The 57,671-nt window shown below is 45.7% G+C and carries 49 protein-coding genes and 1 pseudogene; 31 read left to right on the forward strand and 19 right to left on the reverse strand.

What is annotated here, in order from left to right; genetic code table 11:
* Positions 1–88: 88 nt before the first annotated feature.
* Positions 89–1,744: an SWIM zinc finger family protein gene (locus JOE49_RS07030; RefSeq protein ID WP_209940794.1), complete on the reverse strand. Its 1,656-nt coding sequence runs from the start codon at positions 1,742–1,744 to the stop codon at positions 89–91.
* Positions 1,745–1,871: 127 nt separating this feature from the next.
* Between JOE49_RS07030 and JOE49_RS07035 the strand changes: the two are divergent.
* The 6 genes and pseudogenes from JOE49_RS07035 to JOE49_RS07055 all read left to right on the forward strand — a co-directional run.
* A pseudogene (locus JOE49_RS07035) lies at positions 1,872–2,018 on the forward strand (alpha/beta hydrolase); the annotation flags it as partial.
* Positions 2,019–2,238: 220 nt separating this feature from the next.
* Positions 2,239–3,915, forward strand: a complete 1,677-nt coding sequence (locus tag JOE49_RS07040; RefSeq protein WP_209940795.1) for a sigma-70 family RNA polymerase sigma factor — start codon at positions 2,239–2,241, stop codon at positions 3,913–3,915.
* 25 nt (positions 3,916–3,940) lie between these two features.
* A complete protein-coding gene (locus JOE49_RS07045; protein WP_209940796.1) occupies positions 3,941–4,858 on the forward strand; it encodes a ParB/RepB/Spo0J family partition protein in 918 nt (305 codons plus the stop codon).
* Between the two features lie 231 nt (positions 4,859–5,089).
* Positions 5,090–5,347 (forward strand): hypothetical protein, encoded by a 258-nt coding sequence (locus JOE49_RS07050; protein WP_209940797.1) that lies wholly within the window; start codon positions 5,090–5,092, stop codon positions 5,345–5,347.
* A complete protein-coding gene (locus JOE49_RS26645) occupies positions 5,344–5,478 on the forward strand; it encodes a hypothetical protein (protein WP_280922028.1) in 135 nt (44 codons plus the stop codon). Before JOE49_RS07050 ends, JOE49_RS26645 begins: the two co-directional genes overlap by 4 nt.
* Before the next feature lie 9 nt (positions 5,479–5,487).
* Positions 5,488–5,730 (forward strand): pepsin/retropepsin-like aspartic protease family protein, encoded by a 243-nt coding sequence (locus tag JOE49_RS07055; RefSeq protein ID WP_245248348.1) that lies wholly within the window; start codon positions 5,488–5,490, stop codon positions 5,728–5,730.
* Positions 5,731–5,847: 117 nt separating this feature from the next.
* Here the strand turns inward: JOE49_RS07055 and pgmB are convergent, their stop codons facing one another.
* The 3 genes from pgmB to JOE49_RS07070 form a co-directional block, all read right to left on the reverse strand.
* A complete protein-coding gene (gene pgmB, locus JOE49_RS07060) occupies positions 5,848–6,507 on the reverse strand; it encodes a beta-phosphoglucomutase (protein ID WP_068938354.1) in 660 nt (219 codons plus the stop codon).
* A 24-nt stretch (positions 6,508–6,531) separates the two neighbouring features.
* A complete protein-coding gene (locus tag JOE49_RS07065) occupies positions 6,532–8,814 on the reverse strand; it encodes a glycoside hydrolase family 65 protein (RefSeq protein WP_209940798.1) in 2,283 nt (760 codons plus the stop codon).
* A gap of 154 nt (positions 8,815–8,968) precedes the next feature.
* The gene (locus JOE49_RS07070) at positions 8,969–9,976 is read right to left on the reverse strand and encodes a LacI family DNA-binding transcriptional regulator (RefSeq protein ID WP_023986553.1); all 1,008 of its coding nucleotides are present in this window, start codon (positions 9,974–9,976) and stop codon (positions 8,969–8,971) included.
* A 242-nt stretch (positions 9,977–10,218) separates the two neighbouring features.
* Here JOE49_RS07070 and JOE49_RS07075 point away from each other — a divergent pair, with 242 nt between their 5' ends.
* A complete protein-coding gene (locus JOE49_RS07075) occupies positions 10,219–11,883 on the forward strand; it encodes a PTS transporter subunit IIBC (protein ID WP_209940799.1) in 1,665 nt (554 codons plus the stop codon).
* Between the two features lie 5 nt (positions 11,884–11,888).
* The gene (locus JOE49_RS07080; RefSeq protein WP_069080533.1) at positions 11,889–12,710 is read left to right on the forward strand and encodes an endonuclease/exonuclease/phosphatase family protein; all 822 of its coding nucleotides are present in this window, start codon (positions 11,889–11,891) and stop codon (positions 12,708–12,710) included.
* Between the two features lie 20 nt (positions 12,711–12,730).
* Here JOE49_RS07080 and JOE49_RS07085 read toward each other — a convergent pair whose 3' ends face one another.
* Together JOE49_RS07085 and JOE49_RS07090 are read right to left on the reverse strand one after the other, a co-directional pair.
* Positions 12,731–13,930, reverse strand: coding sequence for an MFS transporter (locus JOE49_RS07085; protein WP_209940801.1), 1,200 nt, complete (start codon positions 13,928–13,930; stop codon positions 12,731–12,733).
* A 203-nt stretch (positions 13,931–14,133) separates the two neighbouring features.
* The gene (locus JOE49_RS07090; protein WP_023986557.1) at positions 14,134–14,631 is read right to left on the reverse strand and encodes a DinB family protein; all 498 of its coding nucleotides are present in this window, start codon (positions 14,629–14,631) and stop codon (positions 14,134–14,136) included.
* 321 nt (positions 14,632–14,952) lie between these two features.
* Here JOE49_RS07090 and JOE49_RS07095 point away from each other — a divergent pair, with 321 nt between their 5' ends.
* Positions 14,953–15,456, forward strand: coding sequence for a MarR family transcriptional regulator (locus tag JOE49_RS07095; protein WP_209940802.1), 504 nt, complete (start codon positions 14,953–14,955; stop codon positions 15,454–15,456).
* A 203-nt stretch (positions 15,457–15,659) separates the two neighbouring features.
* On the opposite strand, the gene JOE49_RS07100 is transcribed toward JOE49_RS07095, so the two are convergent.
* Both JOE49_RS07100 and JOE49_RS07105 read right to left on the reverse strand, forming a co-directional pair.
* Entirely contained in the window at positions 15,660–16,589 is a 930-nt protein-coding gene (locus tag JOE49_RS07100) for a response regulator (RefSeq protein ID WP_023986559.1), read from the reverse strand.
* A gap of 5 nt (positions 16,590–16,594) precedes the next feature.
* Positions 16,595–17,899: a sensor histidine kinase gene (locus tag JOE49_RS07105; RefSeq protein ID WP_209940804.1), complete on the reverse strand. Its 1,305-nt coding sequence runs from the start codon at positions 17,897–17,899 to the stop codon at positions 16,595–16,597.
* A gap of 211 nt (positions 17,900–18,110) precedes the next feature.
* Between JOE49_RS07105 and JOE49_RS07110 the strand changes: the two genes are divergently transcribed.
* From JOE49_RS07110 to JOE49_RS07150, 9 genes are all read left to right on the forward strand, one after another.
* Entirely contained in the window at positions 18,111–19,364 is a 1,254-nt protein-coding gene (locus tag JOE49_RS07110) for a cation:dicarboxylate symporter family transporter (protein WP_023986561.1), read from the forward strand.
* Positions 19,365–19,621: 257 nt separating this feature from the next.
* The gene (locus tag JOE49_RS26650; RefSeq protein WP_209940805.1) at positions 19,622–21,133 is read left to right on the forward strand and encodes a methyl-accepting chemotaxis protein; all 1,512 of its coding nucleotides are present in this window, start codon (positions 19,622–19,624) and stop codon (positions 21,131–21,133) included.
* A 130-nt stretch (positions 21,134–21,263) separates the two neighbouring features.
* A complete protein-coding gene (locus JOE49_RS07120) occupies positions 21,264–21,626 on the forward strand; it encodes a DUF1304 domain-containing protein (protein WP_023986563.1) in 363 nt (120 codons plus the stop codon).
* Between the two features lie 156 nt (positions 21,627–21,782).
* Positions 21,783–23,402, forward strand: a complete 1,620-nt coding sequence (locus JOE49_RS07125; RefSeq protein WP_209940806.1) for an ABC transporter substrate-binding protein — start codon at positions 21,783–21,785, stop codon at positions 23,400–23,402.
* A 72-nt stretch (positions 23,403–23,474) separates the two neighbouring features.
* The gene (locus tag JOE49_RS07130; RefSeq protein ID WP_023986565.1) at positions 23,475–24,425 is read left to right on the forward strand and encodes an ABC transporter permease; all 951 of its coding nucleotides are present in this window, start codon (positions 23,475–23,477) and stop codon (positions 24,423–24,425) included.
* 4 nt (positions 24,426–24,429) lie between these two features.
* Entirely contained in the window at positions 24,430–25,275 is an 846-nt protein-coding gene (locus tag JOE49_RS07135) for an ABC transporter permease (RefSeq protein ID WP_013308329.1), read from the forward strand.
* 58 nt (positions 25,276–25,333) lie between these two features.
* Positions 25,334–26,371 carry an ABC transporter ATP-binding protein gene (locus JOE49_RS07140; protein WP_069080538.1) on the forward strand — a complete coding sequence of 346 codons (1,038 nt, stop codon included), beginning with the start codon at positions 25,334–25,336 and terminating at the stop codon, positions 26,369–26,371.
* Positions 26,364–27,326 (forward strand): ABC transporter ATP-binding protein, encoded by a 963-nt coding sequence (locus JOE49_RS07145; protein WP_076295727.1) that lies wholly within the window; start codon positions 26,364–26,366, stop codon positions 27,324–27,326. The genes JOE49_RS07140 and JOE49_RS07145 overlap by 8 nt, the downstream gene beginning before the upstream one ends.
* A 49-nt stretch (positions 27,327–27,375) precedes the next feature.
* Complete coding sequence (locus tag JOE49_RS07150; protein ID WP_160789546.1) at positions 27,376–27,831, forward strand: hypothetical protein; 456 nt, start codon at positions 27,376–27,378, stop codon at positions 27,829–27,831.
* Between the two features lie 70 nt (positions 27,832–27,901).
* Here JOE49_RS07150 and JOE49_RS07155 read toward each other — a convergent pair whose 3' ends face one another.
* Both JOE49_RS07155 and JOE49_RS07160 read right to left on the reverse strand, forming a co-directional pair.
* Positions 27,902–28,516 carry a hypothetical protein gene (locus tag JOE49_RS07155; protein ID WP_076265106.1) on the reverse strand — a complete coding sequence of 205 codons (615 nt, stop codon included), beginning with the start codon at positions 28,514–28,516 and terminating at the stop codon, positions 27,902–27,904.
* Entirely contained in the window at positions 28,509–29,384 is an 876-nt protein-coding gene (locus JOE49_RS07160) for a hypothetical protein (RefSeq protein ID WP_231517208.1), read from the reverse strand. The genes JOE49_RS07155 and JOE49_RS07160 overlap by 8 nt, the downstream gene beginning before the upstream one ends.
* 177 nt (positions 29,385–29,561) lie before the next feature.
* On the opposite strand from JOE49_RS07160, the gene JOE49_RS07165 reads away from it, so the two are divergent.
* From JOE49_RS07165 to JOE49_RS07185, 5 genes are all read left to right on the forward strand, one after another.
* Positions 29,562–30,119, forward strand: coding sequence for a GNAT family N-acetyltransferase (locus JOE49_RS07165; protein ID WP_160789545.1), 558 nt, complete (start codon positions 29,562–29,564; stop codon positions 30,117–30,119).
* A 271-nt stretch (positions 30,120–30,390) separates the two neighbouring features.
* Positions 30,391–33,063, forward strand: a complete 2,673-nt coding sequence (gene ppdK / locus JOE49_RS07170) for a pyruvate, phosphate dikinase (RefSeq protein WP_209940807.1) — start codon at positions 30,391–30,393, stop codon at positions 33,061–33,063.
* 218 nt (positions 33,064–33,281) lie between these two features.
* Positions 33,282–34,580: an ABC transporter substrate-binding protein gene (locus JOE49_RS07175; protein ID WP_209940808.1), complete on the forward strand. Its 1,299-nt coding sequence runs from the start codon at positions 33,282–33,284 to the stop codon at positions 34,578–34,580.
* A 414-nt stretch (positions 34,581–34,994) separates the two neighbouring features.
* Positions 34,995–35,723 (forward strand): LytTR family transcriptional regulator DNA-binding domain-containing protein, encoded by a 729-nt coding sequence (locus tag JOE49_RS26780; protein ID WP_160788838.1) that lies wholly within the window; start codon positions 34,995–34,997, stop codon positions 35,721–35,723.
* A 433-nt stretch (positions 35,724–36,156) separates the two neighbouring features.
* Positions 36,157–37,260: a hypothetical protein gene (locus JOE49_RS07185; RefSeq protein ID WP_023986585.1), complete on the forward strand. Its 1,104-nt coding sequence runs from the start codon at positions 36,157–36,159 to the stop codon at positions 37,258–37,260.
* A gap of 79 nt (positions 37,261–37,339) precedes the next feature.
* Here the strand turns inward: JOE49_RS07185 and JOE49_RS07190 are convergent, their stop codons facing one another.
* Complete coding sequence (locus JOE49_RS07190) at positions 37,340–38,176, reverse strand: AraC family transcriptional regulator (RefSeq protein ID WP_209940809.1); 837 nt, start codon at positions 38,174–38,176, stop codon at positions 37,340–37,342.
* 137 nt (positions 38,177–38,313) lie between these two features.
* On the opposite strand from JOE49_RS07190, the gene JOE49_RS07195 reads away from it, so the two are divergent.
* Positions 38,314–39,600 carry a Gfo/Idh/MocA family protein gene (locus tag JOE49_RS07195; RefSeq protein WP_209940810.1) on the forward strand — a complete coding sequence of 429 codons (1,287 nt, stop codon included), beginning with the start codon at positions 38,314–38,316 and terminating at the stop codon, positions 39,598–39,600.
* A 111-nt stretch (positions 39,601–39,711) separates the two neighbouring features.
* Here the strand turns inward: JOE49_RS07195 and JOE49_RS07200 are convergent, their stop codons facing one another.
* Positions 39,712–40,548 (reverse strand): carbonic anhydrase, encoded by an 837-nt coding sequence (locus JOE49_RS07200; protein ID WP_209940811.1) that lies wholly within the window; start codon positions 40,546–40,548, stop codon positions 39,712–39,714.
* Positions 40,549–40,766: 218 nt separating this feature from the next.
* Here JOE49_RS07200 and adhP point away from each other — a divergent pair, with 218 nt between their 5' ends.
* Complete coding sequence (gene adhP / locus JOE49_RS07205; RefSeq protein WP_209940812.1) at positions 40,767–41,783, forward strand: alcohol dehydrogenase AdhP; 1,017 nt, start codon at positions 40,767–40,769, stop codon at positions 41,781–41,783.
* A gap of 76 nt (positions 41,784–41,859) precedes the next feature.
* On the opposite strand, the gene JOE49_RS07210 is transcribed toward adhP, so the two are convergent.
* Positions 41,860–42,225, reverse strand: coding sequence for a winged helix-turn-helix transcriptional regulator (locus JOE49_RS07210; protein ID WP_013308345.1), 366 nt, complete (start codon positions 42,223–42,225; stop codon positions 41,860–41,862).
* Positions 42,226–42,412: 187 nt separating this feature from the next.
* Between JOE49_RS07210 and JOE49_RS07215 the strand changes: the two genes are divergently transcribed.
* The 5 genes from JOE49_RS07215 (at position 42,413) to JOE49_RS07235 (ending at position 48,822) form a co-directional block, all read left to right on the forward strand.
* Entirely contained in the window at positions 42,413–43,609 is a 1,197-nt protein-coding gene (locus tag JOE49_RS07215) for an MFS transporter (RefSeq protein ID WP_209940813.1), read from the forward strand.
* Positions 43,610–43,640: 31 nt separating this feature from the next.
* Positions 43,641–44,483, forward strand: a complete 843-nt coding sequence (locus JOE49_RS07220; protein WP_209940814.1) for an aldo/keto reductase — start codon at positions 43,641–43,643, stop codon at positions 44,481–44,483.
* A 170-nt stretch (positions 44,484–44,653) separates the two neighbouring features.
* Entirely contained in the window at positions 44,654–45,676 is a 1,023-nt protein-coding gene (locus JOE49_RS07225) for a LacI family DNA-binding transcriptional regulator (protein ID WP_160788846.1), read from the forward strand.
* Positions 45,677–45,860: 184 nt separating this feature from the next.
* Complete coding sequence (locus JOE49_RS07230; RefSeq protein ID WP_209940815.1) at positions 45,861–47,336, forward strand: glycoside hydrolase family 32 protein; 1,476 nt, start codon at positions 45,861–45,863, stop codon at positions 47,334–47,336.
* Between the two features lie 67 nt (positions 47,337–47,403).
* Complete coding sequence (locus JOE49_RS07235) at positions 47,404–48,822, forward strand: sucrose-specific PTS transporter subunit IIBC (protein ID WP_013308350.1); 1,419 nt, start codon at positions 47,404–47,406, stop codon at positions 48,820–48,822.
* A 193-nt stretch (positions 48,823–49,015) separates the two neighbouring features.
* On the opposite strand, the gene JOE49_RS07240 is transcribed toward JOE49_RS07235, so the two are convergent.
* Entirely contained in the window at positions 49,016–49,804 is a 789-nt protein-coding gene (locus JOE49_RS07240; protein ID WP_160788848.1) for a helix-turn-helix domain-containing protein, read from the reverse strand.
* Positions 49,805–49,983: 179 nt separating this feature from the next.
* Here JOE49_RS07240 and pyk point away from each other — a divergent pair, with 179 nt between their 5' ends.
* Positions 49,984–51,399, forward strand: coding sequence for a pyruvate kinase (gene pyk / locus JOE49_RS07245; protein WP_023986598.1), 1,416 nt, complete (start codon positions 49,984–49,986; stop codon positions 51,397–51,399).
* A gap of 130 nt (positions 51,400–51,529) precedes the next feature.
* Here the strand turns inward: pyk and JOE49_RS07250 are convergent, their stop codons facing one another.
* The 5 genes from JOE49_RS07250 to JOE49_RS07270 form a co-directional block, all read right to left on the reverse strand.
* Positions 51,530–51,928, reverse strand: a complete 399-nt coding sequence (locus JOE49_RS07250) for a hypothetical protein (RefSeq protein ID WP_023986599.1) — start codon at positions 51,926–51,928, stop codon at positions 51,530–51,532.
* 255 nt (positions 51,929–52,183) lie between these two features.
* A complete protein-coding gene (locus JOE49_RS07255) occupies positions 52,184–53,332 on the reverse strand; it encodes a GerAB/ArcD/ProY family transporter (RefSeq protein WP_245248350.1) in 1,149 nt (382 codons plus the stop codon).
* On the reverse strand, positions 53,295–54,446 hold the full coding sequence (locus JOE49_RS07260; protein ID WP_160788849.1) for an endospore germination permease: 1,152 nt from the start codon (positions 54,444–54,446) through the stop codon (positions 53,295–53,297). The genes JOE49_RS07255 and JOE49_RS07260 overlap by 38 nt, the downstream gene beginning before the upstream one ends.
* A gap of 341 nt (positions 54,447–54,787) precedes the next feature.
* On the reverse strand, positions 54,788–55,993 hold the full coding sequence (locus JOE49_RS07265; protein WP_028541947.1) for a Ger(x)C family spore germination protein: 1,206 nt from the start codon (positions 55,991–55,993) through the stop codon (positions 54,788–54,790).
* Between the two features lie 36 nt (positions 55,994–56,029).
* Positions 56,030–57,625, reverse strand: coding sequence for a spore germination protein (locus JOE49_RS07270; protein ID WP_028541948.1), 1,596 nt, complete (start codon positions 57,623–57,625; stop codon positions 56,030–56,032).
* Between the last annotated feature and the right edge of the window lie 46 nt (positions 57,626–57,671).

The following is a 57,671-nucleotide window of genomic DNA, read 5'->3' on the forward strand; positions in this document are numbered from 1 at the left end:
CTATAGTTCATGGAGGAATCGCCATAGATCAGCGCGTCTCCATAGGTAGTTAATTGGATATGCACGGTAATCGTTTCGGTATATTGATTCATGATAACAATTTCCCTTTCAGCAATTCCTCCTGTAGCGCCCGCAGGCGGCTATGACGGCTGGTGAAGGTCGTAAAGAACAGCTCCCAGCGTGATTCTTGCTTCATTTTCTTGTACAGCTTGGACAGTCGCTTTAACAGCTTGACTGCTGCTTTATAGCTAGTTCTGTTTTTTTCCAACACATAACGTTCTACCGCTTGATGGTAAAAGGGGAGTAGTAACTCAGGCGCGTTCTTTTCAATGGGCTGTAACACGCTCACTCGAAAACTCAAAGGCTCACTGCGTATGCTTAGCTGATAGTCGATCCATGACCGCCATTTTTCGTGAGCAAGCAGCGCCTCTTCATACATTCCCCCGGCAAATGGAAGCATACCTACTAGCGTGTCCCACATGTCCTGCTCCGCTTCTGGAAGGTGCTGCAAAACCAGATCCCAATCATGTATATAATCTTGTAAATGGTCATCCCGATGACTGTGAAGCAGGGGGCCGATATGTCGCAGTCCGTCCTTGAGACGTGCCCAATCCTCGGCTTTACGCAACGCCTGTAAGAACAAAAGCAATTGACTGGAAGAGATTTTTAGTGGAAAAGCTCGTTCCGCCTCCTGAAGCAGTACCCAGGCTTCGTTATCGTGCGATTGGAAAATATGCATCCAGCTACGAGCCAACATCCACGGAAGCCGTGCTAAAGTTGTGCCGAGCTCCTCCTCAGCCGCCTGTAAATGCTGTAATTCCTCCGTATATATGCTGGAGTCCTGCCTTTCGTGATGCACCCAGTGCAGCCATAACTGATAATACGCGTCTGAAAAATAAGTACCGTTACGCGATTCTGTCAGCATTTTTTGGCGTAAATAGGCTAAGGTTTCTGCCATACGGGCTTCTTGCATCGGTTCATCGGTCAGCTCCAGTGGACTCTCAAAATCACGCTCGATAGCTTCTTTAAGCTCATCGGCAGCGATTTGCGTGTAATACCCCATATAGGTATGAGAGGGATAGCCCGGCATGGGAGACTGAGGCACCAGCTTTTCCAGCACACGCAGATGAGCATGCAGTCCGTATAGCTGTTGCATGCCGGGTGAAAGCGGTGGCTTCACAGCATAGATCGAGGCTAAAGCGCTTTGGACATATTGGGAATTTTGTGTGTTCACACGGTTAAGGGCGATACACTGATCGAACAGATCATGCCACTCTGAAATGGGCATGTCTGGTATCTTGCTTGCTGTTTTACTGAGAGCGTTTCTTGTTGCTTCCCTGTGATCCGGTGAAAGATTCGACCGGGAAGGAGGTACAGTACCCGTGTCAGCTTTTGCCGCCAATCGAGTGAATCCCGCCGAATGAGCGTTCACTAAAGCATGTACAGAACGTTCTTGTTCATTCGCGTAATTCAGTAGTACGGCGATCATATGCTTGCAGTTGGTGTGGACAGGGCACGTACATCTGCTGGCAGCAAAAGCGCTTAAGTGGAGATCCACCTCGTATAGCTCGCTTCCATCCACGACAGCTGCAATATGATCGGCATCAGGCATTGCGAACTCTTTTACCTTTCCTTGCTTAAAATACTGGAAACCTCGTTTGATCGTCACGTCATTAAAATGGTCAGCCACATTTTGAATAAGCTGTTGCCACTGTATATCATCTATAAGATAGGTTGGTTTCATATGCATTAGTCTCCTAAGAGAGAATAGTTGATCGGGTAGTAGCTTAACTCTTCCATTATATCAGTTCACGAATATAAATTGAGTGGAGGGAGCAGTTGGAAAGTTTTCATACGGGTTGACATGTTTCCTTGGCTTCAGTCAGGGAGCGATTTTGTCGATGTTACTTGCGCTTACCCTCGGCAATCAATTGAAGGGGATTGTAGCGTTGAACGGCTATGTGCCTGATTTTGTGAAAACAGAATATACGTTGCAAAGCACAGAGAACGTGTCCGTATAGCCCTAAATTTGGTTTCCAAAACACGTGTTTGGAATGACAAACGAAAAAGGCGCCTGAGTATAACACTGAAAGAGCAAAAGATACTTGTCTTATTATCCAATTATTTGTCTAAAATAACGCCTTATTATCAAACAATTAGAACCTTTGACGAATGACAGATTTCCAAAGAATTTTAGAATATACTTGTGAAAAATAGTTCTTTTTTGGGGGGAGGCATTTGGTTAAGTCCCAGTCAAAAGAAAAAATAACAATTGAGAAATTAGTGGAGAGTTACTCTATAAACATAATCAGAACAGCAAAGAAAATTATTAACGCAAAAATGAATTATGACAAATGGTTGTTAGATGATCTTATTCAACAAGGATATGTCGGGCTGATAGAAGCTCATAGAAGATATGATTTCAATAGAGGAAGTGACTTTTTTTGGAGTTACGCTCGTAAATTTGTAAGAGGCAGAATGATAGATTTTATCGTGCAGCATTTTAACTTTATACGCCCAAGTAAAAAAATAAACAGTATCATGTTGAGGATTAAAAGGTTGAACCTTATTAATCAATCCCCTCAATATATATCATATGTACTAGGGTGCACCTCCAATATGGTCACAGAAGCAATGTATTTTCTAAACATGAGGTATATGGTTTATCTATATGAACCTGCGTCTACAACCCCAAAGAACCATCAGAGCAAACTTCTTATTGATATAGTAACTGCTGAGGAAAGTTCGGATGACTTATTTCAGATTGAAGTCTTGGATGGGTTTTCTATCAATGAAAAAAAGATTGCACAAATGCTAATTAGAGGCTATAGCAGGGAAAATATTATCGAGCATTGCGGCATTCCTGCTTCTCAATTAATAGAGATAATTGATGAGATACTCGCAAAATGTGGGGTTGATAACCAAAAAATTAAAACTAGAAGCGAGGAATTGCTTATGCAAATATCAAATTTGGAGGGGACTGGACCAATCACACAAACTGATGAAAAGAAAAATTTTGATTGGATAGAAATTGAGCTTATATGGGCCAATCCCAAAAATCCGAGAAAAGATCTTTCGGTAAATATAGAACAACTACAAGAAGTGCTAACATCAAAGAGTTGGGAGGAACCTGTAACCTGCTATCAAAAAGGACAATATTATATTTTGCTTGCTGGACATCGTAGATGGAATGCCGCGAAGGCCTTAGGTCATAAAAAAATACCGGTATTTATCGTAGATCCCCCATCAAGTCCCGCCGAAGAAAAGGATCGTTTAGGTTCTTTACAAAGTGTTCAAGTTGATTGGACTCCCTATGAAATCGCAAAAAATATCTATGACCGCTGGGTATACGCAGGCGGTATATCCTATAGTCAATTAGCTAATAAATTAGGGATAACCAAAAAAAATGTAGAAACTAAAATCCGTGTTTATAAATACTATCCTCGTGCTGAAATAGAGGACAAATTATCAAATGGCATGTACTCAATCACAATGCTTGATTATATCCTCACTTGGATTAGAAGATTAGATCAGTATCAACCCCAATTTGTTGAATCTATTGGGGAAGACTTCATCAGACAAATGATGCTTACCAAATACGAAAATAAATGCTTTAACAGCCGTATAACCAACGACCGATGTTTTGTAACTAATGCTACTTCTGATGAGATACTTTCTTTTTTATCGGACCCAACCAAGACATTAGCTCAATCTGAGATTGAAATGACCATGAACCGGTCGAAAGAGAATCAAGCCACTTATAAAGAAGTATATGAAATGCTAAATAAATCTATTGAGTCTTTGGGGAATCTGGAGTGGAAAGATTCAAAAGAGGCACAACAATTAATAACTGAATTGGACAAGTTAATCGAAAATATCGCAGTAAAGAGACAAGAATTACTGGGGGGAGATTAACCTGGAAAATATATCAAGACTAATAATGGCAGATATTAAAGATGTTATCCCTAATCCTTTTAATCCACGAACCAATAATGCGATTAAGACAGAAGAAATACAACGGGTGATTAAAGAAAAGGGGTGGGAAGTCCCTATTACTTGTTATCAAAAAGGAAGTGAATATATTATCTTATCGGGTCACCGTCGGTGGTATGCGGCTAAAAAATTGGCACAAAAAAAATTGCCGGTTTATTTAGTTGAGGCTCCTGCAAGCATAGAGGAAGAACAAGAACGTCTTGGTTCCGTTCAAGGAGGAAAATCAGACTGGACTGTCTATGAATGGGCTAAGCACACCTATGAAATGTGGATTTATTGGGACAAATGCTCGTTTAATGAACTTGCTCGTAAGATGAATAGAAGCTGTGCTTTTGTCTCTCCTCGTGTGAAAATATTCAGTTATTATCCGCACTCTGAGATTGAAGATAAACTCAAAAGTGGTAAATACTCAATCTCAGGGCTTTCTTATCTGATAAAATGGCTGGATAGCCTATCCAGATTAAAACCAGAAATTGTTGAACATTTAACAATAGATATGATCAGAACTACAATGCTATCCAAAATTGAAAAAAGCCTTGTAGGCATCCTTGATCTAAAGAGTGATTTATTCATACACCAGGCGAGTAATGAACAAATAAGTGACTTTTTAATGAACTCTAATAAGAAATTATCGGATGCTTTTCTTGAAGTCAGTAAGGACAGTATAAAGTACAGAGGAAAAAGTAAAATAAAGGCGCAACTGCATGAGATAGATAACGCAAACGATATTATAAAGAGATTAAATTCTCCTGAAAGTGCTAAGGAACTCAAAAAGATGCAGTACATGATTGATGAGTATAATCACAAATTATTGAAATTAAAAGAAGATTTACAAACATACATGAATAACGAAACACGACTATAAAAATACCCGGTTTTTATATAAAGCATAAACATTAGCCACAACTTCCGATCGGAAGTTGTGGTCTTTTTAAGCTAAATCAATTATGAAAAAATGATGCTACTTTACAATAGTTTGATTGCGATATAAAGTACCTGGAAATGGTATAATAATGTCGAAAAACTTTTTATGACGTCGATTTATTAACATTTTGTCTTTCTTCAAATACAGGATATTTTAATGGAGGTGTCTGAAATGCGATGGGAAGAAGTTAAAGAACGTTTTCCCAATGAATGGGTCGTACTTGAGGCAACCAAAGCTTATTCAAAGGATGGTCAGCGTTTCATTGAAGAAATGACCGTAATTGATACATTCGGTGATTCGACGGATGCTTTTAAGCGGTATAATGAGTTGCACAGAGTGGATCCTCAGCGTGAGTATTGTTTTTTTCACACTTCTCGTGCCAAGGTTACGGCAAAAGAACGCTATGTGGGAATCAGGGGGCCTAGATGAACATTACAGAAATATATGAGCCTCCCTTTGTTAAGGTAAAAGTAATATTTAGGGGAGAAGAGTTAACTTTAAGTAAAGTGCTTCTAGATACTGGTTCTGCCAGCACACTTCTGAATGCAGATATAGTATGAGAAATAGGTATGGTTCCAGAAGGGAATGATGATGTTGATATTATACGAGGTGTGGGTGGCGTAGAATATGTCTACACTAAATCTCTAGATTCCATTACACTCGAAGAATCGACACTCGAAAATTTCCAGGTGGAAATTGGAGGCATGGATTATGGTATGCAGATCGATGGGATACTGGGCTTTAATTTTCTTAAACTAGTTGGAGCTGTTATTGATGCTAAGGCAATGGAAGTAAAGACTGATAGCTATTAGAGTTTTGGTTTGCAAAACTTCTAAATTCAATAAGATCTGCATCCAAGAAAAATAAAAAAAGCTGGTGGAACGGGTCCACCAGCTAATCAGACTCACTTTTATAGGAAATTCCTTTTTTCATCCTCTGATAAAATGTGACTCCAACATGCTCAGAGAAAGCTCGGCAGTAGTGGCTACCACGATATCCGCACCTTGCATTTGCGAAGGTGTTCCTACACCGACCGCAAACATCCCGGCACCCTTGATCGCCTGTATGCCAGCCTGTGCGTCCTCTATACCGATACAGTCGGCAGGCTGAACGCCCAGATTTGCGGCTCCGGTGAGGAAAATTTCCGGGTCAGGCTTGCCATGCCGAATGGCGGTAACATCCACCACACTGTCAAAATAGTAGGCTAGCTCCAGTCGCTCCAGGATAAACGTTGCATTTTTGCTTGCAGAGGCCAGCGCGATGCCGATTCGGGCTTCACGAAGTTCTGTCAGTAGCGCTTTAATGCCTGGAAGAATGTCCGAGGGCGTTACAGCTGAAATGAGCCGCTGATACTCCGTATTTTTCCGTGTGGCCAGTTCTTGCTTGCCTTCTTCTGAAAACTTATCGGACAGGTTACCGCGCGCCAGTATTTTGTCGAGCGATTCCGTACGGCTGATTCCTTTTAACTGTTCATTAAATTCCCGATCAAAAGGGATGCTCAGCGCTGCCGCCAAGCTGCCCCATGCCTGAAAATGATATTCGGCGGTATCTGTAATGACTCCGTCCAGATCAAAAATGACTGCTTTCATTTGGTTTCCCCCTGTCTGCCCGATTTATGAAACACTGTTCGTCATTAACGACTGCCCACTGGTAATGTGCGTTGGCTCTCCATACAGCTCCAGCGTCAGCGGTTCTCCGTCCAACAGGGTAATGATCACTTCATTTTCCTGTACGAGAATACTTAACAAGCGACCGCGATAGTTGATTTTAAACGTATATTTGTTCCAGCCCTGTGGCAGGAAGGGGGAGAAGCTTAATGTTTCACGATACGTTCTCATCCCGGCAAATCCCTGTACAATCGCCAGCCAGCTTCCCGTCATGGAAGTGATATGAAGTCCGTCTTCGGTATCGTTATTGTAGTTATCCAGATCCAGACGGGCCGTCCGCTTATACATCTCGACTGCCTTTTCCTCCATTTTGAGTTCGGCAGCCAGCACGGCGTGAATGGACGGGGACAGACTGGATTCATGAACAGTCATTGGCTCGTAAAATGCAAAATTGCGCGCTTTTTCTTCCAGCGTGAACTGGTCTCCAAAGAAATACAGCCCTTGTAGCACATCTGCCTGCTTAATGAAGCAGGAACGAAGGATTTTATCCCATGACCATTTCTGATTTAGTGGAAGGTTGCTGGGATCAAGGGAGGATACAGGCTGCAAATCCTTATCCATAAAGGTATCGTGCTGTACGAAGACTTCCCGCTCCTCATCATAGGGATAATACATGTGAGTGATGATATCCTGCCAATGTGCAAGCTCATCAGCCGTAACTGCTAGATGCTCCGATTTTTCTGCTGAAATTTGAGGTAAGACCGATAATGTATATTTCAGAACCCATGCAGCCAGCGTGTTGGTATACCAGTTGTTATTGACGTTATTTTCGTATTCGTTCGGCCCGGTAACCCCGTGGATCATATACTGCTGCTGGCTTTTGGAAAAGTGAACCCGGTCGGCCCAGAAGCGGCTAATTTCGACCAGTACATCTATTCCATATTCCCGTAAATAGCTCAGGTCGCCCGTATAGTTGGTGTAGTTGTAAATGGCATACGCGATGGCTCCATTACGGTGAATCTCCTCGAAGGTAATCTCCCATTCGTTATGGCACTCCACACCTGTAAAAGTGACCATAGGGTATAGTGCACCCCGTAGCCCTTGCTGGGCTGCGTTATGCTTGGCACCCTCTAGTTGTTGGTGACGGTACAGCAGCAGATTTCGGGTTACATCCGGGTCTGCAAGCGCCAGGTACATAGGTACGGCATATGCTTCTGTGTCCCAATAGGTGGCACCGCCATATTTTTCACCTGTAAAGCCCTTGGGACCAATATTTAGACGGGCATCTTCGCCGTAGTACGTAGAGAACAGCTGAAAAATATTAAAGCGTATTCCCTGCTGGGCCTCTGTATCTCCCTCGATTTCTACATCTGCTTTGTCCCAACGTCGAGCCCAAGCTGCGACATGCTCCTGCTTGAGGGAGGTGTAGCCTTTGTTCACAGCCTCCACAGCGATGCGTTCAGCTTGTGGAATCAGTGCATCCTTTTCCATATCCCGTGAGGTGGTAACCGCCACAATTTTTTGCAGCTGGATACTGTCGCCCGGAGCGACGCTGTATTGATAGTGGCGTGCAGCATACAAAAAGCTCTCTTCCGTCGTCTGCAGATCCTGTCCCTCGGTCACAATACCCATGGTAGCGTTTACGGTAAAGCGCGGAATACCGAAGGGATTATCTATAGTTGTTGTGGACAGGCTGATGAATTGTTCTTGAACCTCTCGGGCCTCCTCCAACCAAAAAACCTCATCATAGTTCGTATCTTCATTCTTCGTATTGCCGTCCAAATAAGGGACAAGCTCTATGGTTAGAGGCTGCTCGCTTATATTCGTAGCTTGGTAATCAATCAGGCATAGCTCACGAGTGGTGAGGCTCAGAAAACGCTCCGTAGTGATACGGACCTGATCGTTCACGGTGCAGGTGCGTCGCAGGATGCCCTGTTTCATGTCCAACTCCTGCACAAAATCGCTGACGTGTGCCGTAAATAAGTCTACTTCCTCTTGGTTTACGATCAGACGGATGCCGATGAAGTTCATGGCATTGATGACCTTGCCAAAATATTCAGGATAGCCGTTTTTCCACCAGCCGACCTTTGTTTTGTCGGGGAACCATACACCGGAGATATAAGTTCCCTGATGATGATCACCTGAATAAGCTTCTTCAAAATTGCCGCGCATGCCCATATAACCGTTGCCTATGGACGTTATGCTTTCCTGTAATCGCATGTGTGTGCTATGTAGAGTGTGTGTTGTCAGCTTCCAGCTATCTACGTCAAATAATCGGTTGTAAACCATGATTGTGTACCCCTCTCGGAAAATGAGATCGTTGTTTTAACGAAACCAGTATATGAGCGAGTTCAGTATATAGTGCAACCGTTTGCCCTGTCAACGCAAAAAAACTGATTTTATGGGTTTCCACAAAATCAGTTCTTGTTCATTCCTCAGAGAATCATAGTACCTGGCTGGACTCGCGTTCCACAATTCGGTGGGGAACAATGATGTGTTTGGTCAACTCTTTGGGGTCTTCGATTTTTTCAATCAGGCTTTTGGCTGCCTGATAACCTAGAGTGAAGATATCAATATCCACGGAAGTGAGAGGGGGATTCATCAGCTCAGCCAGCATTAGATTATTGAAGCTCACCATGGATAACTGCTCTGGCATGGACACGCCGAGCTGAGAGAGCATTTTCTGTACTGCCATGGCTACAAGGTCGTCGCTAACGATCATCGCGGTAGGCGGCGGGGTAGCCTGCAATAATGTGCGCATGTCCTCCAGATTAAATGGCTCCCTGACCACGTATTCCTTGGGTAGAGGCAAGCCCGCCTCTCGCAGCGCATCCTGGTAGCCTCGGAGTCTTTCAATATTCACGATCTGTTCATGATCACCGCCAACATAAGCAATGCGCTGATGATTCAGCCCAGTCAAATAAGTGACCACATCCTTAGCAGCCTGGTAGTTATCGTTGTCTACATGGGTAGTTTCACTGACAAATTGCTGAGGCTTACCGATTACGGTGTAAGGTATTTTTTCTTGATGAAGATACTCCACGATACTATCTTTTTGCTTGGAGTACAGAACAATATAGCCGTCAACACGTCCGGTCCGGCTCATCAGCTTCACGCGGGATAGCAATTCATCACTCGTTTTTCCTGTGACAATGGACAGTGTATAGTTGTGCTCATTCACCCATTCGCTGATCCCGCGAAGGCTTTCCGGAAAGAAGGGATTTTGAAAGATTGCCACATCCGATTCAGGCATAATAATGCCAATCGACTGTGTGACACGGTTAGCTAGACTCTGAGCTGAATAGTTGGGTTCATAGCCAAGCGCCTTCATTTCTTTACGGACACGTGCCTTGGTGGCTTCGCTGATTTTGGGGCTGTCTTGAATGACACGGGATACGGTGGAAGTAGCAACATTAGCACGTTTTGCGACATCTTTGATGGTTACTGCCATCGTCTTCGTCTCCTTTTGCTATCTCAAGCAGGAAATATTATGTTCTATCATACGATATTGCTCGAAAATCAACAAATTCGCGGCTTTTTCGAGTTTTTACATCATCATTAACCAAGATATTTACAATTAGGGTATTGCCAATAGAAAGCGATATCATTATAATAATTGTGCAACCGATTGCATAATGTTTATAGGGTACGAACAACGCTGTACATACTATAAGGGATGGAGATTGAAGGAGCATGAAAAAACTTCTATCATTTGATTTTTGGCAAAAGCTCGGGAAAGCACTGCTAGTGGTTGTTGCTGTCATGCCGGCAGCAGGGATTATGATTTCGCTCGGTAAAGTAGTGGCGATGTTGGCTGGCGATATCCATTTCTGGTTGACTGTCGGCGGGGTCATGGAGAATTTGGGTTGGGGTATTATCAATAATTTACACATTCTATTTGCAGTGGCGATTGGTGGTTCCTGGGCTAAGGAACGAGCGGGCGGGGCTTTTGCTGCCTTAATTGCCTTTATTCTCATTAATATTTCAACAGGAACGATTTTGGGTGTGTCCTCGAAAATGCTAACCCAGGAGGGTGCCACCACCCACACTCTTTTTGGTGCATCCATTCCGGTTAGTGGCTATTTTACCTCTATCTTAGGGGCGCCTGCACTTAATATGGGTGTGTTTGTCGGTATCATCTCCGGATTTGTCGGGGCCGTGGTATTTAACAAGTACTACAATTACCGCAAGCTGCCAGACGCTTTAGCCTTTTTTAACGGTAAACGTTTTGTTCCTTTTGTTGTGATTTTATGGTCTGTCATCGTAAGTTTGATCATGTCTGCCATCTGGCCATTTGTTCAGGGGGGGATTAATCAGTTCGGTATTTGGTTGGCGACTTCGGGAGAGTCGGCTCCTTTTGTAGCGCCATTTGTCTATGGTACACTGGAAAGACTACTGATTCCTTTTGGACTTCACCATATGCTGACTGTTCCTATTAACTATACTCAACTTGGTGGCGTTTACACGACACTTACGGGTTCCGGGGCAGGAAGCGTCGTTGCCGGGCAAGACCCGCTGTGGCTGGCTTGGGCAAGTGACCTGAGTGCGCTTCGTGGTACCGATCCGACAGCCTACAATAGCTTGTTAGAAGGCGTGACGCCTGCCCGCTTCAAGGTAGGACAAATGATCGGTGGAGCAGGAATCCTTATGGGACTAGCGGTGGCTATGTATCGCCGTGTAGACAAAGATAAACGCAGCAAGTACAAGTCGATGATCTTTTCGGCAGCCGCAGCTGTCTTTTTAACAGGGGTAACGGAGCCACTGGAATTCATGTTTATGTTCGTAGCACCTGTGCTGTATGTGGTTTATGCTATTCTTACCGGTATTGCGTTCGGAATGGCCGACATCATACATTTGCGTTTACATTCGTTTGGTATGATTGAACTGCTGACCCGATTACCGTTGTCTATAAATGCGGGTTTGGTGCAGGATATTATTAACTTCGTGCTGACTTGTGTGGTGTTTGCGGTAACAACCTACTTTATCGCTTATTTTATGATCGGTAAATTCAAAATGGCTACGCCGGGAAGGCTGGGGAACTATACGGATGAGGAGCCTCAGGGCACTTCCGAGGTGGGGAATACGAAGACAGATGGTGTGGCAGCTGTTTCCACTCAAAATCAACTGGCTACGGATATCATCAAGACGCTTGGGGGTGAGCAGAACATTGTCGAGGTGGACGCTTGCATGACCCGTCTGCGTGTGACGGTGAAGGATACAGATGCCGTTGGGGACGAAAAGACGTGGAAAGCGCTGGGTGCCTTGGGCTTGATAAAAGTAGATAATGGGGTGCAGGCAGTTTACGGACCGAAGGCTGATGTGCTTAAATCAGATATACAAGACATACTCAACAGGTGATTACTTTGAAGTTGTTAACCTTAAATGCACATGCTTGGATGGAAGAAAACCAGCACGATAAGCTAAAGCAACTGGCTGCTTTTATTGATGAACAGCAGTTTGATGTCATTGCTTTGCAGGAAGTGAACCAGTCCATGGAAGAGACTCCTTTGTCGCCGGACGATTTGGGCGCTTACTATAGCGCAGATCCTGAAGTTGTCATTAAGCGTGATAACTATGCTTATGTGCTGAACGGGCTATTGTCCAACGCCTATCATTGGACGTGGGCTCCCGCGCATGTTGGTTTTGCCAAATACGACGAGGGTTTGGCGATTCTGTCCAAAACACCGATTACAGCTACGGTGAACGAATATGTTTCCTCGCTACAGGATTATGACAACTACCGCTCGCGTAAAATTGTCGGCATTCAAACTGTGGTGGACGGAGTACAGGCCTGGTTTGTAAGTGGACATTATAACTGGTGGAATGATGAAGAATCCTTCCGTGGACTATGGGATCGTACAACCAAAGTGCTAAATTCTTTTGCTCCGACTCCTGTGTTTATGATGGGTGATTTCAACAACGCGGCTGAAGTGCGCGGAGAAGGATATGACTATGTACTGCAATCCGGCTGGTCGGACACCTATCCGAATGCAGCAGTACGTGATGATGGCCACACGGTGATTAAAGCTATTGCTGGCTGGGAAAGTAATGCGGAGCCGCTCCGCATTGACTTTATCTTCTCCAATAAGGCTGCACAGGTACAATCCTCAACCGTTGTACTGAACGGGAAAACTGGACCAGTTGTATCGGATCATTTTGGGGTTGCAGTTGAGTTGGAGCTGTGATGAAAAAGGAGGCCATTTGCTTATGCAATTGGCCTTTTTCTTATAGATTTCGACTTGAATCGAATGACATATTGGATAACTATAGCGATCAACACCAAAATCAAATTGTAGTAAAAGGGAGTGTTGATGCTAAACCGTTCCATGAGTGCACCTGCGATGATCGGAGACACAATGGCCCCCAATTCGGACAAAGATACGACGTTGCCGATAAATGAGCTTCTATTTTCCTCAGGAATAACATCCCCTAGTTGCGAGTAAAAGGAATCCAGATAGCTGGCTCCTCCTATACCTCCGATGAACATCGCTAAGTATACGATCCATGGTTCTGTGTACCAAAGAAATAAGATGATTTCCACCATGATCAACAATAGACCGATGATACAAAGCATCAAGCGATCCTTAAGTAGATCAGATATTTTGCCAATAAAGGGTGCTGATATGAAGGTTGATATGCCTATAATTGTAAAAGCTAAGCTAATTTCTGCGGGACTCCAATGGAGCTTGTAGGTTGCATATACAGAGAAGTACGTTAAAAATATAGCGAATGCACTCATTTCAAGAAAATGAACGGTAGAATAGACAAGTAACGGTTTCGTTAACATGGTTTTTCCTTTGGGTTTTAGAGGGGGCGAATGCTGTTCTTGTGGCTTTAAGGGAGAACTGAGGAAAGTCATTCTTGAAACGGCAACGAAGGATATACATGAGAAAATAGCAACGAAATAAAACGGAATGGATAAAGAAAAATAAGAAACAATAGCTCCACTCATAAGAGGCCCTAAAATCATACCGGCACCTTCACTGCTGCTGATATATCCATTGAGTGTGCCTCGATTCTCTGCGGTGCTCATATGGTTGATCGTGACTCTTACAAAGACGGTTAGCCCTATAGCTACCAAGCCTTGGAGGAGTCTCAGTATGGATAGAATGATGAAGCTTGTTGCAATCGGAAACAGGAGCATACAAGCGATTTCGGCAATGAGTAGGCTCAACCCCAAGCGTTTTGCGCCAATCTTTTCATAAATTCGTCCTGCCATGCCTCCACCAAGAAATCTTCCCACATAAAACAGAGAAAATAAAATACTCATGCCGAGTGTAGATATCCCGAATTGCTCTACATAAATAGCAAAGAGTGGAAGGATCATACTCCCACTCATGTTAGCAATAAGGCTGATCACGATCATACAGGCGATATTACGATTTAAATATAAGTGTCTCACCATAACCTCGAAACCTCTCTTTGATCTTGCATCATGGGAACCGTTATTCGGATTGCACCTGATTACGGATAAACGGCTTCAGGTCGAGTTAGCGGGTTCCCATATAGGGTACGCAAGCGAGTTCCTCGTGGTGCCTAAATCCCAATGCAATGATGGAGGTATGAAGCAGCGGATGGGGGAAATCTTGATTAGAGCGTGGTGTTGCCTTAAGCGGGAAAGCCGCCTCCTGGTGGTGGCCAAGCTCCATAAATCCGGCGTAGCAGTACGATTTCACCCAAATGATATGAATTGTGGGAAGCGATATTCCGCAGAAGTCCTGCTTTCGTTTCACCTGGGAAATGAGCTAGTGAATCATCCAGTTGCGCGGTTTCGGCAATCTGCACAGCCTGATCCACGCCCTGTAAAAATTCATTAATAACAGCCTGCCATGCCTCTTCGCTTTGCGGTCCAGTCTCTTCGGGCCAGCTTTCCATGACATTCCCCGGAAGCTGGGGCTTCCGTCCTTCCAAATGCTCCAACATAAATTGCTGCCAGTAAATCATATGCTTCAGCAGTTGGTAAATGCTGTAAGGCATTTCTGCATTTTTCTTCCCTGCCAGCTCGACGTCGATGTCTGGTAAAGCCCGAGCTACTCGAATATGTCCACGTTCCCCGACCAGTGATTTAACCAGTGCTTGACCGAATAATTGGTTTGCATCCGACATGTATCATCATCCCTTCTATGGAGAACTTGTTTCTAGCTTATTCTCATTTTACGATTATACAATTATATTTTTCAAAATGAAAATACCTACTTAGTTTGGAGTGAAACAGAAATAACTTTTTTAAAAAAAGGTTGATAATCATTCTCAATTTCACTAAAATAAAATTGTTTCAATGGAAACAAAGTATCTACAATAGATATATTTTGTATATATACGGAAATGTTAAAGGGGAGCTTTCCGTATGCATATATTGTTTTCTATGAAACAAATATGGGCTATAATAAAAGGAGGAGTATGCCAAAGGAGTGACCATTTGTTCGTATGGAGATAGCGACATCAGTTCAGCATGTTTATGATTTGCTCATTAAGATGAATCACCAGCTGGAACAGCATCAGCAGAGAGAGAGCATGACTGTTCTCGAAGAAATCCACGAGCATTTTGATGGAATTGCTTCGCTCAATCTGACGGATGTGCACGTTATTGACTGTATCGGGAGGCATGAGCCGATTAATGTTACGACATTAGCGGATCGAATTGAGCTGAGCAAGGGTACAGTTTCGAAAGTCAGCACCAAGCTGCTCAAGGAAGGCTGGATTCGCAGAACCCAGCTTAACGACAACAAGAAAGAAATTTATTTTCGGTTAACCCCGTTGGGGAAAAGACTTTTTCTTGTGCATGAACGACTGCATGTTAAGGTACAGCAGCAGTTATTTCAATTTTTAAATCGTTATAGCTCGGAAGAACTGAATGTCTTGAAACGTCTGCTGTCCGATGGTGTAGATCTCTTAGAAACTATGGAGTGGCAGGACAAGAGTCTGGACTAAAGGGATATCGAATCATCAACGATGGGCACCTGTTTTATCTCCGAGTAATAGATACATGGGGAGATGCAGGTGCTTTTCTTTTAATGTCAGCAGTTTGCATAATTCGATTCCCAACGCTCGAAGGTACAATATTTAGACGGACTAACCCGTTCCGATCTATATATTGCTGATTTGTGAATACTCTTGGGATTTATGCAAAATGCTTAGTGTAATAGCCGTTTTGCTTCCATATAGAGCACCTGTACGAACTTTTTCGTATTAATGCGGGCTTGGGACAGTGAAGGCTCCACATTGTTTTGCAGCTCCAGCATTTTTTTGCGGATTTCTGTAAAATCAAAAAATTTGGATGCATAATTTTCAAATTTAGGATGCGTATAGTCGGTCAATCCGAGCGATACTATATGGCTTAGCGTCTGGAAAATAGCGCGGCGGACACGTTGCTCCGATGCTTTGATTTCCTTACTCAGCTCTACTGCTGAGGCTGAAGCCCCCAACCGTTTGGACGCCACATTGGCAAATATATCCTTCAACGGCGGGAACAGATAGGGAGATAGATTGCCTGTTTCCTCCTCATACTGGTCCAGAAATTCCAGCATGTCCAGTAGATCCATACTCCCGGCTTCCCCGATCATCCCCATTTCAGAGAGCAGAAACTGCCCGGAAGTTACGATGTTTCGGGTCGGTTCAATTGTTGCCGTTGGGTTATTCGATGTGAACATCGACAACCCTTGAAGCGTGCGCTGGATATCCGTAATCGATTGCTGCATGCGCAGACGCTCAGCCACCTTATGAATAACTGCAATAATCTCCAGTCGATTCAAAGGCTTGGCCACATAATATTCAATACCGAGCGAGTACGCCTCGCCGATCATGTTTTTGGATTCGATGCGAGAAATCATAATGATTTTGCCGCTGAATTGATCGCCGAGTGCACGCACGGTCTGAATGCCGTCACGAAGCGGCATCAGCAGGTCAATCAGCAATACATCAATCCGGTTCAGCTCCAGGAGGCCGCTATTCACGTAGGTACCATCCTCTGCTTCCCCGATGACTTCCCCTAGACCTTCGTCTTCAATAATATCTGCCAGCATAGAACGAATTCCCTGATCGTCATCCACAATATAAAAACGCATCCGGGCTATCTTCCTTTCTCCGTCAGTTTCCGTAAAGGCAATGTAATTCTAAAAGTGGTCTGTAATCTATCTGTATTCTCTTCTTCATCCTGTTGCAGTTCAATCGTTCCTTCAAGGCTCTCCGCGACCTCACGCACATAAAACAATCCCATACCGGTCGACGGCTGTCCTTCCTCATCATACTTGGTCGTGTACCCTGGTGTGAAGACCGTTTCCCGTTTCCGCAGAGGAATACCCGGACCGTTGTCGGTAACACTAAAGGAAGCTATGTCCTCTTTTCCCGGGAGACAACGAATGGAAACGTCGATCCTTCCGTTGTCCTTCATTGCTTCAACCGCATTGGCTGTCAGGTTATTAATAAGTGTCAAAACGGTATAAACATGCAGCTTGGGTAACAAAGGATCGACATCAAGGGTAAAACGAATGGACTTGTCCAGCGATTGCGCATATTTGCTGTTCGTTCGGATGATTAGCTCCCCAAGCTCTTGAGAAGCCATGTAATGGACTCCGCTTTCGGCATCAATCAGCTTGGACAAACCAGCAAAAATCCGCTGGCTGTCTTTTTTGATCTCGTGAACCTGTCCGGAAATACGAAGTGCCTGTCTGGCGTAATGTTCTCTATCTTTCAGAGATTCATCCTGCTGTAGCTCACGGTACAGCTCGTAGCTTTCACGAGTGATTTGTTCTGCATGTGATAGTGTTTTGCCTAACTGGACCGACTCCTCATACAAGTCCGATACAAGGAGTAAAATTCGCTCTGTCTGCTGCCTTTGTGCCTCTTCATGCTGAACCGATTGATTTAGCCGAATCATATTATAAAACCCAAGCACGAAGAAGCTGCGGATCATAGCCATGAAAGCTACTTTGCTGATTTTAACGATGTCCCAGAAATCGCCGTCAATGCTCCACCGGACGCTAAGTTCCGACACACTTGCGGCAACCTCAATCCCTACAGAGAGGATGCCCACGCGGAGCGCGCGGTAAGGCTCAGCATTAATGTTAAGGACCTGGAAGAGCAGACCGTAGACCATGTAATAAAAAAAGGTAGGGCCATGTAGTGTCAGCAACTCTTCGAAGGGAAGACCGGGCTGAGTGTAATGATTGAGTAAGATGCGAAAGGCCACTACAGCTATCCCTGCAAGCACTCCCGATAATGCAGGCGGAATATGACGAATAGATAACAGAAAGAAAAAAAATACAGGCGTACCAAAGCTAAGACGGAATGTATTAGCGAACGGGTGAATATTCAGCTCACCTGCGAGCGGTACAAATACAAGCATGAGCAGGAAAAGGAGCGTATTCAACTTCATCCATATTCACCTCCTGGGTATTCAGTCAGAAAGGCAATGTGAGCTAAATTCACAGGCTCGCCGTTAAAGTTTGTGAATTTATAGAAAAAAATAAATGTGGCTGTAGATAATTGTCGTTTTTTATAGATCAGATTGTAGTATAAATAACATCATTTGAATATTAAGAACAGCATACTGCAAAAATATACAAATCAGCCAGGGGGGACACGAAGTGAAAAAGATTAATTTGACGATGCAAATCTTTATCGGTCTGGCTTTAGGTATTATTATTGGTGCCTTATTTTACGGCAATTCAGGGGTGGAAGTCTACTTAAAGCCAATCGGCGATATTTTCATCCGCTTGATCAAGATGATTGTCGTGCCTATTGTGATCTCAACGCTCATTATCGGCGTTGCCGGCGTGGGAGACATGAAAAAACTAGGTAAACTTGGCGGCAAGTCTATTCTGTACTTTGAGATTGTAACGACAATCGCCATCCTTTTCGGACTGCTTGTTGCCAACTTGGTTCGACCGGGTGACGGCGTGGATATGTCCCACCTGGCCAAGAGTGATATTCATTCCTATGTGGAGACTGCAGAGAAGTCAGGCCATAGCTTTATAGATACGATTGTGCATATTGTTCCTACCAATATTATTCAAGCTCTGGGCGAGGGAGATATGCTGGCTATTATATTCTTCTCCGTACTGTTTGGACTAGGGGTAGCGGCGATTGGTGACAAGGGCAAGCCCGTGCTGAATTTCTTTGAAGGCGTAGCCGACGCCATGTTCTGGGTAACCAATCAGGTCATGCGCCTGGCTCCGTTCGGAGTATTCGCACTGATTGGAACGACAGTGGCCAAGTTTGGATTGGCCTCGTTATGGCCATTATTGAAGCTTGTTTTGTCGGTGTACGGCTCCATGGCGCTGTTCATTGTGATTGTTTTTGGAATTATCGCCAAGCTTTGCGGTACCCGTCTCTGGACCATGATTAAAATTTTGAAAAGTGAGCTGTTGCTTGCATATTCGACGGCCAGTTCGGAAAGTGTTCTGCCTAAGATCATGGAGAAGATGGAGAAGTTCGGATGTCCTAAAGGAATTACTTCCTTTGTTATTCCGATTGGGTATTCTTTTAATCTGGACGGTTCCACCCTGTATCAGGCACTGGCTGCGATTTTCATTGCCCAAATGTACGGCATTGACCTGCCAATCACGACACAAATCACGCTGGTGCTAGTTTTGATTATTTCATCCAAAGGTATTGCAGGGGTGCCGGGTGCTTCCTTTGTCGTTTTGCTCGCTACACTTGGAGCAGTGAACCTCCCGCTGGAGGGTTTGGCTTTTATCGCTGGTATTGATCGCATTCTGGATATGGCGCGTACGGTAGTCAATGTATTAGGCAACTCGCTTGCCGCTGTGGTCATGTCCAAATGGGAAGGCCAATATGATAAAGAAAAGGGCGAAGAATACGTTGCTTCAATTAAATAAGATGCGACGAACTGAATAGTTGACAGAAAGAGCACCTTTGTGAAGTATTGCGAAGGTGCTCTTTTCGTCTCCAGACTTATTAAGATCTTTCCTTTTTCGACATTTTTCGATGTTTTTTGTATGAATATATAGGTATATGGACATAAAAATGATTCTTATTACCTATGCAATTTTAGATTTATTTATAATGATTCTTAATAAAATTCCGATATTAAACTATATCGTTTTATATATTGGCTTAGAAGGGAAGAGCATATATGTTTTTTAAAAAAAATGAGACCGACTCACTTGCTCCTTTAGTAGAAGAAAGCCGCAAACTTTCACAAAGAATACAGCAGAAGGATTATTCTGCCGCAATACAAGTTTCATCCAAATCTTCCGAGGTTCAAGAAATCGCAAACAATGTCAACCAAGCGCTTGAGTCCATGAAAAAGGATGCTCAACATGTTGACATCCGTCTGAAGCTTGTTACCAAGGCTATAGAGATTGGCTTATGGGACATGGAGGTGGTTGCGGGTGATCCCGTCAATCCAAGTAATACGTTCACATGGTCAGAAGAATTTCGTGCTATGCTGGGGTATCAGAGCGAAAAGGACTTCCCCAATGTATTAAACAGCTGGGCATCCCGGCTGCACCCCGAAGATCATGACAGGTCATTGGCAGCTTTGTCAGATCATTTGCTGGATTTTACGGGCAAGACGCCTTATGACGTACAGTATCGTTTGAAGCTGAAGCATGGAGAATACCGCTGGTTCCGGGCTACCGGAACGACGATCCGCGATCAGCAGGGAGTGCCACTTCGGATTGCGGGCGCTCTGTTGGATGTGCACGACCAGAAGATCAAGTCCGAGGAGTTGCAGGCTCTAGTTACAAGATATGATCTCATCAATCGTGTTTTGGTGGAGGCTCCATATGATGTCATTCTGGCTGATGGAGACATTGAGAACCCGGATAATATATTTTGGTGGTCCCAGCAATTCCGCCACATCTTGGGCTTTAAGGATGAGCAGGACTTCCCGAGTGTACTAAGCAGTTGGAGTTCGCGTATACATCCTGACGATGCCGAGCATGCGTTTAAGGCTGTAGTTGATCATTTAAATGACTATTCAGATCGTACGCCATATGACATGGTGTGTCGCTTGCAAAGTAAAAATGGCGAATATCGCTGGTATCAAAACAGTGGAAGAAGCATACGCGATAGCAAGGGAGTGCCTATTCGTATTGCCGGGACCATTCGTGATATCACAGTGGAAAAGGAAAAGCAGGCTGTCGCGGATGAGCTTACGCTCAAAATCCAGCATCTCTCCGATTCCATTACGGAAATGGTGAACGGCGTTACCTCGGTTAGTAACCAGGCGCAGGAGCTGGCAACGGCTCAGGAGCAATCGACAGAGGCAGCGAATCAAGCCAAAGTCAGTGCAGAAGAAACCCAAAACATTTCCAACTTCATTAAAGAGATTGCGAATCAAACAAATCTGCTGGGTCTGAATGCTGCCATTGAGGCATCGCGTGCGGGCGAGCAGGGGCGGGGTTTTGCGGTAGTCGCAGATGAAGTGAGAAAACTTGCCATTCACAGTGCTGATGCGACCGGAAATATCGAGACTAGTCTGGACGAAATGAAGACACTCATCGAGCGGATTTTGCACAATATCGGTAACATGTCTACGCTGACACAAACACAAGCCGCGCTAACGCAGCAAGTGAATGCATCTACAGACGAGATCAACAGCATGTCCAAAGCTTTGTTGGATTTTGCGAGAACGATGTAAGGCTTCATGTAGAAATGAGGCCGGGCCTTAGGCTCGGTCTCTTTACTGTTTTTGGAAGATGAACTATACTTTTCGAGGATAGATCTAAAAATCACCTCATAGTAACTTTATGTGGAAAAGAGGAATATACTTGAGCTTACTTAGTTCAATATTGGTCGGAATTGTAGCTCTGGAGCATGTGTACATTCTAATATTGGAAATGTTTCTGTGGACGACTCCGCGGGCGATGCGTACGTTCGGCACCTCGAAGGAGCTGGCGGAAGCAAGCAAATCCTTGGCTGCAAATCAGGGGCTGTACAATGGCTTTTTGGCAGCCGGATTGGTGTGGGGCTTGTTCTATCCGGATACTGTGATCGGGCGGCAAATCCAATTATTCTTTGTCATTTGTGTGGTAGTGGCTGCGTTGTATGGTGCATTAACTGCTAATAAGTCTATTTTATTAAAGCAAGGCCTGCCTGCCATCCTGGCACTGATCAGTTTGTGGATACTCTGAAGACACCCTTACCGGGTGTTTTTTTCTAGATTCGATCACATAATGTCTGGAATGCTAATGACAAGGGGAATAAACAGTTTTTGATCGATTGTAAATCCGACTATTCCGATTTATAATAAATTTATTACATACTAAGAGGACACGGGGGCTAGAGCGATGCGTCGTAATTTGACTGGTGTATTGGTATTAATTGTATTAATGTTGGTTGTAAGTGCATGCTCCGGCGGGAATTCTGGATCTACGTCTGAGACGAATGGGAATACGCCTGGTACAGCTACCACAACAGCTGATAACGAACAGCCTAAAGATGGCGGCAGCCTGATCATTGGCGTACAAGCTGATCCGGTGGTGCTGAATCCGAACTATGCGGGTGACCGGGTAAGTCTGACGATAGACCAGGCGATATTCGCACCATTGTTTCAGGTGAACAATGGCAAAAAGACATTTTATTTGGCAGACAGTCTGACTCCTTCAGCAGACAAGCTGACTTATACACTAAAATTGAAAAAAGATCTGACTTGGCATGATGGCGAGAAGCTGACAGCTGACGATGTCGTTTTCACCATTAACAAAATTTTGGACGAGAAGCAGCACAGCTTTTTGAGAAGTAATTTTATGGTTAATGGCAAACCGATTCAGGCGAGCAAGGTTGATGATACAACGGTCGATTTCAAGCTTCCTCAGCCAGCTCCTGCTTTTGAGGCAGCACTGGTACAGGTATCCCCGATTCCGAAGCACATTTTCGAGAATGAAGCGGATATTGAGAAAAGCACAAAAAACAATTCTCCAATTGGATCAGGTCCTTTCAAATTTAAAGAGTACAAAACCGGTGAGTACGTTACACTCGAACGGTTCGATAACTATGTTGGCGGAAAGCCGCATCTGGATTCAGTAACATACCGGATTGTTAAAGATTCGAATGCTGCGAATTTGGCCCTTCAAAATGGTGAGATCAATGTAAACTATCTCGATCCACAAAATGTAGAGACCATTAAGGCAACAGATAAGTTTGACATTTTCCCTTACAGCGAAGGTCGCTTGGCTTATCTGATGTTTAATGAAAACAGTGATACGAAGCAGTTGAACAAAAAAGAAGTACGTCAGGCGCTTTCTTATGCATTGAATCAGGATGAATTGATTCAAGTCTCCTATGGTTCCAAGGATTATGCAGATACTGCGAAATCTGCTCTGACACAGGATGTACTGTATCACACGAACGACGTTGCATTTTTCAATAATGATGTGAACAAGGCGAAGGAGCTGCTGAAATCGGCTGGAGCTGAAGGACTGAAGCTGCGCATTATCATTCCGGGCGGCAACAAGGTACAGGAAGCACAAGCGCTCTATATCCAGCAGAAGTTAAAGGACATAGGCGTTCAGCTGGACGTGAACAGCATGGATTCCTCAGCATGGTCACAAAAGTTCGTCGATACGAATGCCAAGGACTTCGATCTGGCGATCAGCGGCTATATCATGGGGTATGACCCTGACGCGTATCGTATTTTGTATAGCACCGGATCGTCCTCCAATTATTCGCATTATTCAAATAAAGAAGTGGATAAGCTGCTGGAAGAGGGCGCGGGTGAGTCGGATACGACTAAACGTGGAGAAATTTATAAAAAGGTACAGGAGCTGCTGGCTGAGGATGCTGTCATCTACCCGATTGCTTACACCAAGACTATTGTAGCCTTCGACAAGCAGTATGGCGGTATTGATCAGGCTGTGTTGAAGCCGGTCGTGATTTTCGAGGATTTGTCCAAAATTTATCACAAATAAGACAGGGTTTTCAAAAATAAGCTGGGCTAACCAGCTTATTTTTTTCGAAAACAGCAAGGGGAAGGGAAACGTATGAGACAACTCATCGCCAGAAGGTTGCTGCAAGTTATACCGATGCTATTTTTTGTGTCCATCGTCTGCTTCGGCTTGATCAAGCTGGCTCCAGGTGATCCGGTTCTCTCTTTTGTTACACCGAATATGCATCTGGAAGACATTGAACGAATGAGGCATAGCTTGGGGCTGGACCAGCCCGCTTATGTGCAGTACATATTATGGCTTAAAAAGAGCCTAACGGGTGATCTCGGCTACTCGCTAATTAATCACCAGCCTGTGCTGGATCAGATTCTCGATCGTCTACCGGCTACAGCCGGGTTAATGGGCGCATCTATCATACTGGCTGTGCTGATTGCAATTCCACTCGGTTTGACGGCTGCGGCTAATCGGAATCGCTGGATCGACAAGCTCATTAATCTGATGTCGTACATCGGGATATCTGTTCCGCTGTTTTGGCTCGGTATTTTACTTATTTATTTGTTTGCGATTTATCTGCACTGGCTTCCGAGTACAGGGATGCGTACCATCGGTACGGACTCGGTGCTCGATGTGATTAAGCATGGAATTTTACCATGTTTTGTACTGGCTTTCGGCTTTCTGTCTGTGTATGTGAGGTACATCCGTTCCAGCACGATTACGCAGCTCAAGGAAGAGTATGTGCAGATTCAATACGCGTTCGGGTCTGGAAAAAGACTGGTTTTGTTTCGACATGTGCTCAAGCATGTGCTATTGCCCATCATTACACTGCTCGGAATGTCGGTTGCGGACCTGGTGGCTGGAGCCATTGTGACGGAGACGGTATTTTCCTGGCCGGGCATTGGCTCGCTGGGTATGACGGCGGTGAAAGGGATGGATTATCCCGTCATCATGGGGATTACTTTATTTTCCGCTCTGCTGCTGATCCTGGGTAATCTGCTTGCAGATATCTTATACAGCATTGCGGACCCGAGAATTAAATCAACGAGGTGAATTCATGAATCGGAGCAAATGGCGCAACATCGGGATCGAGCTGATGACGAGCAAAATGGGCGCCGTCGCCCTCATACTATTGATCGTATTCTCGCTGGGGGCGATTTTCGCATTTTTATCGCCGCAGGACCCAAATAAGTTGAACGTGCTAGAGCGTCTCCAACCGCCGGGAGCGGCACACTGGTTTGGGACGGATGATTATGGGCGGGACTATTTTACAAGAGCACTGTACGGTGGACGTGTATCATTGCTGGTAGGCTTTGCGTCCATGATTATTGCGACCAGTATCGGTGCAGTGGTAGGTATTGTGAGCGGATATTTTGGAGGATGGATCGACAATCTGCTTATGCGGGTTTTGGAGCTGATCATGTCGATTCCGTCTTTCTTGGTTATTTTACTACTGAGTGTGTTTTTGAAGCCGGGCGTCGGCAATATCATTGTCATTATCGCCCTGCTCATGTGGATGAACATTGCTCGGGTGGTTCGTGCAGAGACAATGACGTTGCGCGAACGGGAGTATGTACTATACGCCAAAGCTTCGGGACAAAGTACGTTTGGTATTATTATGAAGCACATCGTACCGAATCTGATTCCGGTAATTATCGTAGGGGCGACGAACAATATCGCTTCAGCGATTATGATGGAATCGTCACTGAGCTTCCTCGGCTTTGGTGTTCAGCTACCGAACGCTACGTGGGGCAGTATGCTGAATAATGCCCAAGGATATATTGCACAGGCCCCATATATGGCATTATTCCCAGGTCTACTTATTTTACTGACTGTGTTGAGCTTTAATGTTTTGGGAGATGTGTTGCGTGTAGGCTTTGAACCCAAATTAGTAAAACGATGATTCATAGCACAAATCCATTACAAATGGCTCCAGGAGCGACAGGAAGGAGCGAAACACAATGACGGAACATCTACTGTCCGTCGAACAGCTGGAGGTCTCCTTTTTCACTCGTGAAGGGGAAAATCAGGCAGTTCGAGGGGTTAGTTTTCATATTGATGCTGGAGAAACGGTAGGAATCGTAGGAGAATCCGGCAGCGGCAAAAGTGTTACAGCGAAAGCGATCATGTCGATGATCGCCCCGCCGGGCAAGCGGCTGAACGGCGATATCCGTTATCGGGGACAAAGTCTGACCGCTCTGACGGAAAAGCAATGGCGCAAAATACGCGGAAACCAGATTGCGATGGTCTTTCAGGACCCGATGACCTCACTGAATCCGGTCAAAAAGGTTGGCTATCACCTGGTTGAGGTGATCCGCAGACATCGAGGACTGAGCAAGGAAGCGGCTACGCAAGCAGCTGTAGAACTGCTGCGACAAGTAGGCATTACCGAGCCGGAGCGCCGAATGAACCAATACCCGCATCAATTCAGTGGCGGGATGCGCCAGCGGGTGATGATTGCCATGGCGCTCTCGTGCAGCCCGGAGCTGCTGATTGCAGATGAGCCGACTACAGCGCTGGACGTGACGATTCAGGCGCAAATCTTGGAGCTGCTCAAGACGCTGAAGCAGCAATCCGACATGTCGATTGCTCTGATCACCCATGACCTGGGCGTCGTCGCCCAGGTGTGTAGCCGTGTCATCGTCATGTACGGCGGTATGGTGATGGAGGAGGGGCGCGTGGACGATATCTTTTATCGTCCGGGCCACCCGTATACGCAGGGCCTGCTGCGTTCTGTGCCCCAGCGCACGAACGGCTTCCGCGAGCGGCTGGTGCCGATTGAGGGCACGCCGCCAGACCTGCTGAACCCGCCATCGGGCTGTCCGTTCATGGAACGGTGCCCGCATGCGTTTGCCCGCTGTGTGGAGCGGCCGTCGATGGTGGAGCTGCGCCCGGATCAGCGAGCAGCCTGCTGGTTGAACGAGCCGGACGCAGTGCCTGCTGGAGTCTACGAGACGCCCGAAGCGGGGCAAGCGGAAGGAGGGAATAACGGTGAGTGAAGCAAACGATGTATTGGGTGAGCATCAGCCCTTGGTAGAGGTACACCAGCTTAAGAAGCATTTTGTGACCGCAAAGGATTTGTTAGGGCGTAGCTCTGAGGTGCTCAAGGCGGTGGATGGCGTGAGCTTTCAAATCAAGCGTGGTGAGACGTTCGGACTGGTCGGTGAGTCAGGTAGTGGGAAATCAACGGTTGGACGCTGTCTGACACGGTTATACGATTATACAGAAGGTACGGTACGCTTTGACGGTCAGGATATTTCCAAGCTGAACGACAAACAGCTCAAGCCGCTGCGTCGGCGCATTCAAAGTATTTTTCAGGACCCATATTCCTCTCTTAATCCGGGTATGAACGTGCTTGACCTGATCGGTGAGCCGATGGATATTCACAGATTGCATCAGGGGAGTGAGCGTAAGGATGCTGTAGTGGCTTTGCTTGAAAAGGTAGGGCTGAAGCGGGAGCATCTGTATCGCTACTCGCACGAGTTCAGCGGCGGGCAGCGCCAGCGGATTTCCATCGCTCGTGCTCTGTCCGTGAACCCCGAGTTCATCGTCTGTGACGAGCCGATTTCGGCACTCGATGTGTCCATCCAGGCGCAGGTCATTAACACGCTGGAGGATCTCCAGCAGGAGTTCGGGCTGACGTACCTGTTCATCGCCCATGACTTGTCGATGGTGCGGCATATTTCAGACCGAATCGGTGTGATGTACCATGGGCGACTGGTAGAAGTAGCTGATGCAGATGAGTTGTATGAGCAGCCTGCTCACCCTTATACGCAGGCGCTGCTGTCCTCCATCCCTGTGCCTGATCCGAGAGCAGTCGGAGAGCGGGAGGGACTGGAGGGGGGCTTGGCCCAACCAGACGGCTCATTAGTATGGGACAAGGATAACAACAGTGCAACCGAGCTGAGAGAAATCAGTCCCGGCCATTATGTAGCATACCCGGTTAACCGTTAGGGTTAAGAGCGGTTGTACGATGTGCATGACCCAAAGGAGGTAAAAAACGATGACTGAATTGACGAAAAGAGTACGTATTTCCCAATGGGACGCACTCTTGCTGGAATCATTACGCTCTTTAGGCTGGTCCCAAGACGAATTAATCCGTCGGGTGCAGCAAAATGAGCTGCCAACGGACGGACCATCCGATTTTGATTATACAGAGCTTGTCACCGGGCTGGCGTCCAAAGAGCCGGAAGTGTTTGTCAGCGCGGTAACGGACGGATATCAGATCAAGTACAATACGATCCGGGGCATTCGTTCGTGGATTGCCGTTGCGTTCGGGCGGGAGCCTGAGCTGTCACTGGAGGAAGGAAGCGAAGCTGTTACATCCGAACTGACGAAGGCTGAGTATGATCGGCTGGAGAGAGTGCTGTCGTTAGGCTGGTTCATCCAGGAATTACGTCCCGCGGCTGGCGAGACTTCAGGATTATACCGAATTGTACCTGCTTCACAGACGAATTAAATATTGTTTATGGAGTAAAACACTTCACCAGAGATTGAAACGAGCTGACCGTGAAGGCCAGCTCGTTTTTTTAATGCAATCCTTCTTCATCTTTTTTATTCAGCATGACCAGACTATTGTGAATGACCCGTGTCATGCAGTAAAAGAATGCCATTCTGGTGGTTTGCATGATAGCTCCCAGCAACATGGACATCGACTCCATATGGGAAAAATGTAAGATAAGAATCCGGTTAATAATCCCTTCACCAAACCAGACAAAATATAGCGGAACAATCATCTTTTGAATATAACGCGCTTTGCGCTCCAATTCGGGGTGGAGCGCAAAGTAGCTATAAATATGGGTGAATGTATTGGAGAATCCCCACAAGTTAATAAAAGGAATCATGCGAGCAATGGCTCCCACGGTACGAATCGGATAATCGGAATGCTTTTGCCGGATGGCTTTATGTACTTGAACTAGCCAGATCAGATAGGTTACAAAACACATGTAGTACAGAACAAAGCTAAAAACTGTAAATTTTTGCTCCAGCTCGTATAGATGATCGTAATAAAAATCATTTGCGTAAATATACACTAACGTAAAAATAAGGATGAGAAATTCGCCCATAGTGCCCACTGCTAGTAAGGCTTGATGTACACTGCCAGCTGTCTTGGACGGGAATGCTTTGGAATCTGAATCATTCAAGATGTACTTCCTCCCAGTCTAGTTGCTTCAAATACACGATAGCATCCTCCAGTGTTTCTACGGGGATAATGCGTAGCTTGAGCCCATGCTCCTTTTGGACTCGGGCAGCTTCTGCTTCGTTGCCTTCCTCACCGTACCATTCATAATCTGCCGGTACGAAAAATAGATCAACCTTTGCAGCCTCGGCTCCCAGCAGCTTTTGCTCCAGTCCACCGACCGATCCGACATCTCCGTATTCTTCCATCGTGCCAGAGCCTGCGATTTTGTGACGTCCGCCATCTGAAAAGTCGATGTTATTGGCTTCCTCATACAGTCCGATGCCTGTCATCAGACCCAAGGAATTTCCCGAAAGATCCTGCAAATGAGTCAATAGCTCCGCATAGCGAGCATCCTCCAATTTGCTAAGATTCGAGAACGTCGCCGTAGCCTCAGCTGTGTCGCTGTCTACGCTTAATTCCGTCGCTGCATGTACGGCTTGCATGGCAGAATATTTTAGCGTGTCCGTCTCTGTGAGGTCCTTCAAATAAGAGTCCACTTCATCAGGGGCAAGGGGTTCAAATGTAATCGCTCCCCCGGATACATTTTCACTGGAATATACATTCCAACGCTCCAGGAGATTGTTAGCAATACCCGTTTGAACAGACGCAAAAAACACGCTTCCCTGAACGCCAAGATCTTTGACCGGATGCATTTCTCCTTGCAAAATATACTGTGCAGGCATAGGCCGTGTTCCAATAAAGGCAGCGATAGCCGGGATCAGCAGCAGCGCGAAGATGAGTATACGTTCTTTGTTTATGCCAAATATCTTTTTGAGGAGATATGGATTACGGCTTGGCACCTCATTCACAACCTTTCCATCTTTTCTCATACGGATATCATCGGTTGAAATGATTAGAAAGGTTACATTTTTCACCATAAATGATCGATAAGAGTATAGCCGTATTTATATTATAGAGGTAATGAAGAGGATGATTTTGTAGATTTAGACGCTCATTTTTTATGCTATATTTTATACATAAGGAAAATTTGAGAGTTGAGGTGCAGCATGACATCAATGACTATTGTCGAATCATCCGTCAAACCAGGATTAATGGCTTTTCAGGCAAGCACTGAAGATCAGGCTGAGGTTCAGGAGTTAATTTTAAAGACGGCCAGATGGCTGCACAGCAAAGGCTCCACGCAATGGGGCAACTTACTTAAAGGAAAAGATGATCACAACTTGGGCGGCGCTATTGCACGCGGAGAAGTGGTTATTTTCCGAGCATCGGAGGACCATAGCCTGGCAGGCGCAGTGATCTTGCAGCAGCAGCCCAGTGCATGGGACCGTAAGTTGTGGGGACTAGACGAAACGGATTCTGAAGGAGGAACCTCAGTATATCTGCATCGTTTGGTTGTGGATCGCGATAGCACCGGGAAGGGGCTAGGCCGTGAGCTGATGCAATGGATTGAACAAGGCATCCACTTCACAGGCAAGGATCGAATCCGTTTAGACTGTATTGCGGGAAATGACAAGCTTAGCGAGTTTTACACACAATGCGGTTATACGTATATAGGCGAAACGAACGGCTATAATATTTTTGAAAAGATGCTAACAGAGATGTAGAAAAATAAAATCTGAGCTGAGCAAAGGGACGTCTAGACAGATGTCCTTTTTGTTTTTTTAAGTCGTGTCATTCTATCCCGATATACGTCTAATTCCGAATTAAAGTGTTTTATAAATAAGTTTATTCATTAATTAAAACATCATAAATGAATGTTATAGGTATATATTACGTCATATATATTGAAATTTCCTCCTGATTTGTGTTACAACTTTAAATAGACATATAGATTAATTCAGGCATGTATCTCGATAAGTGGAGGGAATGAATTTAATGCTGAAAAGAGTGTACTCATTTAACGAAGGTAAGTTGGGGATGAAAGCGCTACTAGGAGGAAAAGGCGCTAATCTCGCGGAAATGACGACACTGGGTCTCCCGATCCCTCCCGGCTTCACGGTGACCACCGAGGCGTGCCGAGCCTATTTTGCTTCAGGCAGCAAGCTTCCGGAGGGCTTATTGGGGGAGATCGTAATCGCCCTGCACGACATTGAGGAAGCGCAGTCGGCTATATTCGGAGATACGGAGCGGCCTTTGCTGGTATCTGTCCGTTCAGGCTCGGTAACCTCAATGCCCGGTATGATGGATACGATTCTGAATCTGGGTCTGAATGATGAAACCGTGCGTGGATTGGCAGAACAGTCGAGAAATGAAACCTTCGCCTATGACTGTTACCGCAGATTTATTCAAATGTTCGGCGAGGTCGTGCTAGGAATAGACTCCATCCATTTTAATCAGCTTCAGGAGCAGAGCAAGCAAACCAACGGGCGTGTCAGTGACCAAGAGGTTAGCGCAGGAGAATGGAAGGAACTGATCGCAAATTATAAAGATCTTGTCGCAGAGCGGAGTGGACAGCCGTTTCCACAGGATGTGTATCAGCAACTGCAACTGGCGGTGGGGGCTGTATTCCGCAGTTGGAACAATATGCGTGCCAAGGTTTACCGGAAGGCTTTCGGCATTCCAGATGAACAAGGAACAGCAGTGAGCATTCAGGCCATGGTGTTTGGCAATCTCGGCAACGATAGCGGAACCGGAGTGCTCTTCACCCGCAATCCCTCCACAGGTGTGAAGGAACTGTACGGTGAGTATATGGTAAATGCTCAGGGAGAGGACGTCGTGGCAGGAATAAGAACGCCTAACCCTATTCCACAACTTCTGGAAGAGCTGCCGCTAGTCTATGATCGTCTGGAAGAGCTGGCCTCATTGCTGGAGTGTCATTACCGGGATATGCAGGATATCGAATTTACGATTGAAAAAGGCAATTTGTATCTGCTACAGACGCGCAGCGGCAAAAGAACGGGGCAGGCGGCTGTAAAAATAGCTGTGGATCTGGTGGAGGAAGGGATTATCAGCAAAGAGGAGGCTATCCAGCGGATCGAACCGTCCCACATGGACCAGCTGCTGCATCGCTCCATTGATACTTCCACACCGCTGGAGGCAATTACCCAAGGTTTTCCAGCCTCGCCTGGCGCAGCGAGTGGGCGTATTGTATTCGACGCGGATACGGCAGTGAACTGGACGAAGGATGGGCAAAAAGTCATCCTGGTCAGTGTGGAGACCTCACCCGATGATGTTCACGGAATCATTGCCGCCGAAGGGGTGCTGACGAGTCGAGGTGGGATGACCAGCCATGCTGCTGTGGTTGCAAGGGGCATGGGTAAACCCTGCATTTGCGGCTGTGACGCGCTGAGCATTGATCTGAGCAGTCGGAGCGTCAGTATCGGTACCCTGACCTTTCAGGAAGGGGAGGATATTTCACTCGATTCGACCAACGGACAGGTGTACCAAGGCAGTCTGTCGCTCAATGAGCCGGTTATTACACCGGAGTTACTGAAGCTGCTGGAGATTGCGGACGGCATTCGGACGTTGAAGGTCTACACTAATGCGGATACGCCATTCGACGCAGTCAAAGCCCGTGAATTTGGAGCCGAAGGCATCGGGCTATGTCGTACGGAGCATATGTTTTTCTCTGGCAATCGTCTACCTATCGTTCAGGCGATGATTTTGGCCGATGATCAGGAGGAGCGGATTCTTCATTTGAATCGTCTGCTCCAAATGCAACAATTTGACTTTGAGGCTATGTTCAGTGCGATGGACGGTTTACCGATGACGATTCGCCTGCTGGACCCGCCGTTACATGAGTTCCTGCCGAATCTGGAACAGCTTCAGGAGCGACATCGGGAGCTTGTGCTTTCCGGCGGCCACGCGGAGGAGCTCCAACGTCTTAAAAGCACTATCTCCAAGGTTCATGAACTACGGGAAATTAACCCTATGCTGGGTCTGCGCGGTGTTCGGCTGGGCATTCTGTTTCCAGAGATATACGACATGCAGATTGAAGCGATCTTTAAGGCCGCGGAAGCGGCACTACGCAGGGGCGTGGATGTGAGACCGGGGATTATGATTCCGCTGGTCGGTCACTCCAATGAACTCAAGCAAATGAGGGAACTGGTTGATAAGGTAGCCGTTCAGGTGCTTAGCGAGGAATTTAAGTGGTTCAAGTATCGGGTGGGCACCATGATTGAGGTTCCAAGAGCAGCCCTGCTGGCAGATAGCGTGGCCCAGTACGCGGACTTTTTCTCCTTTGGAACCAATGATCTGACGCAAATGACCTTTGGTTACAGTCGAGATGATGCTGAAGGTAAATTCCTCGGCTCCTATATGGAAAAAAACATACTGGAAACGAACCCTTTTCAGGTGTTGGATCAGGATGGCGTAGGCAAGCTGATCGAATGGGCTGTTGTCAAAGGCAGGGCAAAAAAGCCTTTTCTGGAGACAGGTATCTGCGGCGAGCATGGCGGGGATAGTGAGTCTATTCTCTTTTGTCACCGCAGCGGACTGGACTATGTCAGTTGCTCACCGTACCGGGTGCCATTTGCCCGCATTGCCGCTGCCCAAGCAGCTTTGCTTGTCAGAGCGGAGCAACCTGAGGGATCGTTGTCCGCTTTGTAGCTTATTAGCATATTCAAGGCAGCCTTGCTTCAAAGGCTGCCTTGTTCGTTTTACAGCAACATTGATATGCAGATCTCGTCGAGAACAATAAATTTTATATAGAAATGAAAATGGGGATATCGTGTCTCGCCCTCCTACATATGATGATAGGGAAAGTTTTGTAAGCGTTTCAAAAAAAGAAGACATACAACCAAGTGAAGCTACAGGAGGCGGTTAAGGTGGACAATTACATGAGCTGGATAAAGATTGGATTTTTCCTCAGCGTTCTGTTTTTGCTTGCAGCGGCATGCAGTACCTCTCCCAAAATAAAGAACACAGACGGGCAAAAAGTGCGGCTTACGATGCTGGCTTGGGGTAATCCTGCGGAGGTGAAGGTGTATCAGCGGGCGCTGGATGCATTTGAAAAGGAAAACCCATATATCGAGGTTAAGCTGGTGCCTGTGCCGGGAGACCAATATGAGCAAAAGCTGCTGACACAGCTTCAGGAAAGTCGCGGACCGGATGTGTTTTATGCGTATGAACCGACGATTGCGCGTTTGATCGGGGCGAAGCAGGTGCAGCCTTTGGGTGAGTTTTTAAATAGTGATGCGAGTGATGTGAAGGCTGAGGATTTTCCGGAAGGATTGTGGGGACCGGCAAAGCGTGACGGGGAAATCTATGGGGTCACTCCCGACTCCAACCCGATGGTCATGTATTACAACAAAAAGGTATTTAAGGAAGCAGGCGTGAAGACGCCGCAAGAATACTATGACGAAGGCAGGTGGAACTGGGATGCTTTTGAGGAGGTTACATCCAAGCTGAAGGCAGCTGGAAAGCAGGGTTATATTGCGGAAAACTGGTGGGCTCACTGGTATTCATGGGTGTGGTCGAATGGCGGTCAGATCTTTGATGAACAAGGCAAATATGTGCTGGACCACAATGAAAAGGGCAAGGAAGCCTTCAGTTTTATGTACGATATGGTGAAAAAGGGAAATGCGGTATATCTCGGCTCGCTTCCCAAAGGGCAAGGGGCTGACGCGATGTTCATGTCCAATCAAGTCGGCATGCTGGCGGCGGGAAGATGGCTGGAGCCCTTGTTTAGTCAAAATAAAAGCCTCAACTTCGATTATATCTACTGGCCATCCAATACCGGTAAGAATGAGCCCGTCGCCATTCCGGTTGCCTATGTAGCTGTAAACAAAAATAGTCCGCATGTGCAAGAGGCCATGAAGCTGGCAGCATTCTACGTCTCTGTGAAGGGGCAGGAGGCGCGGCTAGTTGAAGGCGGAAATGCCATGGGTACACTTGCTGCGGCCGATGAGAGCATTATGAAAAAGGCGACAATTGAGCATTCAAGCTATTTGACTGAGGGACGTAACATAGGGCATGCTCATGGATCTGCACTGGCCTATGATGCTCAGGTGCCGGGGTTGAACTCGGATATCACGGAAACCATCGACCTGATGTTCCTGGGCAAGCAGGATGCTGCGGCAACCATTGAAAAGTTGAGTCAGATCATATCCAAGGCGGTCAGGTAGGCACGGGATGGGCTATGACCGGGGAGGAAGGTGACAAGATGCAGAAAAAGCATCAAGCGCTGTGGGGCTGCCTTTTCATTGGCCCCCAGCTTCTGGGTCTGTTAAGCTTTTGTTAAAAATTGTTTTCCAGGTTCTGATTAGTTACCCCTTAAAAAGTCAGAGTTTCGCCTTAAAAACAAGCAAGGAATTCGAGTCGCCCATGTAGAAGTTGTTGTTGTCGAGGGAAAAAAGATTCCAAATAAGTCGTCTCGTGCTACGCCGTATTATGAAGGAAACCCGTCTGAAGATGAATTGCCCGTCCCCGTCATAGAATCACATATCAAGCAATTCGGTAAAGCGCCGCAGGCTGTAGCCACCGACCATAAATTTTCAACACTTGTATCTTAACTGTACAAATGAAGGAAGTGGTATGCCGTGAAGGTCGTAATTTGTGAAGACGAATGTTATTGGCGCGATGCGTTAAAAGCGTCTATATCTCGGTGGGCTTTAAATAAAAATATAGAGCTGCAATGTGCTGATTTTTATTCGTCCCAGAAATTAATTCAATATCTTAATGCTCACATAGATATAGACGTAGTTTTGCTCGATATTTCGCTAAGTAGTGAAGAAGATATTGATGGGATGACTACAGCAAAGCATATCCGAAAAATGGGCAATCGGGTACCTATCATTTTTGTTACCATTGATTCTGCTCGTGCTATTGACGGATATTTAGTGGAAGCAATGGGCTTCTTGAAAAAACCTATTGACGAGAAGCGACTTTCGCTATTTTTGGATAGAGTAGTGAAGCAAAAAAAACCGGAGCGAGTGTTCACTATCATAGCAGAGTCCACCATAAATAGTGTTCGTCAAAGTGATATAGTTTTTGTGGAAGTGAATAATCATACGATAATCTATCATACAACAAAAGAGGAAATCTATCTTAGAGGAACCTTAAACAAAGTGATGCAGTTATTAGGCTGTGAAAATTTTATCCAGATACATAGGTCGTATGTAATTGCAAAATCTAAAATCTACAGAGTAAAAATAACTTATCCATATTCCGTCGATATTTTTAATGGTCATGAGATTACCAATCTCCCTGTGAGCAGGAATTATATTACTAACCTGCTTGAGGTATATTCAGATGATGTATTGCAGTGAATATTATAAATACAGTATGCTTTCTTGAAGTCTTTTGAACGAAATGTAGCGTCGTACTGATACCCTTGGCGTAATCAGTCCTATCATCAGAAAGGCATGCCCAAATTAATGAAGGGTGCCGCGAAACAGCTAATTTACAGCTGGTTTGCGACACCCTCTTTTAGTTGTCCGGACGGAAATTTACTCGTATTTCATGCTGTTTACGACATCAACATACTATCTACGCCAGTCCATTGAAATTTCTTCTGTACTATTTAATAATCTAGACACAACAGAAGAAACGATTGACTCATATTCAAAACTACGAAAGGAGAATGCGAGTGATATAGACTTTTACGTTATGCATCTTAGAGATGATCATGTAGATGACTTCCTAGAACGAAGCTTACTAATTTTTTGAAAATAAGTATCTCAATCGTGAAAGGAGTACATTATGAAATTTGTCAGAAAAAGTGTTAGTTTTATTTTGGCAATACTGCTCATGTACAGTGTTTCAGTAGTTCCCTCTTTCGCGGCAAGTGAAACAACGTCGCAAGCGGCTAAGGAAGAGACGAAGAAGGCAGAAATTCAATCCATGTCCTCGATACCGTATTCTGCAATGGATACTCAAAAATTTGAAAATCTAGATGAAATATCTCCGGACGAAGCGAAAAAGATTTCCACAGATTCAACCCAGAGCAGAACCGTTAAACCGCAAAGCGCATGGGGTATCTCTGAACCTGTATTTGTAGGAGATGGCACTCTCAGTGATTCATTTGATAGCTACGCGGTTTCTCTCACTGCAAAGCAGCTATCATTCCTAAAGCTGGATTCCAGCAATCCAAATCTGTTGGCTATTCTGTACAATGTCAATGCCAACGGCTCGTTAGGCAGTTCTACTGGATGGGGTGTTAAAGCAAACGGAGGTCAAGCATACATTAATATCCCGGCAGGTAAATATGCGATTGTAATTGGTTCTGCGACAGGTGAAGAAAAAGGCAGCTATAAATTGATGTGGAATGCTTCCAATCCATCGGGTGCCTCTGCCATTATCAATTGTACAGCTGACCTTTCCAGAGTCGTATTGTATTATGATCTTTCAACGATCCGCAGCAACGGAGATAATATCTTAACGGGACTCAATTGGGAAAACCACGAAACCTGGTATACCCCAAATGGGTATTCCGCTAGAGATATGAGCATTTCAGTAGCTGAAGTAAAGGGCGTATATTTGGGGTCGTTCTCCAGTAGTGCACCCTATTCTGCTCCAAATGCATTACTGATTGAAATCAATAAGGGGTCATGGCTGTATAGTAACAGCTATTATCGAAATGTAAAAGGAGATGTAACCCATATTATGGATTACACCGATCCTTCGGGTCTTCAAACTCCGAGAACCTTTGGAACAGGGGAAGCCGATTTTTCGTATGGTCCTAATTACATCGTTATTAATTTGGACACATTCCAGGTTTGCGAGTTCTTAAGTCCATTCAATTATTTTTATACTTCAGATGGTGGCCGCACCTATTCGCTTACCAAGCTACAAAAAATATCTTAAATCGAAATCTTCATCATTGTCTAAAAGCAAATTATTGAAGGCATCACCTTGATGGGAGTTAAGGAGTAGGGGCATTCCTCTACTCCTTTTTGTATTTTTTTCGGTACTGTAGCGGGGTGTGCCCGGTAAGATGCTTGAATACACGACCAAAGTGAGCAATGCTGTCAAAGCCCGTTTTTTCAGCAATGGAGGTTACTTTCCAGCTCGTTTCTCTCAAATACGCACGAGCCTGCTGGACCCGCACATCCTGAAGATATTCTACTAAAGTAAAACCTGTTGTCTGCTTGAAAATACGGCACAAATACGTGCTGCTAATATAAAAATGCTCAGCCAGCTGATCTAGCGACAGGCTCTCGTCATAATGAGCATGCAGGTATGCAATGACCGAGTACACGCGCTGCTGCTTTTCGCTACGTTCCGGTGCAATGGTATCGGCAGTGGCCGATTGTATGCGCCGGATGCGGATAAGGAGCTGGAGTATCAAGCTTTGGAGATATAGTTGGCGGTAGGCATGTTCTTGGTGGTATTCATCTAGCATTTGCCGGAATAGATGCTCCAGCTCGCATTGTTCTTCCGCGGAGGGGCGAAGCAGAAAGCTTTTTTCTGGCAGAAGAAGCTGGTTCTGATCGCTGGAGGGAGAGACATTCATTGACGAGGCTGCAAATTCTTCATCAAAGTTAATCAAAATCCGTTCATGGCTACCACTACCCTTGTTACTCGTACGGTGAAAATCATGTTTGCTGATCCAAATCAGATCGCCCTTCTGGAGCGCGTATACCCGCTGATTAATGTAGTAGTAGCGCTCTCCTGCCAGCAAATAATAGATTTCGTGCGCTTGGTGGACATGGTCGGCAGACATGCTGAATGGCACCTTCCGCAGTGCTTGCTCGATAGAAAAACGGGGTGTAGCGATCATATCGATAGTCTCCTTTAATAAAAAATGCATAAGGATAATATATGTACACTTTACGGGAAAAATCATAATAAAAGCGAAGATTTTGCTCTTTCTTATACTATAAAATAAAAGCAATTCATGTAAAGGGTGTGAACCAATTGACTAAAATCAAATATGCACTTGTGGGTACTGGAGGAAGAGCCGAATTTTTTTACGGTGAAGTTGTTACCGTTTTCAAAGATACCTCGGAGCTGATCGCGTTCTGTGACGTCAATCAGACGAGAATGGATTATGCCAATCGGCTGTTGCAGGAGAAATACGAGCATGAGCCGATTCCGACCTATAAAGCTCACGAGTTTGATCGGATGATCGCGGAGACGAAGCCAGATATCGTCATTGTCACGACCATTGACCGGGTGCATCATCGGTATATTATCCGGGCGATGGAGCTGGGCTGTGATGTCATTTCCGAGAAGCCGATGACGGTGGATGAAGATAAATGCCAAGACATTTTGGATGCCATAGACCGCACGGGACGGAAACTGCGCGTCACCTTTAACTACCGCTATGCACCACATAATACGAAAATCCGTGAGCTGATCATGGACGGGACGCTCGGAGAGGTGCTGTCGGTCAATTTCGAATGGCTGCTGAATACACAGCATGGCGCGGATTATTTCCGTCGGTGGCACCGAGACAAGCGCAATAGCGGCGGTTTGCTGGTGCACAAGTCGACGCATCATTTTGATCTGATGAACTTCTGGCTTGGCTCAAAACCGGAGACGGTGTATGCGATGGGGGATCTGAAATTTTACGGACGAGAAAATGCGGAGCAGCGTGGCGTGACGGAGTTTTATCAACGGGCTTACGGCAGCAAGGCAGCGGAAAATGACCCCTTTGCGCTACATCTGGACCGTAACGAGCATCTAAAAAGCATGTATCTGGATGCTGAGCATGAGGATGGCTATGTGCGGGATCAAAGCGTATTTGGTGACAATATCAGCATTGAAGATACGCTGAGTGTCATGGTGAAGTATCAGAACAAGACGGTAATGAACTATTCGCTGAATGCTTACATGCCTTGGGAGGGCTTTATCATCGTATTTAACGGCACGAAGGGACGGATGGAGGTTCGGGTATCCGAGCAATCCTATGTTAATTCCGGTGGCAGCAAGGCAGATGAGGGTGCGCTAAAAGAGAAGACCATCACCATCTATCCCCACTTTGCAGCACCTTATGAGGTCGAAGTGGAGGAAGGCCAGGGTGGTCATGGCGGAGGAGATCCAGTTATGCTGCGTGATATTTTTGATAAGCCGGCAGAGGATCGGTTTCATCGTGCGGCCTCACATATTGACGGTGCATGGTCCATTTTAACAGGCATTGCCGCCAACCGTTCTATGCGTACAGGTCAACCGGTGAAGGTGGAGGAACTGGTGCGCTTGTAATGAGCAGTAAATTTAATACCGAAAAGCCCCCTCTAACTAGATGAATAGAGGGGGCTTTTGGGGTGTATTTATATATAGAATGCACCTTACATCTTACGGCACTTTATTTTATTATTTATCGGCAGTCAGTTCCCGGGTTCCCAGTTGTTGTACAGGACGATGGTTATCGGGAAAAATGGCAGCAAACTGGTTGATTTGGTCTGCGGACATTTCAATAGGCTGTTCCAGCACTGTCCAATGTACATGTTCTGTGCATGGCGGGGTAGTCAGCGATCCGTTGTAACGAACGGAGTGCAGGTCTTTTGGCAGCAGCGTAGCGAGATTTATTTCTTCATCCAGAGCTGCTTCTTGGGAAATATCTTTCGGCAGTTTGGACCAGATGCGGTTGAAAGCCTTGTTTTCTTTGCCACTTTGGATAAGGACCCCTAAGACTGCTGTGCTTCCGTTGTCGCTTTGATGGACAAAATGAAGCTCCATTTCAGCATTTTTACCATCTATTTGGTGTTCGCTCGGGTGATGAAAATGAAACTGCTTTAAAGTGAATTTAGTACCGTCCAGCACGATGTTATTGTTGGCATCGGCAACACTGATTTGCACAGTGTGCCCATTATTTAAAATGGATGCTTTCGTATTGGTGTAATGAACTTGTAGCGGTTGCTGTGTTTGCGATGCTTCCAGATGGGTATGCTCTATATTGACAGGAGATTGTTCGTGGCCGTTACCACAAGCAACAAAATCTTTTTCCAGCTCTCCCCAATGCTCGGGTCCCTCTTCTCCTGCATAGGACCAGTGTGGGCCTTTCTGAACAACTGCATGAGCGTTGTTAGCCGATGAGGATGAAGTGCTGGTGGTACTAGAAATGGCGGGCTGTGAATTGCATCCTGTTACCGACACGACCAAGATAATGGCAAATATGCTGAACAGGCAACCTTTCCAGTTTTTTTTCATGTTTCTTTATCCTTCTTCCAAAATAGAGTATGTGAAACTTTTTACATTGTAAATTATTGTACAAAGTTCCTACAAGGGTCCAAGGACTTAGAAAGAAGCGTTTTTCGATTAAATAGCTTTAAGTTAGATTTATATTTGTCCTTTTTGGGCAAAAATTACTATAATAATGAAGTGTATATTACAAAATAATTCCATATCTAATTAAAGGAGAGATCTACATGAAAGCAGCAATTGTTACAAAAGACAAGAAAGTCAGTGTAGAAGAGAAACCTTTACGCTCCCTGAAGCATGGGGAAGCGTTAGTCCAAGTAGAATACTGCGGAGTCTGCCACACAGATTTACATGTAAAAAATGCAGATTTCGGTGATGTTACAGGCAGAGTTCTGGGGCATGAAGGTATTGGAAAAATCATTGAATTAGGCGAAGGAGTAACCAGTCTTAAGATTGGTGATCGCGTAAGTATTGCCTGGATGTTCGAAAGCTGCGGTCACTGCGAATATTGCCTAACCGGGCGGGAAACGCTGTGTCGTGAAGTTAAAAATGCCGGATATACGGTAGACGGTGCAATGGCAGAGCAATGTATTGTCACAGCTGACTACGCGGTCAAAGTACCAGATAGTCTTGACCCTGCTGCTGCAAGTAGTGTAACTTGCGCAGGGGTTACAACATATAAAGCAGTTAAAGTAAGTGAAATCAAACCAGGACAATGGATCGGTATCTTCGGTATTGGTGGCTTGGGTAACCTGGCTGTGCAATATGCCAAAAATGTATTCAATGCTAAAGTTGTAGCCTTTGACATTAGTGATGAAAAACTAGAACTGGCTAAACAAATTGGTGCTGACTATATCGTTAACAGCATGAAAGAAGATCCGGTCGCCCGAGCTAAGGAGTTAACAAACGGTGCTGGTCTGGACGCAACCGTGGTTACTGCTGTTGCCAAAACACCTTTCAACCAGGCCATCGACGTTGTAAAGGCTGGCGCGCGTGTTGTAGCTGTAGGTCTTCCAACTGATAAGATGGATCTGGACATTCCACGTCTGGTTCTGGACGGCATTCAAGTTATTGGCTCCTTGGTCGGCACTCGTGAAGACCTTAAAGAAGCGTTCCAGTTCGCTGCAGAAGGTAAAGTCGTCCCTCTTGTACAAAAACGTCCGATCGAAGACATTAATGAGATCTTCGAGGAGATGGAGCAGGGCAAAATCCAAGGACGCATGGTCATCGATTTCACAAATTAAAATGATGTCCAATTCGTAACCCTTGGAATTCGGAGAGAGAAGCGCCTGCTGATGTATGCAGGCGCTCTTTTTGGCTTTACAGCTTATTCAGAATGTTATCTTCCAAAACCGCAGACTTATCCCCGTATTCTTTAATAATATGTCTTTCTCCCCAAGCACAAAGAGAATCTAAAATGCCTTTCAGACTACATCCATATTCACTAAGCTCGTACTCCACTTTGGGTGGAACCTGATTATAGCTAATCCGATTGACAATGCCGTCTTCCTCTAATTCACGAAGCTGCTGAGTCAGCATTTTTTGTGTTATGGAAGGCATCATCCGTTTTAATTCGCTTGTCCGCATCTTTCCATGTGTCAAATGACACAGAATCACGCATTTCCATTTTCCCCCGATCACCTCTAACGTCGCCTCAACAGAGATGTTGTATTTTTTCTTCCCCAATGCAGATCCCCCCATGTGTATCGCTTCTGTTATACATACCTTAACAGCCTGTTTTAATCAAAAAAAACTTTATCTAGGGTACTTTTTAGTACCTATATCACTAAAAAGTACGTACTGTTCATATTTGCTTGAATAACTCATAATAACATCTGCTGGTCGAAGATTTCTATAGATAGGAGTGAAAAACATGTCGCCAGAATCAAAACGAAGTATCTGGCCATTACTGGCTCTAGCCGTAAGCGCCTTTGCGATTGGAACAACCGAGTTCATCAGCGTGGGACTACTTCCCCTGATTGCTGAAGACTTGCATATATCTGTAACGATGTCTGCACTAACTGTAACGCTATATGCATTAGGGGTTACCATCGGGGCACCTGTCTTGACCTCATTAACATCAGGTGTTCCCCGTAAAACGTTGCTGCTGTGGATCATGATTATATTTATTGCAGGTAATAGCCTCGCTGCGGTCTCTAGCGGAATAGCCTTGCTGCTGATTGCGCGTGTGATCTCAGCGTTCGCCCATGGGGTGTTCATGTCTATCGGTTCCACCATCGCGGCCGATCTTGTGCCGGATGATCGGCGAGCGAGTGCTATTTCCATTATGTTCTCTGGGTTGACCGTAGCCACAGTCACAGGTGTACCTTTGGGTACCTACATTGGGCAGCAATGGGGTTGGCGGGCTGCATTTATGGCGATTGTGGTCGTCGGTGTAGTGGCACTCATCGCCAATCTGATTCTGCTGCCATCTACGCTGCGCAAAGGGAACAAGACTCCTTTCCGCGAGCAGGTCAAACTGGTTACCAATGGTCGCTTGCTACTCGCATTTATCATTACAGCTTTGGGGTATGGAGGCACATTTGTGGTGTTTACTTATTTATCTCCATTACTTCACGACATAACCGGATTTCAGCAAAGTACGGTAACGTTTATACTTTTGCTGTATGGAATTGCGATTGCTATCGGTAATGTCATTGGCGGAAAAGCAGCCAACCGCAAGCCGCTTTCAGCTTTGTTTTACATGTTTTTGATTCAAGCAGTGATCCTTTTTCTCCTGTTGTTCACGGCACCTTTTAAAACGGCAGGACTGATTACGATCTTCTTTATGGGATTGCTTGCGTTTATGAACGTGCCCGGGCTACAGGTATATGTAGTCATGTTGGCCGAAAGGTTTGCACCCAAAGCTGTCGATGTTGCGTCTGCTGTTAATATTGCAGCTTTCAACGCAGGGATAGCCATCGGAGCTTATGTAGGCGGGATTGTAACGGATTCACTCGGTCTCATTCATACGGCCTGGATCGGGAGCATTATGGTTTTCGTTGCGGTTCTGCTCACAGGCTGGAGTCGTATGCTCGAAAAAAGGGATACAACCCCCATTACAGGTTAAAGCTTTTAAAAAATAGAGAGGAAGATACAAAATGACACAAAACTTACAAAGCACAACATTGTTAAACAACGGAGTTCACATGCCTTGGTTTGGCATTGGGGTATTTAAAGTGGAAGAAGGTTCGGAGCTGGTCGATGCTATAAAGACTGCTGTAAAGCATGGCTACCGCAGTATAGATACAGCTGCAATCTATGCGAATGAAAGCAGTGTAGGGCAGGCTATTCAGGAAGCCCTTCAGGAAAATAATCTGTCCAGAGAAGATCTGTTCGTCACGTCCAAAGTGTGGAATGCAGATTTAGGCTATGAAGAGACACGAGCAGCTTATGAAGCCAGTCTGGACAAGCTGGGTCTGGAATATCTGGATCTATATCTGATTCATTGGCCAGTTCAAGGAAAGTATAAAGAAGCTTGGAGAGCTTTGGAATCCTTGTATAAAGAAGGACGGATTAAGGCGATTGGAGTCAGCAACTTCCAGATTCATCATTTGGAAGATCTCATGAAGGATGCTGAAATCAAGCCAATGATCAATCAGGTGGAGTTCCATCCACAATTAACCCAAGCCGAGCTGTTGCAATTCTGTCAAAAGAACGACATTCAAATGGAAGCCTGGTCTCCGTTAATGCAAGGCCAATTGCTCGATCATCCGGTACTGCAAGACATAGCGACCAAGTATGGCAAATCGGTGGCGCAAGTGATTTTACGCTGGGATGTGCAGCAGGGAGTTGTCACCATTCCCAAGTCTACCAAGGCGCATCGGATCGTCGAAAATGCCGACATTTTTGACTTCGAACTGACGCGCGAGGATATGGAACGAATTCAGGCGTTAAATGCCGATCTTCGGGTAGGTCCAGATCCGGATAACTTTGATTTTTAAAATTACGTTCATCATGATACGCCGTTTTCTTCTTCATTGAAGGGGACGGCGTTTTTGTCCATGATGGGTCTGGAGCCACAGCAATCCAATCCCGCCATATGGTATTATAGGGTTATGTGAAAAGAGACGTTTTGGAAGCATATGAATATGAAAAATCTCCGGGGGACTTCATGAATAAGACGATTGCAGATATAGCCCAAATGGCTGGTGTATCCAAGAGCACGGTATCTCGTTTTTTGAACGGCGGGTCTGTCAGCGTGGATACGAAACGTAAAATTGAAAAAGTGGTTAAAGCTACGGGCTATGTGCCCAATGCCTTTGCCCAGAGTCTTAAGGCGAAGCGGACCAACATTATCGGCACCGTTGTGCCGCGTCTGGATTCTTTTGCGACATCCCATACGTTGATGGGGATTGATGAGGAGCTGCGTTCTCAGCATTATCAGATGCTGATCTCCAATACGAGCCAGGATCTACAGCGTGAAATTGAAGCTATTTATGAGCTGGGCCGACAAAAGATTTCGGGTATCATTTTGCTGGCTGCTCAAATTACAGACGACCATCTGACCGCGATTCGTGACATCGGTATTCCGGTGTTGCTGGTGGGCCAGCAGCACGAGCAGCTTCATAGCCTTATCCATGATGACTATCGTGCAGGATATGATATCGGCACGTACGTTTTGTCACAGGGACACCGCGAAATTGCCTACGTTGGTGTTACTGAAAAGGATGTTGCCGTCGGTGTGCAGCGCAAGGAGGGCTTTAGGCAGGCTGTTCGCGATGCATTGCCTGCTGAGTCTCATACGGACGATGCGATGCGAGCAGCAGGGTATGATATCAGATACTATGAGACCGGATTTAAAATGTCCGATGCACGGATTGCTGCATCCGCCATTTTGGACCATTTCAAGCCATCGTTAATGGTGTGTGCTACGGATAATATCGCGCTGGGCGTAATCAATGCGGCTTATTCCAGAGGGATTGTCATTCCGTCGGATTTGTCGGTAACTGGCTTTGGGGGATACGATATTACGGAGGTCATTCACCCTGCCCTGACAACCGTTCAATATCCGTATATGGAGGCTGGACGTGTAGCAGCGCAAAATATTATGCGGCTGGTAGAACATAAATCGGTAGAAAAAGTGACGGTCATGAATTATTCCCTTATCGAAAGAGAAAGCGTTGACAAACGCTGAACAAGTGGATTATAATTTCTTCGAAACCGGTTCCATAGCATTCGGGCACAAATGGAATCGGTTGCAAATCCATGGATGAGTATATTTTTTTAATCGCATGGGAACCGGTTCCGATAGAATGTTTTTTTCATTGATTTGGAACCGGTTCCTGAAGCGAAAGTTTTAATAAAAATGAGGTACACCTATGAAAATGACAAGAGAACAAAAGTATCGAATGATCGAGCAGGCAGAGCCCGGTGAAATAGCCAGCTTGGAGGAGAAAGTGGAGCAATGTCACTGGCGGCAGGCGTTTCATATCCAGCCACCGACAGGTTTGCTCAATGACCCCAATGGCTTTTCATATTACCAAGGTGAATACCACTTATTTTATCAGTGGTTTCCGCTCGGAACGGATCATGGGATGAAATACTGGTATCATCTGAAATCCAAAGATTTGGTCACATGGAATAGTGCGGGCATTGGTATTGCACCTGGGGATTATTTTGATTCGCATGGGGCTTATTCGGGCAGCGCACTGGAGCATGAGGGCAAGTTATATATGCTGTATACGGGAAATGCACGAGATGAAGATTGGATCAGACATCCTTATCAATGCATGGCTGTTATGGACGATAAAGGTCACATTACTAAATGGGAGCACCCCGTTATTTCCAATGTGCCAGAAGGGTATACAGACCATTTTCGTGATCCCAAGCTATGGAAAGACGGCGATAGCTTTTACTGTGTGATTGGTGCCCAGAGAACGAATTTAACAGGCTGCGCCGTCCTCTACCGATCAACCGACCTTCGTACGTGGCAGTTTGAGGGAGAATTGTGCACAGGCCTGAAATCGTTTGGCTACATGTGGGAATGTCCAGATTATTTTGAACTGAACGAAGCGGGGGTCTTGATCTTTTCTCCTCAGGGCTTGGAGCCTTCTGGGGATGAAAATCACAATATTTATCAATCGGGCTACGTAATCGGCAAGCCGTTAGATACCGGAACAAGAAGACTGGAGCACGGCGCATTCCACGAGCTCGATAGAGGCTTTGACTTCTATGCGCCACAGACGATGATTGACCCACAGGGGCGGCGTATTATGGTGGCATGGATGGGCCTGCCGGATATCGAATATCCCACAGATCCGAACGGATGGGCTCATTGTCTGACATTACCAAGGGAGCTTACGCTTCATGAGGGCAAACTCTTGCAGCGGCCGATCCCTGAGCTAACTACGCTACGTAGAAATCGTGAGGATCGGGTAGCTGACACGTTATTCTCAGAGAGCAAAACCTATGAAGGATTTACAGGTACGGCCTATGAGCTGATCTGTGAGGTAGATCTTTTGAGCGCTAAGGTGTTTGGTATTGAATTCCGTGCGAGTGAGACTGAGAAAACGGTGATTAAATATAATGCCGTCAGCCGCAAACTAATATTGGACCGTTCGCAATCAGGTGAGCCTGTAGCCACTTCGTATGGTGAGGTACGGCAGTGTTCATGGGATAAAGATCATATCAAACTACATTTGTTTGTAGATACGTCTTCAGTTGAGATTTTCGTCAATGATGGGGAAGAGGTGTTCACCAGTCGTATTTTTCCGCATCCAGAGAGTGACGAAATACGCTTTTTTGCCGACAAGGGAGAGGCTCTCTTCCAGGCGGTAAAATGGGATTTTACATGAGCAGGCTAAAACATCAAGTGGTTCGTTAATCATCAAACATAACGGAATGAACGAGAGGATGAACATCATGGCGGAAAACAGAGAAATAGCTAAAGAAGTGATCCAGGCAATCGGTGGGCAAGAAAATATTGCATCTTTTGCTCATTGTGCGACGCGCTTGCGAATTATGGTGCATGACAAGGAGAAGATTGATCAGAAAAAAGTTGAGGAGATCGACAAGGTCAAGGGTGCTTTTTTCAATTCCGGGCAATATCAGATTATTTTTGGTACGGGTACGGTAAATCGAATTTTTGAAGAGGTCGAAAAGCTTGGCGTAACCGGTTCATCTAAAGAAGAGGTGAAGAGTCAGGCGAAAAAAGAAGGAAACGTCTTCCAACGCTCCATCCGTACCTTTGGCGATGTGTTTGTACCGATTATTCCTGTACTGGTTGCTACGGGGCTGTTCATGGGGCTACGTGGCTTGCTCACTCAGCCGCAAATTCTCGCTCTACTCGGCATGACGCCACAGGACATTTCACCCAATTTTCTATTATACACACAAGTATTAACGGATACGGCCTTTGCTTTTCTGCCAGCGTTAGTCGCATGGTCAGCCTTTAGAGTATTTGGTGGCAGTCCAGTGCTGGGTATCGTTCTTGGTCTGATGCTGGTAAACCCGGCCTTGCCCAACGCTTATAGTGTTGCGGACGGCTCAGCTCACCCGTTGACGATGTTCGGATTCATTCCTGTGGTGGGCTATCAAGGCTCAGTATTGCCAGCTTTCTTCGTGGGCTTGATCGGAGCCAAGCTGGAGCGGGCGCTGCGCAAACGGGTGCCTGAAGCGCTAGATCTGATTCTTACACCGTTTTTAACACTGTTAATCATGATCACTTTGGGATTATTTGCCATCGGTCCAATTTTCCATTCACTCGAAGAATGGGTGCTGCACGGAACAACGTTTGTGCTGGATTTACCTTTCGGTATTGCAGGGATTGTCATCGGTTTCTTGCATCAGATTATCGTCGTTACAGGTGTGCATCATATATTTAATTTCTTGGAGATTCAACTGCTTGAAAAGAACGGCGTAAACGCCTTTAACGCCATCATTACCTGCGCTATGGCTGCTCAAGGTGCTGCCTGTCTGGCGGTTGGACTGAAAACGAAGAATAGCAAGCTGAAAGCGTTAGCACTTCCTTCCTCGTTGTCTGCTTTTCTAGGGATTACGGAGCCGGCTATTTTCGGGGTCAACCTGAGATACATGAAGCCTTTTGTCATGGGCCTCATCGGTGGTGCGGTTGGCGGTTTTATCGCTTCAGTCTTCCATTTGGCGGCTACAGGTATGGCAGTTACGGTCATTCCGGGCACGTTGCTCTACATGAATCATCAGCTTCCGCTTTACATTTTGGCGAACTTGGCTGCTATGGTTGTAGCGTTTGTCCTGACCTGGATGTTTGGCTATAACGATAAAATGTTGGAAGAGGTCAAAACAGCGGGTTCTTCTAATTAACGCCACCCAGGTGGTACGAATACACGCAGATTCATGCACGTAAGCATAAATATGATGGTCGTTCTACATGGAACGCTCTTGGTCCCTAGTGAAAAAGGGCTACTAGAGCAGGGTTCCAGGTGGAGCGACCATTTTTATTAACTAAGGATTTTGCAAAAATCCTGAACTATGAAATCCGCTCCAGATCATCAAACTAAACGATTGAGGAACGTTCATCCAGAAATTCGGATGGCGAGCAGCCTGTCAACCGTTTGAAGATTCGATGAAAATAGGAAACATCACTATATCCCACATACTCCGAAATTTCACGAATCGTTAGCCGGGACTCGGTCAGCATGTAGATGGCAGTTTTAATACGTTGTGTATGTACATGCTCACTGATCGTTTGGCGTGTTACCTCACGCAGCAGCGTCGCGGCATAATTGGGGGTTTTACGGATGGCGTCGCCAAGCTCCTCCTTGGTTACCTTTTCCCGGTAATGGTTCTGGATATACTGTTTCATATGTTCTACATGTCGCTCTCGATCGCAAGAAATGCCGCCTTTGTCCCATTCCTGATTCATATATATCATGGCCTCGGTCAGCAGACAGTCAGCCATCATGGTGTAGTAGCTTGGGTGTTCAGTCCATTGAAAGTACATCGATTTGATCCGTTCATGCAGCATATCGTAGCATCCAGGTTTGATCAACAACGGCTTGTCAGTATTCAGTATGGGAAGTGTGCTGTTCGTACATGTTTTGCGGCAATGTATCACATACTTGGTATGAAAAAGCGTAGGAATGCTCTTGCCATAGTAATCCAGATGACCGGGTAAAAGCAGTGTTTCACCCTTACCGAGAATGAATTTGCAATCGTTCACCCAATATACACATTTGCCAAAGGTGACCAAAATGAACAGTAAGTCATCGTTGTCGCTATTTGCACTAGCCTTTTCATACCAGTCCACACCGTTGTCCTGCCGTATATCCACCAATGTAATCACGAAACTCACTCCCCGATGTCTTCAACATTCATTATACTGTAGTACATTCATCATACTATAGTTCATAGTCTTGGTGCACGGGTACAGGTAGAATAGAGCCATATAAGTTTAATGTAGATAGAGAAGCAAAGTGGAATAGAAAACCATACAGTAAAGACATTCAGGAGGATGACATTACTATGCTTAAAACGAAAATTATTTGTACTATGGGACCTGCCTGTGACTCCATTCATTTGTTAAAAGAAATGATTCAGGCTGGTATGACTGTAGCCCGCTTGAATATGGCTCACGGTGAACTGGAAGATCACGTTAAACGTATCGAAAATGTGCGGCAGGCTGCGAAGGAAATGAATACCTTTATACCTGTCATGATGGATATTAAAGGACCAGAAATACGGATTGGCAAGCTGAGAGAGGCATCTTGTCTGTTGAAACCAGGTAGTCAGCTCATTCTGACCACAGAAGAGATTCTAGGGGACGAGCATCGTATTTCAGTGAATTACCCGGATATGCCGAAGGACATCAAACCAGGCGACCGCATTCTCATTGACGACGGTTTGGTTGATCTGACTGTAACCTCCATCGAGGGTACGGAAATGATTTGTAATATTGTAAGCGGCGGTATTTTGAAGCCGAGAAAAGGTGTAAACCTGCCAGGGATTCATACAACCCTTCCAGGCGTGACGGAGCGAGATGTGAGGCACATCCAATTTGGGGTGGAGCAGCGCGTTGAGCTTATTGCGGCTTCTTTTGTGCGTAAAGGCGACGATATCCGTGAAATCCGTGAGATTTTGAAGGGACATCATGCTGAGCATGTACAAATTTATTCCAAAATTGAAAATGCTGAAGGCATGGAAAACCTGGATGATATTATCGAAGCTTCCGATGGCATTATGGTAGCCCGTGGCGATCTGGGCGTCGAAGTACCGATTCAAGATGTGCCTGTGATGCAAAAAGAAATGATCGACAAGTGTAATCTGGTTGGCAAGCCCGTTATCGTAGCTACCCACATGCTGGAATCCATGCAGGTGAACCCACGTCCGACGAGAGCCGAAGTTAGTGACGTGTTTAATGCCGTTATGCAAGGAGCCGATGTTGTTATGCTGTCGGGCGAATCAGCTGCGGGTAAATATCCTGTCGAGTCTGTACGGACCATGGCCGCTGTAGCTGCCAGAGCAGAATCGCAATTCGATTATCAGGAGCAGTTCGATAAGCGTAGAGCACGTCAAAGCACCAACATTACCGAAGTGATTAGTCAGGGTGCGGTGAGTTCATCCCTGGAGCTGGATGCGAAAGCGATTATTACGTCGACTGCCAGCGGATTCACGGCACGTATGGTGTCCAAATATCGTCCGAAGGCACCTATTATTGCGGTTACTCCGAATAACACGGTATTCGCTAAAATTTGCCTGTTATCCGGTGTGTTCCCGATCAAAGGGGATAAAGTAGCTACAACGGATGAAATGTTCGAATCCTCCATCCGTAACGCGCTGAATGCAGGATATATCCATAAAGGCGATACTGTAGTCCTGTCAGCAGGTGTTCCTGTCGCTGAGGCAGGTACTACGAACTTGATCCGAGTATATCAAGTGTAAGTTAAAACAAAATATAGACAAGCCAAAAGGCGCTGGCCCTCCATGGGTTCAGCGCCTTTTTGACATGAATTCGGAAGCATCTCTGAGGGGGCATGGACTACGGCGTAAAGCGGGCCAAGTGTGTCACTGCTTACAGCCCGAACACACTTTTAGCAACGACCTGTGTCAATTCTGCCTTATGGGCTTCGTATTGCTCAGGCGTAATGCTCTTATTGGCCAGTCGTTGATCCAACTGCTCCGTTAACTGAGCTACCTGTAAATCAACAACAGCCTGTGCGTCCTGTTTATTGGATTGTGCAATATCTGCCAAGGTTTGACCGTTATATAACGCATCATACAATTGCTCATCCGAGGATGCGCCCAGTGTTTTCAAAAGTTCATCATCCTTGGAAGCTTCATTATCCTGTACCTGAGGGGCTCTCTCTGGAGCCAGTGTAGCAGCATTAGCCCGACTTCCCCAAGTAGAAGACTGCCCAATAGATAACGCCAGCAACAGTGTACAGATGACCATAATTCGTTTTCGATTCATAAGTGTAAATCTCCTTTGTGTTTCATTCAATTTCTGACAGGGTGGAGTCTTATATGGATATCCAACGGGAGTAATGTTTATGCGTTTAGCCGATCCGGCTTATGTAGTTACCAGATTCTAATATACATCATACACACCCAATCTTAGCGCCAGATTAATACTCGTTTAAAATAAACTAAAAGAGGAGGATGTAAACAGGTAACAGCAAAAAAATTTCACCGATGCTCGTAGGAGGGCTCGTACGATGGATGTGATCTATCCTTCGGTCCCTGTTTTTTTCTTTGACCAGATTTTTCGTATCCCATGCATACAGAGCAGCAGCAGAGGCAGAAAAAGGCCCATAGATAAGGAAAAAGGTGTCCATATTTTTGCATCCCAGGATTGCTGGTATGGGACATTTGGGTATATGATCACCGACATGACGATCAGGATCATTCCGATAGGGAAGATCAGCGGACGATCATCTTTTAGATTAAAGATTTGGCTAATGGCTATCATAATCGATTGCATATACAGAGCCAGCCTGAAAAAGAGCGAAATAAACCACATAGCGGCCATGATCGCTTCAATACGCTGAAGAAAATTTCCAATGTTTATTTTTTGGGCTAATGAATAGCTCGGATACATACTTCTTGCTGTTAATTCATGGCCGAAAACCAAAACGGCCAATACAATGACCACAACCAGAATCAACCCGCCAATCAGTCCCCCTGTTAAAAAAGCCCTGCGCGCTTGATCGGGCTGATCGACAAACGGAAAAATCATGAGAAAAACAATATGGGTCAGAAACGCAATACTAATAAAGGACAAGGCGGCAGACCAAACAGGTCCGCCTCCCTTCTCCAGCATCGGTTGGGCGTTCTCCAGTTTGATATTGGATACGACTAAAATGACAAAAGCTGTATACAGCAAAATGAACAAGGGAAACAATAGTTCAGCAGAACGGGCTACCGTTTCCAGTCCCAGGCGCACGCCCATCAATACAATGAGCGCAAAGAGGATATTGACTGCTTGCATCGGCGTTTCCGGCATCATTTGAGTAGTCAAAAAATTCCCCGAATCATACAACACCGCAGCAGGACCACCCAGAAAAAACATAACCATAAACAGCAGAGCAACAGACTTCCCCAACCACTTGCCCAAAAGGGTCTCCATGATTTCAATCAGGGTCATCTGTGGATACAGGATGGTAATCGTGTTGTACAGCCATATCAACAGCAGCCCGGAGCCCACTCCGACGAGTGCTGCGATCCATGCATCCTGTTTAGCAGTGGCGGCCATAACGGAAGGGATGACGAGGATTGCGGTGCCGATTGTAAATAATATCGTTAAGATCAACAATTGCCGTGTGGAGATTTTAACTTGCTTAGGCACCATCTTCACCTCTATCTTCACGTTTATCATCCGGCTTGTTATTCTTCTTTGTCCCCAACCTTTTCAGGGCATGTATACTGAGCAGCAGTAAGGGAAGAAACAACCCGATTGATAGTGAATAAGGAACCCACGTCTTTGTATCATAGATTTGTTGATATGTGACATTGGGATACACGATGACGGACATGATGACTAAAATCATCCCGAGAGGAAGCACCAGTTGCCGGTCGTTTTTCAAACGGAAGATTTGGGCTATTGCTGTCACAGTAGTGTGCATGTACAGCGTGATTCTGAAAAAGAGTGAAATAAACCACATGGTAGCCATAATTGCTTCGATACGCTGTAAAAAATTGCCGATGCTAATTTTTTTGGCTAACGCATAGCTAGGATAAATATTTCTTGCCGTTAAATCAGGACCTAATACAAAAATTGCCAGTGCAACCACCACGACCAACATTAATCCGCCAATCAGGCTGCCTATGAAAAAAGCTTTACGGGTTTGATCGGAACGATTTACAGAAGCCGGGAAGATCATGAGCAGAATAATATGAGGTATAAACACAGTGCTAACAAAGGACAGGGCAGCAGGCCAAATAGGTCCCAATCCCGCCTCTAATACAGGTTGAATGTTTTCTAATTTAATATTGGACACCACTAAACCTGTAAAAGAAATATAAAGAAGAGTAAATAACGGAAACATCAGTTCGGCAGAACGGACCAGCACTTCCAGCCCCAGCCGAACAGCCAACAATATAATAAGCGCAAAAAGGATATTTACCGCTAGAATTGGTGTTTCTGGTATCATTTGAGTAGTCATAAAATTCCCTAAATAAAATAAAACGGGAGCGGGAGCATTGATGAAAAGTGTGGTGAAAAACAGAAGACCGACGGCTTTGCCTAACCATTTTCCGAGCAGGGTTTCCATAATCCCAATCAGAGTCATCTCTGGATACAGAGCTGCAATCTTGCTGTACAAATACAAGACAAGGAGCCCGGCCCCGACCCCGACGAGCGCGGCAATCCACGCATCTTGTTTGGCTACCAACGCCATGCCTGAAGGAATGATGAGGATTGCACTCCCGATCGTAAATAAAGCCGTTAATATCATAATTTGGCGTGCTGAGATTTTGATCTGTCCGGGCACCTATTTCACCTCGTCTTATTTTATTAGACCGATATGGGTCAGGAAATCACTGAGAGGTCTATATACCGCTGTTATCCAATCCAGAGGAGTTGGAATAAGCCAGTTTAATGCCTTGGCGCAGCAAATTCCGACGGCAAAAAGGAGAAGGACAGAGAATAACCAAAGTTCTTTTTTTAACCCCTTTTTCCACATGTAGGGGACCTCGATCAAGCTGATTGCAGCAGCGGTTAGTAATATGCCCAGAACTTTCACTATATGAGACAGCATCTTGGGAAACACCTTCTTTTGTAGGGTAAGGTTCTATACAGGAGCCAGATCCCCCGCCGTATCTGACAAGGGATTTACTCCTTAATATCATTCAAAAATGAGCTGCCAATCGTGCCCAAGCGCCGAATCTTGAAATTGACCTTGATATTTACGGGTAATTCTGCAAAGTGCTCATAATCCCAATTTTTTTTAATGGATTTCCAGGTTCTCGGGTCAGCGCGGTGAATGGCTTCACCGAATCCGAAAATGTCAGCTTTGTATGATTTTTGAGCTTTTCTGACAGCCATTTTCATAATCTCTTCTATCTTTTCTTCCTCTTTCTTCTCAATGTCATAAATCGTCCCCACCTGGGTCAGATCCAGGTCATTACACTCGACTTCTCCCACGTTGGCCTCAACCTGCATTTTTATATTGACCTGGGGCTCCCCCCTATAAACGCTCCCTTTTATAGTTGTTTGGGTACGAATGATTTCCGAAACGACTTTGCCGCCTCTGGGGCAAGCTACAAAGCCGACAGAGCTTTGCACTTTGCCGCGGATGAAATTGTAGCCTCTACTTTCAGTTTCATTTAACCACCCGATTAATCGGTCTTTTCTAAATACAGCAAGTCCCGAATACTGTAAACGGCTGAACGGGTCGATCTTTTGTACATTGCTACTTGTTTCTCCCATTTCTTTATTGCCCACGATACGGAGTCCTGTCAAAACAGGCTGCATTCCTTCACTGGTGAGTGCTGAAATCAATTCATCCAAAGTTACCGTCATACTGGGTGACCAGTTTTTCTGCGATGTTTCCAGAGAGGAGAAAAGGTCATTCGCCGGAATGGGATCTAAGGGCGTCATAATTTTCAACGTATCCTCCGCGCTGGTATCCTTGGACACCACAATATAAAAATCAGTGCGGAATTGATGATCCCTGGAAAGTAAATCTAGAGATTTTGCCATTCCTTCGGTGGCTACCGACTCACCGATTACACATATACGCAGGTGAGAAAAATATATTTTCCGAGGACTAAGCGTTGTTATTTTTCGGATCGCTTCAAATATGGTATCCGCTTCCTCTGTATACAAGGTGGCTGGTGCCCCACCACCTGCTCCTTTTTTGGCTGATGCTTTTCCAGGGTCCACCACTTGGATAGAGACCCGAAATTGATCTCCTTGTTTATCGATCCCCATACCGACGGCGATGGCAAGCTCATTCAACTCCCTGCGATTCCAACAGCCCGTCAGAAGTAAAACGAGTGCAAGAATCAGGAACAGAAATGCTTTCTTCCGCTTCATGATTATCCACTCCTTTCCGACTGTTTCTCTTTTCTTCTATTTCCGTGATTTCCGGGGCGGAGTGCTGTTTCGGCGCTTCACATTCTTCTGATCGACTAACCGGGGACGTGAAATCATCATCCAGTGAGGAAACCGAAATATGGTATCTTTGGTGTCCGAAGGTATTAGAGGTGCAAAAGGAGTCATATAGGGAACGCCGAACGAACGAAGGCTGCACATATGCAGGACCAGGGCAATGCCTCCAACGATAATCCCAAACAGCCCAAAGGAAGCGGCAAGTCCCATCAAGGGGAACCGCAGCATACGAAAAGCGATGGACATATTATAGGCAGGGAGAACAAAGCTTGAAATCGCCGTAATCGATACGACAATAACCATTGCTGCAGATATGATGCCCGCCTCGACGGCAGCTTGCCCGATGACGAGTGTGCCTACGATAGAGACGGCTGCCCCGATGTACTTCGGCATACGAACTCCAGCTTCCCGCAATATTTCAAAAGTTAATTCCATCATGAGTGCTTCGATAAAGGCGGGGAAGGGAACGGCCTCCCGCTGTGCTGCCAGACCGATCAGCAGTGAGGTCGGCAGCATTTCCTGATGAAACGTAGTGATGGCAATATATAGGGACGGACCTAACAGGGAGATAAAAACTCCGGTGTAACGAAGAACCCGGATGAAGCTGCTGATGTCCGCACGCTGATAATAATCCTCCGCCGCATGCAGGAAGGAAACAAACAGCGCAGGTACGACAAGCACAAAAGGGGTCCCATCCACCAGGATCGCGATTTTTCCTTCCAACAGCTCGGCGGCGATGACGTCTGGACGTTCGGAGTTGTATACTGTTGGAAAAGGGGTGAAAGTTTCGTCCTGGATTAACTCCTCGATATAACCGCTTTCGAGAATGCCGTCTACATCAATGCGATTCAATCGCTCATGCACTTCCTCGACCAATTTAGGGTTCACGATCCCTTTGATATACATGACAGCGACTTCGGTCTGGGTTACACGACCGATTTGTTTGGTTTCCAGCCACAAATTCGGATCTTTAATCTTACGCCGAATCAATGCCGTATTCGTGCGCAGTGTCTCAGAAAATCCTTCCCGCGGCCCACGGACGACATTTTCCGAGGCAGGCTCGGTGACACCGCGATCCTTCCATCCACGTGCGCTGGCTACTATTCCCTGTGTCTCACCGTCAATCAAAATGACAGCATCCCCTGACAACAGCGCGTTATATAAGGTTTCAAAGTCGATAATCTCCCGGATGCTTCCGATGGTTAGGGCATAATCTTTCAATACTTGCATGACACTAGAGGAGTTCTGGAGCCTGCACTCTACGTCTCTGGACAAGCTACTATCCAGCATCATCGATTCCATAATGAAGTCGGAGACTATATTTTTGTCCGCCAAACCGTCCGTATAGAGAATTGCAATGAGCTGGTCACCATCTTTGCCGATACGAACTTCTCTTATGATGATGTCGGTGCTGTTACCGAGTGCTTGTCTGATTTGCTGAAGATTGCTTCCGATATTCGCACTGAGCTGCTCTCCTGAATGCTCAGACTTACTTTCGCTGTGCTGGACTGGCGGCTTTTTAACTTTGTTAGGGGGGGTTCTTTTCCGAAAACGCATGAACGTTCTCCCTCTCTTTGAGGATACTTTTTAATCCAGTATGGAC

The sequence above is a fragment of the Paenibacillus sp. PvR133 genome (genome assembly GCF_017833155.1).
Lineage (GTDB): Bacteria > Bacillota > Bacilli > Paenibacillales > Paenibacillaceae > Paenibacillus > Paenibacillus polymyxa_B.

Coding starts and splice junctions, on each gene's coding strand:
- JOE49_RS07220 (WP_209940814.1), top strand. CDS start 43,641: ATGACACAAAACTTACAAAGCACAACATTGTTAAACAACGGAGTTCAC.
- JOE49_RS07065 (WP_209940798.1), bottom strand. CDS start 8,814: ATGGTTTACAACCGATTATTTGACGTAGATAGCTGGAAGCTGACAACA.
- JOE49_RS07265 (WP_028541947.1), bottom strand. CDS start 55,993: ATGAAGCGGAAGAAAGCATTTCTGTTCCTGATTCTTGCACTCGTTTTA.
- pgmB (WP_068938354.1), bottom strand. CDS start 6,507: ATGAAAGCAGTCATTTTTGATCTGGACGGAGTCATTACAGATACCGCC.
- JOE49_RS07165 (WP_160789545.1), top strand. CDS start 29,562: ATGACATCAATGACTATTGTCGAATCATCCGTCAAACCAGGATTAATG.
- JOE49_RS07230 (WP_209940815.1), top strand. CDS start 45,861: ATGAAAATGACAAGAGAACAAAAGTATCGAATGATCGAGCAGGCAGAG.
- JOE49_RS07250 (WP_023986599.1), bottom strand. CDS start 51,928: ATGAATCGAAAACGAATTATGGTCATCTGTACACTGTTGCTGGCGTTA.
- JOE49_RS07095 (WP_209940802.1), top strand. CDS start 14,953: ATGGAGATAGCGACATCAGTTCAGCATGTTTATGATTTGCTCATTAAG.
- JOE49_RS07030 (WP_209940794.1), bottom strand. CDS start 1,744: ATGAAACCAACCTATCTTATAGATGATATACAGTGGCAACAGCTTATT.
- JOE49_RS07090 (WP_023986557.1), bottom strand. CDS start 14,631: ATGTCGGATGCAAACCAATTATTCGGTCAAGCACTGGTTAAATCACTG.
- JOE49_RS07055 (WP_245248348.1), top strand. CDS start 5,488: ATGGTTCCAGAAGGGAATGATGATGTTGATATTATACGAGGTGTGGGT.
- JOE49_RS26650 (WP_209940805.1), top strand. CDS start 19,622: ATGTTTTTTAAAAAAAATGAGACCGACTCACTTGCTCCTTTAGTAGAA.
- JOE49_RS07075 (WP_209940799.1), top strand. CDS start 10,219: ATGAAAAAACTTCTATCATTTGATTTTTGGCAAAAGCTCGGGAAAGCA.
- JOE49_RS07185 (WP_023986585.1), top strand. CDS start 36,157: ATGAAATTTGTCAGAAAAAGTGTTAGTTTTATTTTGGCAATACTGCTC.
- JOE49_RS07045 (WP_209940796.1), top strand. CDS start 3,941: ATGGCAGATATTAAAGATGTTATCCCTAATCCTTTTAATCCACGAACC.
- JOE49_RS07255 (WP_245248350.1), bottom strand. CDS start 53,332: ATGATAAACGTGAAGATAGAGGTGAAGATGGTGCCTAAGCAAGTTAAA.
- JOE49_RS07105 (WP_209940804.1), bottom strand. CDS start 17,899: ATGAAGTTGAATACGCTCCTTTTCCTGCTCATGCTTGTATTTGTACCG.
- JOE49_RS07215 (WP_209940813.1), top strand. CDS start 42,413: ATGTCGCCAGAATCAAAACGAAGTATCTGGCCATTACTGGCTCTAGCC.
- JOE49_RS07270 (WP_028541948.1), bottom strand. CDS start 57,625: ATGCGTTTTCGGAAAAGAACCCCCCCTAACAAAGTTAAAAAGCCGCCA.
- JOE49_RS07190 (WP_209940809.1), bottom strand. CDS start 38,176: ATGATCGCTACACCCCGTTTTTCTATCGAGCAAGCACTGCGGAAGGTG.
- JOE49_RS07200 (WP_209940811.1), bottom strand. CDS start 40,548: ATGAAAAAAAACTGGAAAGGTTGCCTGTTCAGCATATTTGCCATTATC.
- JOE49_RS07160 (WP_231517208.1), bottom strand. CDS start 29,384: ATGAGAAAAGATGGAAAGGTTGTGAATGAGGTGCCAAGCCGTAATCCA.
- JOE49_RS07050 (WP_209940797.1), top strand. CDS start 5,090: ATGCGATGGGAAGAAGTTAAAGAACGTTTTCCCAATGAATGGGTCGTA.
- JOE49_RS07125 (WP_209940806.1), top strand. CDS start 21,783: ATGCGTCGTAATTTGACTGGTGTATTGGTATTAATTGTATTAATGTTG.
- JOE49_RS07225 (WP_160788846.1), top strand. CDS start 44,654: ATGAATAAGACGATTGCAGATATAGCCCAAATGGCTGGTGTATCCAAG.
- JOE49_RS07135 (WP_013308329.1), top strand. CDS start 24,430: ATGAATCGGAGCAAATGGCGCAACATCGGGATCGAGCTGATGACGAGC.
- JOE49_RS26645 (WP_280922028.1), top strand. CDS start 5,344: ATGAACATTACAGAAATATATGAGCCTCCCTTTGTTAAGGTAAAAGTA.
- JOE49_RS07085 (WP_209940801.1), bottom strand. CDS start 13,930: ATGGTGAGACACTTATATTTAAATCGTAATATCGCCTGTATGATCGTG.
- adhP (WP_209940812.1), top strand. CDS start 40,767: ATGAAAGCAGCAATTGTTACAAAAGACAAGAAAGTCAGTGTAGAAGAG.
- JOE49_RS07130 (WP_023986565.1), top strand. CDS start 23,475: ATGAGACAACTCATCGCCAGAAGGTTGCTGCAAGTTATACCGATGCTA.
- JOE49_RS07100 (WP_023986559.1), bottom strand. CDS start 16,589: ATGCGTTTTTATATTGTGGATGACGATCAGGGAATTCGTTCTATGCTG.
- ppdK (WP_209940807.1), top strand. CDS start 30,391: ATGCTGAAAAGAGTGTACTCATTTAACGAAGGTAAGTTGGGGATGAAA.
- JOE49_RS07070 (WP_023986553.1), bottom strand. CDS start 9,976: ATGGCAGTAACCATCAAAGATGTCGCAAAACGTGCTAATGTTGCTACT.
- JOE49_RS07150 (WP_160789546.1), top strand. CDS start 27,376: ATGACTGAATTGACGAAAAGAGTACGTATTTCCCAATGGGACGCACTC.
- pyk (WP_023986598.1), top strand. CDS start 49,984: ATGCTTAAAACGAAAATTATTTGTACTATGGGACCTGCCTGTGACTCC.
- JOE49_RS07140 (WP_069080538.1), top strand. CDS start 25,334: ATGACGGAACATCTACTGTCCGTCGAACAGCTGGAGGTCTCCTTTTTC.
- JOE49_RS07235 (WP_013308350.1), top strand. CDS start 47,404: ATGGCGGAAAACAGAGAAATAGCTAAAGAAGTGATCCAGGCAATCGGT.